The organism is Candidatus Laterigemmans baculatus (assembly GCF_010367455.1).
Classification (GTDB): domain Bacteria; phylum Planctomycetota; class Planctomycetia; order Pirellulales; family Pirellulaceae; genus Laterigemmans; species Laterigemmans baculatus.
Genome location: NZ_WRPR01000016.1, coordinates 1 through 57671, shown reverse-complemented (window position 1 = coordinate 57671; position 57671 = coordinate 1). Strand labels below are relative to the sequence as shown.

Sequence of the window (57671 nt, the reverse complement as noted above, 5' to 3'; positions counted from 1 at the left end):
GATTACACAGTCCGCCAGATCGTGCAATGTCTGGCGAGCGAGGGTTGAGCCAGAGCGCACCTCGGCGACTCGCGGCGGATAGAGCGGTCCGCTAACAGTGCGTGGATTCGTCGATTCGACGAAAGACAAAAAAATGAGCGTCAAAGAACAGTTGCAGGTACAGTCCGCACAGCAACCACAGTTTGACGCTTTTCGGACCGACCGCTCGAGACGCCACGAGCGCAAACCCGGCCTCCCGGGCAAACTCCTGCAGCCGCGATGATTTGCGCCGAGGATAAAGCACCACGATCGATCCGCCCGGCCGCAAGTGGTCGCGGCCCTCGGTGAACAACCGGTTCAGTAGCGTGACGGATGTCGCCCACTGCTTGTCAGCACCCCGCATCGGAATCTCGACAAACGGCGGGTTTGCACAGATGACGTCAAACCGTTCTTCGGTGGCGGCGAACATGTCGCTCTGCTGCACTTGAACGTTCGCTAGACCGAGACGCTCGCAATTCGCCGCGGTCGCCGCAACCGCTTCGGGTCCGATATCGAGTGCCACCACGCGGGCTGCTCGTTCGGCAACGAACGCCGACACCACTCCACTGCCGGAACCCAAGTCACACACCGTATCCCCGGATTGCACGAAATCCCGATAGTGGTGCTCGTTCTCAAGGGGCTTGTACACCGCAGGCGGAATATGCAACGTCTTTCCGTCGAGCGTCAGCGTCGGCATCAGCCACGTCAGCAGGCGAGCATAGGGATAGTATGCGGTGAAAAATGCCTGCAGCAACGCTCGTTTCAGCCTCGCGGCCACCGGCGAGGACTCGATGCAATTGCTGGGTGAGGTCGCCGTGCGCAGCGAACCTCGGATTGTGGTCGACATCGGGCTAACGAATCGTAAGAACCGATCCGCCTATCGGTGGAGGAAGCGAGTTTACTACGACGAGTACCAACCCAACCTCGGCTCCATGCGGCCGAATACTTTGCTCTGGTTTGTCAACAATAGCGGCGGTCGGGGCAGGCGGTTTGGCTTTTCCGACTATGTCACTTGAAGGGCCCCCAACCCTAACTTTATGCAGAGCGGCGGTGGCTTTCGACGAGTCCTGGATCACCTCCTCGCCCTGCCTCGAGATCGTCTTGATCTGTTTCACGCGAAAGTCGAGCTGGTTCAGGAGACGGAAAGCCTGCAGGACTCCCTCTCTCGCATTTTTTCACAGGCAGAGCCCGAGCCGCATCAGCAACGGCCCGTCCCCAAGAGTTGACACCGCCGGCAACTGCAGTCGTCACATTCGAATCGAGCGGCAGTGCGAAAACGAACCTAACTCGCGAAGAGCGGCCCAAATCGCCCGGTTCGACGCGGACTACCACCACTCCGCCAGCGCATTGGCTCGCCGATTGCCTTGGATCTGGCCAGCTGGCATGTTCGCTGCATCCACGGACCGCAGAAACACCACTTTCGAAGTGACCTAAGACACGAGACGGAAATGTTGCGTAAGAAGATTGTTGCGAATCGCATCATCACCACGGTCAACGACCACCGACGCCTGAAATCGCTGCTCAGCGATGGATTCACTCGCGCGCTCGCAGACAAACCCTACCTTAACGACTTGCGGGACGAACTCGAGAACGCGGAGATCGTCACCCCCGGCGACCTTCCGCCAGACGTGGTGACGATGAAATCGGTGGTTCGCATAAGGGAAGTCGGCAGCGATGAGATCGAGACCTACCAGCTGGTCTACCCGGAGGAGGCGGACGTGGCTGGCGGTAAACTTTCAATTCTAGCGCCGATCGGTGCAGCGATTCTCGGGTATCGCGCGGGCGACATTGTCGAGGTCCGGGTTCCTCGCGGCGCCACAAGAATCATGATCATCGAAATCGACTCACAGCCCGACCGGTCGGCTGCGGTCGCTTGACCGATCCCGTTGCACCTGCCTCACGCACGAAAGTCAGCAGCATCCAGGCCATGCCGTCCCAGCAGCTTGTGCATTCCCTGACGGGACAGACCGGCCTGGCGTGCAGCTTTCGAAATATTGCCGCCGTGCTTCTCGAGCAGAGCCGTCAGGTAGCTGCGATCGGCGTTGTCGAGTGCTTCTTCTCGAGAAATTTCCGTGAGGCCGGAGTTGGTTTGCCGCCGGCTCTCCTTCGCATCGCGGACCTGCTTCGGCAGGTCCGCCAGTTGGACCGTCTCCGATTGGGCCCAAGCGACAGCACGTTCAATAACGTTACGAAGCTCGCGAATGTTGCCCGGCCACTCGTATCGCCGAAAGCACTCGATGACTTCCTCGGAAAATTCGACGATTCGCCGGTCGGCTGGGTGCAACTTCTCCAGGAAATATTTGGCGAGCAGAACGACATCCTCGCCACGATCTCGCAGAGGCGGCAACTCGATATGAATCACCCCAAGTCGGTAGAATAGGTCACGCCGGAAGCGACCGGCGTCAACCTCTGCTTGAAGATCGCGGTTGGTGGCGCAAATAAACCGGGTATCGACCTTGATGGGTTTGCTTTCGCCGACGGGTGTAAAGGTCTGCTCTTGGATCGCGCGCAGCAATTTTGCCTGCGAAACCGCGGGAAGTTCGCCGATTTCGTCAAAAAATGCGGTTCCCTCGTCGCAATGACGCAGCAGTCCCTTCTGATCTTTGACGGCACCAGTGAAGGAACCCTTCGCGTGCCCAAACACCACCGACTCGAACAGCGCCTCTGGAATCGCAGTGCAATCGATGACCTGAAATGGTTTACCTCGCCTATTGCTGTGGTCGTGAATCGCTCCAGCGATCACTTCCTTGCCTGTACCACTCTCGCCCGTGATCAGCACGTTCGCGTTGCTCATCGCGACGCGATCGAGAATGCCTAGCAACTCCAACATCGGCGGACTCTCGCCGACAATCTGCGGATACCTCGAACGCGGATTACTCACCACTGAGTCTGCGTCGAGCGTTTCCCGAGACGGAGGCGGTTGCCGGAGTGCTCGCGCAACAGCCGCTAACAACTCCTCGACCTTGACCGGCTTCAACAGGTAATCCGCGATGCCTAGCCGCACGCTTTCGACGGCCGAAGGGATCGACGGAACACCGGTAATCACGATCATGGGAATGTGCCCATACCTGACTCGCCCCTCCCTCAAGAGCTCCAGCTTTAGGTTGCCGGGCATGTTCAAATCGGAAAGGATGAGGTCGAATGATTGCTCTCTAAGCTGGTCGATTGCATCGTTGGCGTCCTCGACGCAGACGCATCGGTAGCCTTCCTCGCGAAGCAGATCGGCAGTGGTATCGCGATAGAGTGGCTCGTCATCGGCGATCAAAATACAAGGTGGCTGTACATTCATAACTGAGCATTCAAAACTTCTTAGGTTCCTTGCATGTCGGGTGTCACGTCTCTAGGAGGACTTAGCGATCGAGGCAGGCGAACAACGAACACCGTTCCCGTTCCGGTCTCGGTGGCTATCTCGATCGTCCCCTCCATCGCTTCGACTAAACCGCGAGTGACCGATAACCCCAGCCCCATCCCCTGACCCACCTTTGCGGTTTTAGTACTGAAAAATGGATCGAACACCTTCGCCATGAATTCCGGGGGAATCCCGTGCCCCTGGTCGGCAACTTGGATCTCCAGCCGATCGAGCTCCGTCGCGGCAGAAACGCTGACTTCATGACCGGCCTCCGAGGCCTGGATCGCGTTGTGAATGAGGTTCAGCATTACCTGTTTCAGCTCCTCTTCCCGAAGGTGAACCTCATCCGCGGCCAAATCGCCTCCTGGCACCATCGAACCGTACTCGGTGCGAACATCGACCTTCCACTTCCGCGACATGGGACGCGTCAGCACGCGGATCTCCTCGATGCACCGACGAATCGAAAAGGTTGTCGATCGTTGCTGGCTCGGCCGGTACAGTTGATACATCTGATGCGTGATGCCGGAGATCCGCTCGATCTCGCTGTCGATCAGATCGAGCTTGTCGTAATGCTTTACGCTCGGTGGCAGGTGACGCTTTAGCAACGCAAATGCATTTCGTATACCAGCCAAGGGATTGTTGATCTCATGCGCTACCCCGGCAGCGAGCTCGCCGAGTGCGGCCAACTTCTCCATCTTCAGCCGATGTTTTTCGAGCTCAGCCACCCGTGCGGTTCGCTCCTGAACCAACTGCTCGAGATGTTTATTGTGCAGCCGCAACTGCTCCCGCATGTCACGTTTTTCGGTGACGTCCCGAACGCTCGTTCGGAAGCCGAGCGATCGATCCTCGGAGCCTCGCATCGACTGCCCGGAGATTGCCGCCCAACGCCGAGTGCCGTCCCGATGGAGCACCCGGAACTCGACGTTGTTCTCAACGCGGCCGCCTTGTGCCTCGTGAAGGTACCCGGCGATGCGTCTGCGGTCCTCCTCTGCGACTAGCTGGAGTGGATAGTCTTCCATTGCCAAACACTCGCTCGGCGTCCGGCCAGTAAACCGCTCCACCGCGGGATTGACCCACAGCACCTGACCCTCATCCGACATCCAGCTTTCCCAGTCGACAGTACTCTCCGCAATCGCGCGAAAATACTCAGCTGCGATCGGATCTCCCCGCCGTGGCAACGGAGTCGGCTCTGGTGGTGTCGGCGTCTTCATCGCTTGGTCATACCGTGAAAAAAGCCTCGCGTACTAAGACGCATTTTAATGCGAGCCCCACCCGCGTCGCAAAAGCAGCGGGGTTTGGTCGACGGCGGGCCGACCGCGATCGTGACTCGGGCCTCGAATCCCCTTGTGCTCCCCCGCCCTTCCACAACGGCTGACGTCAGCGCGGGTTGACGCTTTATCCCCGAGTTGACACTCGACGACGGCTTCGGAAGCGAACCATGCTGCACGATTCTGTGCAATTCCTTATGGATCAGGGAACGACCGGGCTCGGCTGAGCGCCCGGCACCTTCGTTGCTTTAGCTCTACAGCGGATACTACGGGAGTGTTCCTCGCTTTTTCCCGCCATCGAGGATAGATCCATGTCGATTCGCAGCACCAGCCACCACCTTGAGGACTGTCGCGTTCCAGAAGGACGGAGGACGGCCCATGCATTCAGCCTCCGCGAGATCTTACTTGGCCAACTCGTGTTGATCCTGATCGCTATCGTGGCGATTCTGTTACGTTCGCAGGCGTGAGGTACTGTTTTCACCGTTCCCCTCTGCCCATCCCCCATCCACCTCCTCGAGTAGTCCCAACGCTGAACACTGCCGGTCGCAGTCTGCCGGCTGCTTATCTCTCGCCAAGCACTATGCTATAACCTGGGTTCGGCCATGATTCCGAGAGCCGCTACCTGAAACGTTGAATGCATGGTGCCAGCAAAAACGACGCATCCATCACGGCCGGCGAATGGTTTGCTGTTCATCGGTATTCTTCTTATTGCCGTCAACCTTCGTCCGGCGCTGGCCAGCGTCGGTCCGCTGGTCGATGAAATCCGGCAGTCGACAGGCCTTTCAAATTCTCACCTCGGTCTGCTAACCACACTCCCGTTGCTAGCGTTCGGAGTCGTGTCGACTCTGACTCCCTTGTTCACACGCCGCTTCGGAATCGGCGGCACGCTGCTCGGTGCGATGGCCTTGCTGGCGATCGGGGCTGCGACGCGTGCGGTCGGGTGGATCGCCGCCCTCTACGCGGGCACGCTCCTGATAGGCATTGCGATTGCGTTTGGAAACGTCTTGCTGCCCAGCATCGCCAAACGCAGCTTTGCATCTCGAGCAGGCTTCATTACCAGCTGCTACTCAAGCGCCATGGGATTGGGTGCATCGCTTGCGGCTGGCGTCAGCGTTCCATTGGCCAGAGATTTTGGTTTGGGCTGGCAAGGTGCATTGGGTATCTGGTCGCTGCCGGCCATCTTCGCCGCCCTAGTCTGGTGGCCCCAAGTGAATCGGCTCAGGCGATTTGAGCACAAACGGAGTTTTTCCGAGGCGATAAAGCATCTCGGGACTTCAAAGCTCGCCTGGAGTGTGGCTCTGTTTATGGGCCTTCAGTCATTCACGTTCTACGTTGTTTTGGCATGGCTGCCGGCGGTGTTAATCGACCGAGGCTACGACGCGGCTTACTCGGGATGGATGCTGTCCTTGTCACAGGCGACCGGCATTTTGGGATCTCTGAGCGTCCCCGTGCTTGCCGGAAACAGGCCAGATCAACGCGGCATCGTTCTCTGCTTGGCTACCTGCGAGGCGATCGGGCTCGTCGGATTGATGTTTCCAGCCTTGGGTCTTACTGAGCTGTGGGTTTCGGTAGTCGGTTTCGTGCTGGGCGGATCCTTTGGATTGGCGTTGCTGTTCATCGTCCTCCGGTCGCATGCGGCCGAGACTGCCACGGAGCTCTCCGGCATGGCCCAATCGATCGGCTACTCCGTTGCCGCGACCGGTCCCGTCGTGTTTGGCGGCTTGTTCGATTCGACGGGGAGCTGGACCTACTCGCTGCTCCTACTCTTGCTCATTGCGGTTCTGAAATACGCGATGGGCTGGAAGGCCGGAAGGCCAGGAACGGTCGACAGTGGCGACCATTAGCGTCACGCCCCTTCGCCCCAGCGACTCACGGCAACGCGGGGCCCTCTGAACTCCGACGCGGCAGAGGCTGCGATTCTCGCCTCCAGTTCTGCTGGCGAACTGCGTGGTCACTCGTGGTGCGGCACATTAGACTGGGGGTCCCCGGTTCCTCCGGACGCCGGGGGTGGTCCCTCTCCTCGCTGACGCTCCACTTGCGGTTTGGAATGAACGAATGATGCGACGCCACCTGCCGAGCCCTCGGCAAGCCATCGCCCATCGATCACGCCGACACCGCCGAATTGGAGCGTTCGAACGTCTCGAGAAGCGAATGCTGCTGGCGGCCGAGATCGAGCCAAACTATTCCCCGGAGATGGGTACGGCCTTCAGCTCGCTCGATGACACGTTGACCGGCAGCATCCGCGACCTGCACGACGTGGATCACTTTCGGGTCGAGCTGAGCTCCGGCGACACCCTGACGCTGGCCTATGCGGCGAGCGGAATTCCTGGATCGCCCGGTTTCCGGCCGACGATCGAGATCCTCGGTGAAGATGGTGGCGTCAGGGGTCGGTCGCTCTCCGGAGCTAGCTTTTCCTTCACCGCGACGGCTTCAGGAAATTACTTCCTGCGGCTGACGGCTGACAGTCCTTTTGGGACTGTCACGGGTGCTTACGAGATTGCGACCAGCATTGTCCCCTTCGAGGGCGTTTCCGAGTCGGAAAGCAACGACACGCCAGCGACAGCCAATCCGTTGCCCGGCGAGACCCAAATTCGCGGTTTGATCGCGGGCACGGACGACGTCGATTACTACTCGTTCGACGCTTCCGCCGGCCAAGCCGTCGCTGTCAACTTTGCCGAACAACCCAGTGCCAGTCCATCGGTGACCCTGGAAACGCCCGACGGCCAAATTATCGAAGTAGGGATCGAGGGACTTGGACTGACCGCAGAAATTGCTCAGTCCGGAACCTATGTGCTCGGGATCCACAGCAACGGCGGCGCGTTCAGCGGCGCTTATGTGGGCCAGTTGCTGATAGCCAGCGAGCCGGTGCTGGATGCGGAAACCGGTGACAGCTTCGATGCGGCTACGCTGATGAGCCTCGGTCCCCACGTCGTGCCCAGCGCGTACCTTACGCCTGATGACGGATCGGCCACCCATGGGTTAACCGGGTCCTATTTCAACAGCAATCTCCGCGGCTCGACCAGCACCGATTGGCGCGTGAGCGAGGTTGTTGCCGGCACGCGAGTGGACGCAAAGGTGCACTTCCCACAAGACGGTTGGGGTAACCGCGAATCGCTTCAGTTGAGCGGTGGCAGCGACCAGAATTGGAATTCGTTCTCCGTCCAGTGGGACGGCTTCATCCACATCGTCGAAGCAGGCACGCAGCTCTACACGGCCAGCGACGACGGTAGCCGAATGTGGATCGACATCGATGGCGATGGCAGTTTTAATTCCAGCGGTGAAGAATTCATCAATAATCACTGGGGCACCAGCGGTGCCACACGGTTAAGCGAATCCTCAGAGCCGCTTGCGGTGGGCACCTATCGCATCCGCATTCAGTACGAAGAGGGTGGCGGCGGAAACAACGCCTACCTGCTGTGGAGTGATTCAGTTCACTCGGCCGGCACGGTGGCGTGCGGGCGTCACCAAGACGGCGTGGGAGTTCTTTCCAGCCTAACTGACGTGGATGTGTACGCAGTCGACCTGTCCGCCACCGGCTTTTACAGCTTCACACTCAAGTCTCCCGCAGGCGATCTAGCGGCACAAAACCGCATCGTCACCCTTTACAACCAGCATGGTCAACCGCTCGAGTATTCCACGGTGGGCCGCATCGCAACGGCTCGCTACCACTACCGACCAGAAACCACAGGCCGCTACTACGTCACGGTGCAGGCCACGGCTGAGGAGGGGCTTGGCGCCTACAACCTGGTCGCACAAACCCTTCGCGAGTTTCCAACCTACCGCGATATTCCGCTGTTCTATCAGGACTACAGCGGATATAGCAAACCAGAGCAGGTGGATGCGTTCCTAGCTTTTTTCGAATCGCAATTTGATATCTATCAAATCGATCTAACGCAAATGGATCCTGGGCCCGCCGAGCATGTCGCCTGGGAGTTTACGACCAGCGACGATGGATGCTACGGTCGCAGTAGCGGTGGATTCGGTAACCGCCAGCCGAGCGGCAGCGGCACGGGAACGTGCGGAGCCGATTGGCAGCAGTTGTCCGACCTGTGGCTCGGTCTGCCCTACGTGATGGGCGGATATGGCGTCGGCTTGGCCTCGACCCGCTACCCTCTGGCGGTGACCAGTTCCGGCGGCCACGATCACTACTTCCCGGTCGGCAGTTACAACCGGATTTCCCGCGACCCGAGGATCTCCCTGCCCAAGCTGCAGAACGAACGGAACTATTTAGATTGGGTTCTGCAAGCCGGGCGATTCACGCTGGAGGACGAATCGAATGACGAATTCGAGTCGGCCCAGCGATTAATGCCATACATCCAGGAGATGATGGCCGACGCCGATCCCCGAAACGACCAAGCCGTCGTCGTGGGTGCGGTGTCGAGTCCCACCGACCTGGATCTCTACAAAATCACTGCCGCAGCGGGTGAGTCATACGCTTTCGACATCGAGGCGGCCGAGTTCCAGTTTCCGCTAGATTCGACGCTCGAATTGCTCGACAGCAGCGGAGCCGTGATCGCCTCCAGCCAGAATGCCCTAGACCGCGACACGGGAATCGCTTCGGTCGATCCCTACCTGGTGCATACATTCGGCCACTCAGGCGACTACTTCGTGCGCGTGCGCAGCGAACTCGGCACCGCCGGCAACTATCGACTGAAAGTGACTCCCGAGCGAGCTTTCGATGACGCGGGGCCGAAAATCATTGCCTCTTGGCCCGATGGCGGTGCGACCATCGACGGCACGAGGCAGCTGGTCTTCTGGGTCAATGATCAGATCGATCCTTCCACACTGACGGAAGACAATCTAATCGTTGCCGGGGACGCCACCGGCATCCAGCCGGGAACAGCCGTTTACGATCCGCTCACCTCCACGATCACTTGGAAGGCGGACACCACGCTGGTCCCGGATCGCTATACCGTCACCTTGAAGAGTGGCGGTGAAGGAGTCACTGATCTCCAGGGGAATTGGCTCGACGGCGAGACTCAAGGCGTTCTGACCTGGCCTCAAGTTTCCGGAGACGATGTTGCAGGGGGTGATTTCACGACTCAATTCCTCGTCGCGACGCAAGACGACGCTCCAGCCGTCGTGACCCAAGCCGCCCACCACCGGCACCCACACGACCGCGACCTGTTTGAAATTCATTTTGATGACGAGCTGGACGTGTTAGAGGTCTATGCCACGGAATTCACCCTCCGAGGGGCTGGCGGTGATGATCTCTTCGACACCGCGGACGATACCTTCGCCCCGGTCGATGTGGTCTACGATCGCATTGGAAGCACGTCGGATCCACTCCTCCGCGTTTACTCACGAGGTGTGCTGGAGCCGGACCAGTATCGCCTCGAAGCGGATTTGCTCGATGCTGCGGGTCATTCGCTGACGCTTGAGGAGACCTTCAACGTGGGCGTTGCTGTGCCCGCGTCGGCGCTGTTCGGACAAGTGGAAAAAGTGCGGCAAGGCTTAATTGGCACCTACTTTGATGAAAGCCTCCGAGGTGTCGAGACGCAGGAGGATTGGCGATACACGCAGACGGCCGCGGGGGCTCGCGTCGACCCAATCCTGAGTTTCGTCGATTCCGACTTCGGTGATCGCAGTAGGGTTGGAATCACGGGCGGGACCGAGAGCGATTGGGATAATTTCTCCGTGCAGTGGGATGGTGCCATCGAGATCCCCGCCGGCGGAGCGAGACTCTTCACCCGCAGCGATGACAGCAGCCGGTTGTGGATCGACATCAATGGCGATGGGGAATTCGACGCTTCCGGTCCTGAACTGGTAAGCAACCACTGGGGGTCACCACAGGCGGCGCGAACGGGCCCCGCGTCTGTACGGCTCGACCAAGGCACCTACCGCATTCGAGTTCAGTATGAAGAAGGCGATTCGGCCAACGAGTTTCAGTTGCTGTGGGACTCGAACCATGCGATGTCGACACGGGATGCGCTCTCGGCAAATCTTCAGATCGTAGATCTTAACATCCAGCCAAACACGGCTCTCACCACGGCTCCTGAATCGATCGCGGTAACCTTTAGCGAGTCGCTGGCCACCAACAGCCTGACGCCGGAATCTTTCCGCGTCCGCTATTCGCCGGATGCCGATTTCTTCGATGGGAACGATTCGTATCTGAGTGAGGCAGACGGTACGATTGCCTGGGACCCGTTGCGGAAAATCGCGACGTTTGAGCCGGCGACTGAATTCGTGAACGGTCATTATCTGATTGAGTTGGACGGCAGTCCCGGAGGCATTACCTCACGCCACGGCCGGTTGCTCGACGGCGAGTACCGGGACACGCACATCGCCGGTTACGCCTCGCCTCACGGCTGGGAATTTTCACCGTCGGGCGATGGGTTGCCCGGCGGCGATTACCGGGCGGCGTTCGTGGTATTCGCACCCGAGCTGGTCGTCGATAGCGTCGAAGAAGGAGAGCGGCTGGCGGTTTCGCTCGAGCCCAAACAGGAGCCGCCAGAACCGCTGGTCTTCAGCTTGGAGCAGGCTCCGGAGGGAAGCAGCATCGATCCAGTGACTGGCCAGTTCGTTTGGACTCCAAGCGAGGCCCAGGGTCCGGGGCAATTCGAGTTGACGGTGCTTGCGACGACGCGGGACTCTCAGCAACCGTTTGCAACAATCATCCTGCAGATCGATGTGCTCGACGCAGCCCCTTGGCAGTACCACCCAGACCCCAACGACGTGAACGCCGACGGCACCGTCAGTCCACTCGATGCCTTGGTGGTGATCAACCACTTGAACCGGTTCGGCGCGGGTTCGCTGGCGCCAGCTCCGCCCCAGGATGCGCCGCCACGTTATATCGACGTTGACGGCAACGGATCGGTGACGCCGCTCGATGCCCTGCGAGTGATCAATCGCCTTAACCGCATCCGGCCTTCCGGCGAGGCTTCCGAAGCGGACGGATCATCGTCGCCGGGGTCTGAACTCTTCGCCCTCGCCGCGGGAGACTCCACCCAACTACCCAGCATCGCCCGGTCGGATGCGGCGGAGCCATCCGAAGATATGGACCGCGGGGCTTTTTCGATCGCGCACGGGACTACCAATACGCCATCGGTCGCAGGTGCTCACGCCCTTACAACTGCACCTTTACCCTCCTCGCCTCACCGCTCGAGCCACCAAGAGCCCCCGGCCGCTGCCGTTGACGCACTCCTCTCGAGCCACCTGGAACTGGAGTGGGATCTCTCGGCAACGCTCGCTGACTTCACGAACATTCACCGATAGGAAGAAACCGTATCTTTCGCAGTTGCTCAGCTTGAGCAGGACACGCTCCAAGCGGGTCTACCCCAGCAGCTCAGAGATGGGTCGCCCTCGATCAAGCACGGCGAGTGGACGCCCCGAATGGTCGACGAACGATGCGGCCTGGGCGTCAATTCCCAGGTGATGGTAGATGGTGGCAGCCACATCCTGAGGATCCACCGGGCGCTCCACCACCTCTTCGCCGCGGCGACTGGAGCGACCAATCGTCTGACCCATTCTCAAACCACCACCGCCGAAGAGGACGCTAAACGTATTGCCCCAGTGGTCACGTCCCGCATTGGCATTCATCCGAGGAGTGCGCCCAAACTCGCCCATCGCAACGATCAGCGTCTGGTCGTACAGCCCTCGGTCGATCAGATCTTCAACGAGGGCCGCGATCGCCCGGTCTAGTGGTGGAATCAAGAGCCTCGCACCTTCCTCCGTTTTATATTGTCCCGGTGAGCCGTGATGGTCCCACGGCACACAATTGACGGTGACGAACGAGACCCCATGTTCGACCAGCCGTCGCGCGACTAAAGCGCTTTGGCCAAAGGTGTGCCGCCCGTACCGATCACGCAATGCTTCTGTTTCGCGCGACACGTCAAACGCGTCACGAGCACGGTTGCTGGTCAGCAAATCGACAGCGGTTTGCTGATGCTCGTCAATGTCCCTCATCTGTCGATCAGCAGATGCACGAAACGTATCAAGCGACTGCATCAAGCTGCGCCGGTCCGAGAGCCTCTGCAAGCTCAATCCTTTCCCCAACGTCAGATCCCTGACTGAGAACTTGGCGTCACTGGGATCCGAATTCACCACAAATGGATTCCAACCACCACCCAAGTAGGCAGCGTAATGGAACAAGTTGTCGGTGCCACCGCGCAAATGCGGCACCGCGGCATAGGGTGGCATCCCCGCTTCGTTCGCGCCACGCAGCCGCGCCACCACCGAACCCATCGCCGGCCGACGTTGCTGACGGTTATCCGGCGAGTTGAAGGCAGGACCCTCGAAGCCGGTCAACATCCAGTGGTTGCCTTTCGTGTGGTCGCCCGAACCGTGGTTGACCGTTCGCACCACTGCCAAGTGATGAGCCAGACGTGCCTGCTCCGGCATCAGTTCGCCGAACTGGATCCCTGGCACGCTGGTTTCGATCGCTCCGAACGGTCCGCGATATTCCGCCGGAGCGAGCGGCTTGGGGTCCCAAGTTTCCATGTGCCCGGGGCCACCGCTGAGCCAAAACAGAATCACGCTCCGGCCGGCAGCGGACGAGCGAACCGCTCCTTCGGCTTTCAGTTTGAAGAAATCGCTCAGCGTGATCCCACCTACGCCCAATGCGCCAGCCTGCAGAAAACTTCGCCGCGAAGCCATGCGAATATTGCTGCCCATTGATTCGACTCTCACTCGGCTTTGAGAATGCACTCGCCCGACCCTGCGACGGACCGACCCGCTCACCGACTCGTCCGGCAACCCGCTAATCTCAAAATTAGCGAACCCCGATCGAAGCGCATTTTCACCGGGAGCAAGCCGAGGGTCAATCAAATCCCGTAGTGCGGCAGGATTTTGCGGACCGTCGCACCGACAGGCAGCGGCATTGCAACGAACGGCTGCTAGCGAGATTGGGCGATCCGAGGAGCGATGCTTACCCGCGCTTCCGTGGCTTCAGTTTGGTATTGATGCCGCAGCGGAAGCCACAACGGAACCGAGCGTGAAAAGAACCTGCACGACGCTCAGTAACGTCCCACCTACGAAAAGGAACCATCGCACCCATTTCTGTTCATACCCAAGCCAACGGACATACGTCTCAGATATGGGCCCAGTGAAGTAACAGATGTTCGCGACAATCCCGACTTCGGCGATGTCAACGATGCCGCGAAGTGTGAGAAGGTAGGATCCATTGTGGATAGCACCAGGAATCGCGAGAAGCATCGCAAATCCGCCAAGGATCAAGACATAGTAGACGCGTAAGTGTTCCCAATCCCTAAAGACTCGCTTCGCCAGTACGATGACTGACGGTTCCGTGTTCGTGGGCGAACAGTCGTTCACGACAGACGCTTCGGCAGTATGCGACATGCAGGGTTCTTCCGTGATGCGTGATTAATCGCCCGATTCAAGGAATAGCGGACGGCCCGGCGGGATTGGTGTGTGACAGGCTATTTCCGCCGATTGGTGAGGACGCGTTGGCAACAATTTTTGCCGGCCAGCAAGGGCAGGTCAACCGATGGGGGGATCCTAGGGAGTCACCACCGGCGGGATCGTTTGCCAGCCGAACGCGGGACTCACGCTGGTGAGCATCGTTCGAGTGGCGTGGTCGAACACGCGAGCCTCGATGATCTCGACTCGGTCGGTTCCCGGCTCAAGCTCAAACTGGTAAACGTCCAGCCACGGACCGCTGGCGGCGATCACACCAGAATGCGGAAAGGGTCCGGATCGGGCCAGTCCCGGTCCAGCTCTAAGTTCGATGTTTCCATCCCGCCGGTTGCGAGCGATCGAGCGGATGCGGATTTGATTCGGCCCGACAGGTGCGGTGAGAGCTCGCGTACCAGGTGCCTTTTCGTAAGCCGGAATCTGGTGCGTTTCCGGCACGTCATAATACGCATTCCAGATTCCCAGCAGCACAGCGCAGCAAGCGGTTATCGCGAGCACAAAGCGGACGCTAAACCGTCGCCACCGGCCGGCACGCCGTCGGTTCTCTTCCGCACGAGACATTCGATTCGCTTTCAAATCGACGGAATATTCCCACGTCAATTACGACACCCGACTTCCCATTCAAAAATAAGCGGCTTGCACAAATGACACGGTGCTGAAGGCTCGCCCGATCGAACGGGCGCAGCGCGATGGGATCTCTGCCGTGATCGAACGCTCCCCCACCGCTGGGGAGAAAAAAAATTTTCTTCGGGTGTGTGACCAAACGTGTCAGGAGCGGAGTGCATCTTGTCGGCCCGACCGACTACTTCACGCACTCAAGCTCAGGAGCCCCCCGATGTCCGCAACGAATCTCGCTTTGCCAATCGAATTCGATCCAGAGTGCCTCCCGATCGAGAAGCTGCCTGGACTACTGCTCGACACCACGATGAATCGGATTCAACTGGAGGCGGAGATACTGGCAGATGAGTCGCTGCGGCAGGCACTCCGGGAGCACGACCTGCTGGTCGTTGAGGGATTCGCCGTTCCCTTCGAGCTTCACCTCGGAGACAGCTACGTCACCGGGATCATCGACGACATGACGACGATCAGGGGGAGATATCGGTCAGCCCCGGCAGAGCCGTTCGTCATGCCGAGAATCATCGGCGTCCTGTACGACCCGGACGACGACACGGCGTGGTACCAGTCGTCACCCCAAGAGTTTCTGCCGTCCCACCCCGGGATCCGAACATCGAACGTCGGCGGCTGGCCATCTTTTGACCTATCGAGAAACAACATTGGGCGCAGTTTTGCCCCAGATCTGACGCTCCGAGACCTGGAACGGCGAAGGTAGTGCTGGACCGCAAAGAGTCAATTCCTGACGGCGAAATCGTAGTGGTGTAAAGCGCGCTGCCAAGGCTGCAAAAATTCACCAGCCGGAAGTGGCCTCAGACTTTCATAACCTGTGGATCAGGATCTAAGACGCATTCTAACTGCGTTGTTCGGCCAATCGCGTACCGGCTACGCGTCGGACAAGGGCGAAGGCGTCTTGACTTCAATGGGGACGCCATTTTTGTACCCAAGCGGAGTAATGAACGGCTCGTTACGGATGAGACTAGTGTAGGAACCGTATCCGTCCGACTTGAGTATAACCTCCGCAAACCATGTTTTATGGTCAGTCGCGTCGGTCCATGCAAATTCCACCTTGTACGAATCTGCAGCTGAAGAGTACCGGACGTCTCTCACGGAGACGTTGATCACTCCCATTGTGTCCCTGTTCGAGTCGACGACAGTTGAAAGGCGGTCGTGAAACTGCGTGGCGACCTCCCGTTCGGATAGCGGCCGCTGTGCATTCACGTCGCGTTTGAGGTCGGCAAACTCAGCTCTCAGATATGCAATCTTTCGGTGATTGGCAAAGTTCGCCACTAGGAGAGCGACAAGCACAGCTCCAAGCAACAAATGTTTTAGCGAGAATCGCGGCCAGCGAGGAACTCTGCTGATCTGATGAGTGGGTCGGCTTGTCACCAAAAAATCTCGCGTGCCACTGGAGAACGTATCTGCTCGAAGTGCCAAACTTCTTTACCACCGGCCATACCGGCAAGAACGGTGCGGACGGAACTTTTCCCACCGGATTGTGAGACCGCGGCGGCGCATTCTCGCCAGCCACCGGGGGCGCGTCAACCAAACGGAGACAAGGCCGCTTTGTCGCACGACCTCGGACAACTCGGTGAAAGCGCGAGCGCTCCCGGCATTGCGAACAACGGACCGAGTGCGGAGCCGCCAGCGACGGCGTCTCACAGCGTGCGGGGAGGGCGGCCAGCAATGGCTGCCCTCAATCGAACGATGCGAGCGACTTTGACATCGTGACTTCGTGCAAGCACTCGAATTGACCACTCTCGCACCAGTCAGCCACCCTCTCGCCCATGACCTCAAACCCCATTCGCTCAAACACAGGCACGTTTCCAGTCTCTCGAATGGTGGCGAGTTCCATTGCGGGGGCGGCAAAATGTGCTGCAATCCAGTCGACGAGCGCACGCCCGATCCCCTGACGCTGGAAGCTCGGGTGAACGGCAAATCCAATCAAGTTCAAATTGTGCCGGCCTTGATCCACTTCGACGGTGGCAACGACCCGCCCAGCGACTTCTGCGACCACTCGCATCGCCGAAGGCAGTTGCTCTTGTCGCTGGACAGCCTCGCGGGTCGGCACATAAACCGTCCGCAGCGGCGAAAAAGCCGCATCAAGTACGTAAGCGACTTGTGCTGAGTCCGAATTGTCGGCTCGGCGGATCTCGAAAGTTCGCATTCTTATTCCGTGCACCAATCCGCATCCGTGCTATCCGCGGTCCCTTTCCGTCCGCGAACCCATTCGACTGATTCGTGTCATTCGTGTCATTCGTGGTTGTTTCATCAGTACATCGGTGATCGCATTTCGCTCAGAGCGGGGCACGGAGGCGGGTGCTATTTGCGGGCGAGCGCTCCAAGGATTAGCTCAATCGGAAGACCGATTCCTTCGTGGATCGTGACCAGATACAGCTTCCGTTGGTCCAGCTGCCAGAGTGTGTAGCGGATGATGCCGCCATGCGGGATCTCTCGATGCGATTCGCCGGTGCTCACGGGAGGACCATACACATCGTTCAAACAGTGCTCAATTGAGGTATGAGCCTCATCCGCTTCCGCGTAACTTCGTTTGACGAATTCCTCGTCATGCGCGTCGCTCTCGGTGCTAAATTCCCAGGACTGCACGCATTCGCAAGCTCCGGTGCGGTTTGCCAATAGTTGTTTCGATAATGGCACGCCAAATCGGCCTACCCTTGTGGATTCTCGCCGATGTTTCTTGAGCGTCCGGTCACGAGACTCTGCCGAGACAATGTCGTCGTGGTGGACAAGACGGCAACTGCGAAGATCGACCTTTTCGGATCCGACCCTGCCGATCAGATCTTCTCGAAGTTCTCCGAACCGCCGGCCGGTGACTTCGAAGAACTTCCTAAATCGTGGCAGAGACTCACGCTTCACCGGATTCCAGATGAACAGAAAGTAACTGCGGCCGCTGGGTGCATCGGCGCGCCATGCCATGACCAGCGGCCGAAAGATCTCGGGCGCGCGGCGCCAATTGCTGTAGGCCGCAGCGACGTCCTCAGCCGTATTGTCCCCGGGCAGCGCTTCGACGATCAGGCACGTGTTCGAAGCGGCGGCGGACTTCTTTGACGCGGACCGTTTCCCAGCGGGCCCGGGCGGCGGGGGCGCCCGCAACTGCTCGATGATCCACTGATAGGGATCAGTCGGGGACGGCGTTGTGCCTGGCTGCTGGGACATACATGACCGGAGAAAAGGGACCTCGAGATAAGCCGACAGACTCGCGTCTTACTCCCCCCGTCGACACAAGCGCGGTTACGATCAGGACGGCCATGTCGTAATGCTCCCATCGTACCGCTTTCCAGGGAGGGTGGACGGAATAATTGATGGGGGAGCGCTACAGTGGTACGCTAGACTTCAACTGAAACTCACGGACGCGCTCAATTGTTGCTCGAGGTCAGCCATGTCTCGTTGGTACGTGCGGGTGCTGTTCGGTGGATTTGTAGCGTCCTGTGCCGGTTCGCTTCACACCGCCGTAGGACAGGAAACGGCGGCCGACCGGGCTGACGCGACCTTTTTCGAAACTCGCATTCGTCCGGTGCTGGCCGAAGCGTGCGTTCAGTGCCACGGCCCCGATGTCGCCAGCGGCGAATTGCGGCTCGATTCGCGGGAAGCGTTGCTCCAAGGGGGCGAGCATGGCCCGGCGGTTGTCCCGGGCGACCCGGAGCGAAGCTTGCTGATCCTTGCGCTAAAGCATGATGACGACCAGCCGGTTCAGATGCCGCCGGAAGAGCCGCTCTCAGACGGGGCCATTGCCGATCTGACCGCCTGGATCGCCGCTGGGGCGAAGTGGCCCAAGACGGTGGCGGTCGGCCCAGATTCTCCGACTACCCACTGGGCGTTTCAACCGCTGGCGGATGTTCCCCTGCCAGAGGATCCGACCGGCTGGGGAGAGGATCCGATCGATCGCTTCGTCTCTGCCGCGCGTCATCCGCAAGGCCTGCGGCCCAACGGGCCCGCCGACAAACATGTGCTGCTGCGGCGGGCTTACTACGACTTGATCGGGCTGCCGCCGACCGCGGAACAAGTTGAAGCCTTCGTCGCGGACGATCGACCCGAGGCGTTTGCCGCGGTGATCGACGAGTTGCTCGCTTCGCCGAGGTACGGCGAGCGGTGGGGACGCTACTGGCTGGACCTGGTCCGATATGCGGACACGGCCGGCGACAACTCCGATTATCCGATCCCGCAGGCATATCTCTATCGCGATTACGTGGTGGACGCTTTTAACGCCGACGTTCCCTACGACCGTTTCCTGCACGAGCAGTTGGCCGGGGATCTGCTGGCCCGCGAAGCGCCGCGGGAAGAGTATGAGCGACTGGTCATCGCCACCGGCTTTATCGCACAGGCCAAGCGGATGGGGACGCGTGAGTTGGAAGACATGCACATCGTGATCGAAGACACGCTGGCGACCGTCGGGCCCGCACTCCTAGGGTTGTCGCTCCGCTGTGCACGCTGTCACGATCATAAATTCGAGCCCCTGTCGCAGCACGACTATTACGCCTTGTATGGCATCTTTGCCAGCACACAGTATCCGTTCCCGGGGGCCGAAGAAGTCCGCAAGCAGACGCACTTCGCACCGCTCATACCTGCCGACGAGTTGCGTCAGCGAGAGGAGGCTGACTCCGCGGAAACCATCCCCACGGCGTACGCCGTTTCGGAATCCGAACCGCTCGATGCAAAGATTCAAAAAGCGGGCAACCCAAGCGACTTGGGCGAAGCGGTCCCGCGCGGCGTGCCGCGCGTCTTGGACCCCGAAGGCCTGTCGATTGCTGAAGGGTCGAGCGGCCGGCTCGAATTGGCTCGATGGCTCACCACCAAAGCCGACTTCCTCACCGCACGCGTGATGGCCAACCGCCTCTGGCAATTTCACTTCGGCAAGCCGCTCGTGGCCACTCCCTCCGATTTCGGATATCGCGGCACGCCTCCGACCCATCCGCAATTGCTCGACTGGTTAGCCAACGAATTCATTGCGTCGGGATGGTCGATGAAGGAGATGCATCGCAAGATCATGCTCTCGAAAACCTATCAGATGTCCACCGAGCACGATGCCGCCAGCGACGAGCAGGACACGGGCAACAGGTGGTATTGGCGGTTCGAGCGTCGCCGGCTCGACGCCGAGGCGTTCCGCGACACGCTTCTGACGCTCGGCGGCACGCTGGATCTGGCACGCCCCGGTCCGCACCCTTTTCCGGAGCCTTCCAAGTGGAAGTTCACGGCTCACCATCAATTCAATCCGGGCAGCTATCCTTCGAACCATCGCAGCGTCTATCTGATGGTTCAGCGGCTGCATGCACATCCTTTTTTGTCCCTGTTCAACGGCGCTGATCCCAGTCTCTCCACGGCGATCCGCGACAATTCAGCTTTGCCGCAGCAGGGGTTATTTCTGTTCAACAATGAGCTGGTCCACGAGCAGGCGGCGGGTTTTGCGCAGCGGTTGATCGCTACCGAGCCTCAGGGAACTTCGCGGCTGCAGCATGCTTACCTCAGCCTCTATGCCCGGCCCCCTTCGGCCAGCGAGCAATCGCAAGCCGCGGAATTTCTAGAGCGGTATGAAGAAGTGTTGGCAGCGGAGGGAATCGCCGCTGAGGCTCGCGAGTTCGAGGCCTGGTCGGCACTGGTGCGAACGCTGTTGGCGTCGAATGAGTTGATGTACGTTGACTGAATACAAAGACGAATTGGTTTGTCATGGCACAGAAACATCGACTTGACCGCCGCGCGTTTTTGTCAAGCGCCGCCGCACTGGGCACCGCCGGAGAGTTGGCCCTGCATCGCCAGCTGACACTGGCGGCGGAACTGGGGGGCGGTCATCCGCTGGCGCCAAAACCAGGGCATTTTCCGGCCAGAGCGAAGCACCTCATCTTTTTCTTTTTCACCGGCGGGCTGTCGCACGTCGACACGTTCGATCACAAGCCGCAGTTGAACCAAGACCACGGCAAGACGATCGGCAATAATCAACGGCCGCTCAAGGGCACGGATTGGAAGTTCCAGCCTTACGGCGATTGCGGCAAGATGGTTTCCGAACTGTTTCCGCACGTCGGCTCAGTCGTCGATGATATCTGTTTCCTGCACACGGTGCGGGGAGACTCGGGGGGCCACTCCGCGGCGACGCTGGGCATGCTCACCGGTTCGATCACGTTCCCCATGCCAAGCATCGGCGCCTGGATCAGTTATGGACTGGGGACCCGAAACACCAGTCTCCCGCCCTATGTCGTACTGGCGGCCAAGGAACCATACAACGCTTATCTGGCATGGGATTCCGGCTTCCTGCCCGGCTGCCACAAAGGGACGCGGTTTATTCCCGGGCCCGATTCACTTCCCGATCTGACCAGCGCCATTCCTTCGGTTCGCCGGCAGGATCTGGAACGCATGATGTTGAGTGACTTGAATCAGGCTCACCTGGAGCGGCATGCAGATGCGCCCGAATTGCAGTCTCGCATCACTAGCCTGCAAACCGCGAGGGGACTGATGCAGCAAGCCCCCGAAGCGCTCGATATCTCACGCGAGCCGCAGCATGTGCTAGATCTGTACGGCCCGGAGGCAGGCGACCCAGCCTCGTTCGCCGCGCAGTGCCTGATCGCCAGACGACTGGTGGAACGCGGCGTCCGTGTGGTGCAGCTGTTCGATGTCGGCTCGAACACCAATTGGGACAATCACCGCGACATGAAGCTGCATGAGAATCTGAGCCGAAACGTCGATCAGCCGATCGCCGCGTTGATCACCGACCTCAAGCGTCGCGGCTTGCTGGAAGAGACGCTGCTAGTGGGTTGTTCGGAGTTTGGCCGCACGCCCTGGGAAGACCTCACTCCTCAAGGCCGTGGGCATTACAATCGCAATTTCACCTGTTTTCTGGCGGGCGGAGGGGTGAAGGGAGGCTACAGCCACGGCGTTTCGGACGAGTATGGCGCGACGGCCGTGGAAAACCCGGTGCACGTGCACGACCTGCACGCCACGATCCTGCACCTGATGGGGCTCGACCACGAGCGGCTGACCTATCGCTACTCGGGTCGAGACTTCCGCCTCACCGACGTCCACGGCAACGTCGTGACCGATGTGATCGCCTAATGCTCCGGCTCTCCCCGTAAAGAACCCTCTTCGGAAAAGGTTTCTGTTTTCAAATTCCGTAACTGCTGCATTTGCAGCCACTTAGCGATTCCGAATCCCTTTCGATCTTTCAGCCGAAGAACGCTCTTACGTAATTTTCTAGCCAGAGGTGGGGGCGGAGTAGAGAGCGCTTTGAGAATGCGACTGACAGCCTGGTTAACACAAGTCTGTTAACCCCGCTGTCACTTGAGTTAACCCCGCTGTCACCCCAGCGATGTACAGGGCGACTCTCGCCATTCTTGGGGGATCGCGAGGCGCTGTGACGGTGCCATTCCGCCGCCATCCACCAGCCCCAGCGGATCACGCTGAACAATCAGGAGCGCCGACGGCTGATCCGCCACGGCAAGAAGCTCGGACCGGGCATCAAGGACCTAATCTCGATCGTCAGCTATTCGACGTTCCGCCGGTAGGTGCGGAGCATCGAAGAGACCCCGGAGAAGCGGCCGAAGTCGAAGACGGGCAATAAGCCCGGGCGCCCACAAATCGACGAGAGCCTGAGCGAGACGATCATCCGCATCCGGAAAGAGACCGGCTGGGGCTACACGAAGATCATTCAGGCGATGCTGCGGCTTGGCCACACGGTGTCCCGCCAGACCGTCAAGAACGTGCTCGTGGAAGCGGGGCTCGGGCCGCAGCCGCAGGACCACCCGGATACCTGCTCCGATTTTCTGAAACGCGACGCTGACACCCTGTGGCAATGCGACTTCGCCTGCAAACGAAAGTGGACGCTCACAGGCATGGTCGACCTGTATTTCCTCGTCTTTATCCACGTGGGGACGAGGCGAATCTGGGTCTCGCCCTGCACGGCAAATCCGAACGCCGACTGGACGACGCAGCAAGCCTGCAATTTCCAAATGCGTCTGCAGGAGGAAATCCTGCCCCGCGAGATCGTGCAGCGAGACCAGGACACGAAGTACGGAGCCCCGTTCGACGAGGTCTTCCGGTCCACCGGCTGCAAGATCAAGAAGACGTGCCCGCGGTCACCGAACCTGCAGGCATTCGTCGAGCGGGTGATCCAGACGTTGAAACACGAGGTCCTGAACGCGTTCTGCGTAATCAGCGAGCGGCACCTGGACCACATCCTTCATGTCGCGCAGGACTGGTACAATCACCGCCGTGGCCACACCGAACGGGACCATTTGCCGCCAGTGCGGGATGGTGGAGAGCCGCCTGCGGTCGACTTGGCGAAGCACCGGCTCGAGTGCTACAGCGAACTGGGCGGCCACCTGAAGTCTTACCGGCGGGCGGCATAGCCCCCCACACCAACGTAGGTGTGGCGACATGACCTTCGCGTTCCTGGGGCGAGACACTCTCCGCATCTGGACTGGCTTCTGTTCTTCGCCGACTTGCGGATGCACGCTACAATGGACGCGTTAGCCTGGCTTCCTGGAGAACGGAAATGAATGTGACGGTGGACGCCCCCCTGGAATGGGTTGAAAGCATCACGATGCTACGCCTGCCGGAACATGCTGACAAACGCCTTCAGGAGTTGATGGACCGAAACAACGAAGGTCAGCTGAGCGATCAGGAACGGGCCGACCTGGCGGCGCTCGCGGAACTTAGCGAGCAGCTTTCGCTCGTGCGGGCCGAGGCACTTCACCTGCTGCGGCGCAAACCGTAGGATCCCGTTCATTGCCGCCTAATCGTCAGCTAGAGGTCGCTGCTCGAGCCGGCAACCGGTGCGAGTATTGCCAAATGCACCAGTCGCTGCAGGGAGCCACGTTCCACGTCGAGCACGTCGTGCCTCGTTGCGCCGGCGGATCGAGTGAATTCGACAATCTCGCCTGGGCGTGCCCGAGCTGCAATCTTCACAAAGCCGATCGCATGAAGGTCGACTCGCCGGGCAGCTCTGAATCCATTCCTCTATTCAATCCGCGCACAGATTGCTGGTCTGACCACTTTGTCTGGGACGACTATTCGCTGATTGGGAAGACGAAGATCGGCCGGGCAACGATCCTCGCGCTAGCCCTGAATCACGAGCGGCGATTGCGGATACGGCAGGCAGAGCAGCTATTTGGCATGTTTCCGCCAGACGTTTGAAATGCGGACCATGAGTGCGCAGTTCTTCTGCGAAGTCGACGCTGGTGTCGATGCCGATGGCCATCAAGAAATTCGTGCGGAAGGGCAGAGCGGAAAACCGAGCAGATACGACTAGCAGCGATTGTCGCCACCTCCCCGTCCGCTCGCTAGGCGTCTCCCAGCCGCCGCATCCAGCCCCGCCAATGAACCTCGTGCTGCAGCCGTGTCATCTTCTGCTTCTGATCCTCGCCGGCTGGATGAACCGTGACCAACAAGAGGCAATTGATTACCTTCTCACGGAGATTGCCATCCTGAAGGAGCATTGCGGCAAGAATCGAATCCTACTGACCGATGACCAGCGGCGGCGATTGACGGTCAAAGGCAAAGTGCTCGGCCGCAAACGAATGCAGGAAGTCACCGCGCTGTTCACGCCGGACACGATTCTCCGCTGGCACCGCCAGTTGGTGGCGAAGAAGTGGGACTACTCCGACCGGCAGGAGAAGCGGCAGGGCCGACCGCGCGTTCGCCAAGCGATCGTCGATCTTGTGGTGAAATTCGCCAAGGAGAACCCGTCGTGGGGTTGCGATCGCATCCAGGGTGCACTGGCGAACGTTGGCTATGAGATCAGCGACACGACGGTTGAAAACATCCTCAAAGGCCAAGGCATCGAGCCGGCCCCGAAACGCAAGCGGACCGGCTCTTGGGAGACGTTTTTGAAGGCTCACTGGGACGTGCTGGCGTCGGTCGATTTCACCACGGTGGAAGTCTGGACCAAGTCGGGGCCGACGACCTTCTATCTACTCTTCTTTATGGAGCTGAAGACCCGCCGCGTCCACTTCGCCGGCTGCACGCCGAATCCGACTGAAGAATGGATGCAGCAGACAGCACGCGAGCTGACCAACTTCGAGGACGGATTCTTGAGCGGCAAGCGGTACCTGATCATGGACCGCGACCCGAAGTTTACCGGAGCGTTTCGAACCCTCTTGCGTGGCGAGGGCATCAAGTCCCTTCGCCTGCCGTCACGCAGCCCGAACCTGAACGCCCACATTGAAAGGTTTTTCGGCTCGCTCAAGCCGGAGTGCCTCGACCGGCTCATCCTCTTCGGCGAAGGGTCGCTCCGCAATGCGGTTCGCGAGTATCTGGTGCATTACCACACGGAGCGCAACCACCAGGGTCTCGACAACCGGCTGATCATCCCTTTCGAACGACCACTAGATCCGGAAGCTCCGATAGAGACCACCGAGCGCCTCGGCGGACTGCTCCGGTCGTACCGCCGAGCTGCGTGAGCTCAGACCGGCGGAGCTTCGTCCTCCGCGGATCATCAACGCATCTACCAACTTGTCAAAGAACTGTGGTCGTTCACTGCTGCGCCGCACAGGCGCACTCCGGCGGAATCGACCGCCACTTGGGCGTCAGCCGTCTCAATCTCGGCCGAAAATCGGCTGGTGTCTGAACTTCGCACCCATCGATTCCGCTGCTCAAACGCTCGGCTGAGTTTTTTGACAGGAAGGGTGCGTGCTCTGCAGCAACATCAGCTAGACCGCAAGGCGACTCACTGTGACCAGACAAAGGGGCCACGGCAGGGGCGGCAGGCCGATTTCTCTGATTTAGCCGATGGGTGCTCCACTGACGGACGCGGGTAACACTACAAGTAAACGCCGACGATGAGAGATCCGGCCGATGTAACCGCGTGTGCCTTTGCCTCCACGCTCGGCTTTCGGTCGAGAATCGGCGCGAACCACGAGGCGACGTCACGCTTCAGGTAGCCCAGTTGGTTCCGCGATAGATCGTACACCGCGACTGCGTTGGGATCGGCTGGATTGCTTGGCTCACGATGCAGCATGACCTCGTCACCGATATTCAGCCGTGCAATTAAAGCACTTCGATTCCCGACGAAGTCACCGACCACTCGGAACGTATATTTTGGGTCGGCACCGGAGTGCTGAATGCGACTGCCTGAGACGCCCGACACTGCAACGAGTTCAGCGTTGACAACCTCAGGGATGAAGCTGGACGTCGCCGCATGGCCGAGCACTGGCTGGCCGCTACATGCATGTTCGGCAACCAGGGCAAACTGCTCCTGCATCTCGGACATCGGGTTCATTTCCAAAAAGACACTGCGACCAGACGAGCGATTAAAGAGGACCCCGTCCGCGTAGCGGGTGACCTTCTGGACAGAGCTCAGTGTGAATTTCTTCGACTGTAGATCTCCGACCATGGAAAGCTGCTTTGTGGTCAGGTAGCCGACACCACTGCCAATTTCCTTCAGGTAGGAATCGCCGCCGAGCGGAATCCCGGCCGGACGCTTTAAGGACACGATCTCGTGCCACTGGACCGGGACATGAAAGAGCAGCTGTTCGTTTGAGCCTAACTTGAATGGCACAGAGCTCGCGGTGTCGGGCTGGTGATTACCGGAGTCCAGTTCGTAGGCGAGGCGGCAAAGTAGAATCCTGCGCTGATCGCGTTCCGAAAACTTCAGATCCACCCCTAGTGAGATGGCGAGCTGAGAGAGCTGTTCCTCCTCACGCGGGTCGAGAATGCCGTCATCGATAGCTTCCTCGAATACCTCCCTGACGAGTCCCTCACACTCACTCGAAATTGTCGCCTGCACCTCGTCTGCTGGAATGCCGGCCTTCAGGGCGAATTGCTCAACCGCTGCACGGTGGCCCGATGAGAGACTGCCGGTCTCAATTGCTGAGCGAATACCTCGTTTCAGCTTTGCACGATTTTGGAGCTCGGCTCTACGCCTCCGCTCTTCGGCCTTTTGCCGCCTTGTGTGCTCTGCCGCTCTCTGAGCGATCCGTTCCCGGACCAGAGAGAGCTTTACGCGTCCGAGCTCGACCCACGTGTCCTTCGTCAGCTCTGGGCTCATCACCTCGGTAGAGCCGTCGATTTGCTCGGCGTCGATGAGCTCAAGCAGTTGAGTGTCTGGAATAGGGCCAACCTCTTCACGCCCCCGAAGCAACCGCAATCTACGGTAGTACCACGTGGTCGTGAGTTGATCGTCGACCACCCGGTCGTGGTTGTTCACGAGCACGATCGGCTGGGCACAACTCGGGCACTTCCCCGAACGGCCGCGTTGCTCCTGCCGATAGCGAACCGGTTTCTCGCAAAAAGAACAGACAAAGACTTCAACTTCTGACATCGGTGAAGGGATCTCTCGAACAGTCTGTGCGTTCATTCCCGGCCAAATTTTAACATCAACTTCTCGGCTTCCAGAACGTGGGCGGCCTCAATCTGGTCCTGGTCTCCCAAATCCGCGATCGTCCGTGAGACTCGAGCCAATCTGTCAGCTGTGCGTGTCGTTACCGATGATTGATCGACGATCCGCTTGTACTCATCGAATGCCGAGGCGGTGAATTGGCAGTAGTCGGCAACGGTGCCCCCGGGAATCGCGGCGTTGCAACTAATCGAGGTTCCCGCGAACCGCTGGACCTGCTTGTCTCGAGCTCTCTGCACCGCGGCTCTCAAGCGATTGGACTCCCCGTCCTTTGTCGGAGCAAATCTCTCATCAGTCGTAAGTGGTCGCATACCGACCTGGAGATCGATTCGGTCGAGTAGAGGACCGCTGATCTTTTGCTGGTACTTTTCCACCTCGCGAACCTGACACGTACAGCGATCCGTCCCCGCATAACCACATGGGCACGGATTCATCGCGGCAACTAATGTAAATCTAGAGGGGAATTCGAGGCTTGCTTCCACTCGGGTGATCTGAATGCGTCCGGACTCGAGCGGCTGCCGCAGCGCCTCGAGCGTTCGGCGCGAGAACTCGGGCAGTTCGTCAAGAAACAACACGCCGTGGTGCGCGAGCGTGATCTCGCCTGGCCGGGGCGTCCCACTGCCTCCCCCAACGAGCGCAGGCATTGAAACGCTGTGATGCACGGTCCGGATCGGCCGCCTCGTGACGGCCTTCCCGTCGTCTCCCAATTGGCCGACTGCGGAGTAGATCCGCGTCAGCTCGACCATTTCCGATTCTTGCAGACGAGGGAGAATGCCCGGGATTGCAGATGCAAGCAGCGATTTCCCTTCCCCAGGCGGGCCAACGAGCAGCAGATTATGACCTCCGGCAGCCGCAATTACTGCTGCGCGCTTCGCTTCCTGCTGACCTCGGATTTTCCCGAAATCCACTGCCTTTTCGAGCACCGGCTGAAAGCGAATCGGCTCGCGCAGCGCGTTTCGGAGCCGCGACTTGCTTCGAAAGAAGTCGAGTACTTCCTCCAAAGTAGCTGCTGGATAAACGCCGCAGCCTTCGTGACCCGGCTTCGCCAGAATTAGAGCGCATTCCTTCTCGTTGCCCGCAGGCACAATCAGAGACTGTCCCGGCTTGGCATTGAAAGCGAGAGACAGCGCACCAGGGATCCGCCTTAGTTCTCCGTGGATTCCGATCTCACCGAACAGAATGAACTTGTCTTCCTTATCCTCCGGCAGGTCAGGAAGCAGCCCGGCCACCTGCAGCATCAGCACAGCAAGCGGCAAATCGAGCCATGAACCATCCTTTTCCAGTGACGCGGGGGCTAAGTTTATCAGGATCTCGACTGGCGAATGCGGGATGCCCAACTTGCTGAACGCGCCGCTGATCCGCGTGACGGCTTCTCGAACAGGCCCTCGTGGCATGCCCGTGACCTGGGCGCATTGAGCGACAGGACGCGGATGGTCCAGCACCTGAGTTGCCCGCCCCTGAAGCTCGATCTTGTGACCATCGATCCCGAAGAGAATGCCGCCGTGCAGCGTATGGTCGCGACGAAGCAAGTGATCATGAAAGCTGAATCTACCCAACGCATTCCTCCCGACCCGGCTACTGCTTGTGGGGAGAACTATACCCTACAGATGGATGCGGAGGAACTCAGGCGCAGCGGCAGCCTCGGCAGCACCTGTGAGTCTCGAGTTTCGACAACGGTCGCATCTGGGGTGCGAACCCAAGCGGGTTGTTAACTTGTGGCGGGCGTCAAAGAGAGAGCCGCGAGAGTTCGGGGCGAGTTTTGGCCCGGGAAGCGGTTTTGGGGACCGCCGCGAGGGCAGGCGAGAGCGCTCTCGGTTTCGGCCGACGCGTGCAAAGCGGCCAAAACACTGGGGAAAACACGAAAAAAGCCGAGGGCTTTTGCTCTCGGCTTTCTGTGTTAACTGGTGGGTCGGTGGGATTCCGACGATTGAAAAAGCTCCCCCGGCAGGACTCGAACCTGCGACAGGGCGGTTAACAGCCGCCTGCTCTACCAACTGAGCTACAGGGGATTGTGGAGCTTTCAGACAAGGGTACCACACTTTATCGGTGGTTGCCGCCCTGAGGTCCTGTGAAAATTACTCGATGCGGCCCTCGCGCTCAATGGGGGTTTCGGGGCTTGGCGGGCGGTTTTTCGGCTGACCGCGATGGCTCGGGGCGCGGGGCGGAGAAAGCTGTCGCCTGGGGCTTGCCGTTAAACGATTCAGGGGCTCGGGGGGCGGCGTTTGATCATCGTGACTCGGTTGCCGGGGGGGTGGTAGGTGACTTCGCTCATCAGCTCGTGGATCAGCATCACGCCGCGGCCTCCGGGGACTTCGAGACGGTCTTCGGCGCGGGGATCGGGGAGCGAATCGGGATCGAAGCCCGGGCCCATGTCGGCGATTTCGATCCGCACTTCGTCGGCCGTGCACGACAATCGCACCTGGACCGTCTTGTCGGCGGCGAATTCGTTGCCGTGGCGGATCGCGTTGACGATCGCTTCCTCGTAGGCGAGCTGGACGTGGAACAACTCGGCTGCCGGCCACGCGTACTCCTGCATGGCTGCGAGCAGTCCGCTGACGAGCTCGCTGCCGATCGCCGTCTCGCTCGGTATCGTTCGCTCAAGCGTCCAGCCGCCGGAGTCGTGCTCGGCCATTCGATCCAGACCTTTTCGACTTCAAAACATTGCCAGTCCGGCCGATTCGCTGCTGGCGATTTCGAACATCCGATCGAGCCGCGTGATCGCAAAGACTTCGCGGATCTGCGGGTGCAAGTTGCAGATCCGCACCGTGCCCCCGGCCCGTTTGACGCGGGTGTGGAGGGTGATCAGCTTGTTCAGCGCGGCGCTGGAGAGGAACTCGACTCCCTCGAAGTTCAGCAACAAGCGTTTCCGCTGCTGGATGTCGACCAACGACAACAACTCGGCTCCGAGCTGCTCGATCTCCGAAGCGTCGATGATCTTGCGGTCGACGAAGCGGACGACGCTGATATCTTCCTTATCGACGACCACCAAACGCTCGAAACCGGCCATGCATCACTCCGGGTAAAAACTCTCGACAGTCGAAACGGGCGGGACGGATCGCGGCAGTGCGATTCGCTCAAACCGCCTGCATCACCGCGCCCGTCCGGGGAGCCACCTCGGCGTGGCGTGGCCTAAAACTACTGCCTGCCGATGCGGCTGACAACTTGGGGGCCCGGTTTCCGGTTTCCTGACTCGAACGGAAGCAACGTGCGCACCCGGCCGGGGAAACAACCACGAATAACACGAACAACACGAATGGTGGCCACGGAAGGACACGAAAAAGCACGGAAAGAGGAGGGACGGCGGAGAGCACGGAGGCCGGTTTCCGGTGGCAGGTGGCAGGTGGCAGGGACGCTGGTTACTTGGCCGCTCGCTGAGCGTGGTCGAGGATCAGGAAGTTTTCGTCCATGAACTCGGTCAGCTCGCCCCCGACTTTCCAGCGGATGTCGTAGGGGTCTTCCTGAATCGAGCGGCAGATCCGCTCGAGCGTTTGGTTTTCCAGCAGCCGATAGGAGGCCTGGTCGTCGTCGGCGATGAAGGTCCACCGCCGCCCGATCTCGCGAAACGTTCCCACCAGCCCGGCGACGCGAGTCCCTTCCCGCGACAGCTCACCTCCCTTGGCAACGCTTCGCAGCGGGCTCGAACCATGGAGGGGATTCGAAGCAGCCGGGGAATCCGCAGCACTCGGTTCAGGCCATTCAACTCCGTAGCACTCGGGTCCCAAGCCGTTTGGGGCGCCAACGGTGAGAGCCAAAGCGAAAAACACCAACAGGACCCAGCGGGCTGAAGCGGTGAACTGCATCGGCCGCGGGGCCCAGAGGATCATCAGCGGTAGCAAGATCATCGATGTCATCCGAAGCGAATATGGAGTCGATGCGGGACCCGCGCGTGCGGGCCGCATCTGCTGCCAATCCTTCGGCGATCTTCTCCGCTCCCATCCCGGGAGGCGGAAGGTGGTCGTGCGTGTCGTGCTGTGCGGTGTGCGTTGTGTGGTGTGCGTTGTGTGGTGTGCGTTGTGTGGTGTGCGTTGTGCGAGGGCGCGTTAGCCCCACAGTTAACCGGACGCTAGCGCGTGGCGGCTGATGAATCGACCGGGCTGACGACCGGTTGATCCGAGCGAGGGGCGGGCGACGGGTTCGCGTCAGCCTCCGTTGCGGGGGATCGCGACCGCGTGTAGCGAGATCACCGTGCCGCTGGCGATCAGAGCCAAGCCCAGCCAGCGAGGTGGGGCGAAGCGTTTGGTGGGATTCGGGTGATACTGCAGCATCATCGTCGACATCATGTCGTTGCTCGCGACCGGCGTGCTCCGGGTGACCCGCGCCAACGCTCGCGTGGCCGGTTCGTTGAGCACGAACGATTCCACCATCCGGAACTGGATCCCCAACAGGATCAACAGGACTCCGAGCAGGAAATAGTGATTGCGCGTCATCTTCATCGCTACCGCCCGCAATTGCACCAGTGAAAGGAACGCGGCGAGTCTCCCAACTCTTCCAACAGTGTTGTGCATCGGCAGCTCGAGCCACAGCGAAAGAGCGGCTCGGCGAAATGTCCGGTCGCAATCGACGAAACGGTTTTGCCGGGAGCCGGGAGAATCACGGATGACGCGGATGACGCGAATGGTGGCCACGGAGGGACACGGAAAAGCACGGAAAGGGGAAGGACCGCGGATCGTGCGGAAAGGAAGAGGGACCGCGGATAGCACGGAGAACGCGGATGAGAGAGGGCGGGAGGAATGGTGCTGGGAAATTGGAATCGGATGGATGGTTGGCATAGAGGGCATGGAGGTGCCTTGGAGGACTCGGCGGTGCGCTCGATTCGAGCACGAGCACGATAAGAATCTGAAATCTGAGATCTCAGATTCCAGATCCCCTGAAACCTGAAACCTGAAACCTGAAACCCGAAGCCTGAAGCCTGAAGCCTGAGATTTCAGATCCCCTGAAACTGGAAACCGCTACCTTCTTCGGCGTTTGAGGCGGTGGTGTTTTTCGGGTTTGGTCAGGTGCCCCCAGCGGAGCGCCTCGTCCTGCTCGTACTGCTTGCCGAGCTGCAGGGCGGTCAGTGCCTTGCAGAGCTCGTAGCCGAGATAGAACGCATGGCTCGGGTCGACCGTGGCTCCTTGGGGCGTGGCGAGCAGTTGGTCGAAGAGCCGAAACGGGTCGCGGTCGCTGAGATGCAGATTCGCCGAGACCAAATGCAGCGAGGCGTCCTGGGCATAGAGCCGAAAGTTGTTGTCTCGGACCGCCTCGGCCAACCGCTCAAACGTTTCCGGCGGATGCGGCCTGAGCTGCGGATCGCGGAGGATGACTAGAGAATCGTCGACGCGTTTGGGAGGCACGCGATGGGCGACCGCGTAATGAACCAGCCGCCGCGCAAGGTCGCACTCGCGAACCGAGCTCCGCGCCCAGTTGATGACTTGCGTCGTCAGCACGCTGCCAATCCGCAGCTCTTCGCAGACCCCAAGCAGCATGACGTTGACGCCGGCCGAGTCGACGTCGGTCAGTTCGGTCAGATTGCCGATCCCCATCATCATCGCGTGATTCGGGTAGAGGCGGCGGACGGTGTGGTAGCGAACGAGGCTCTCGGCAAAGCCCATCCCGATCGGCTCGAGGATCGGATCGATCCGCAGTGGCACGCGCGCCGCATCGAGGATGGCGAGGGTCGCTTCGAGCGACCCGAGATCGGTCGGCGTGTCGGGAATCGCCACCACTTCGGCGCCCCAGTCGGCTGCGGCGTGAGCGTTCTGGCTGTTCACCGACAGCACTAGCGAAGCACCGCTGCGACAGGCCTCCGCGACCTCGACCGGGTCAAACGAATCGATCGACACTGCATGCCCTTCGCCCACGAGTGCGGCAACGGCTTCACCGACTCGCGACCAGCGAACTCCCGGATCACAGCCGACATCGATTCGATCGGCTCCAGCGGCGCGGAGCGAGGCGGCTTCGGCGAGCAGCTGCGGCGTGGTGTACCGCGGGGCGTGATTGATTTCGGCGATGATTTCAATGTCGAACTTCGAGAGGTCGCGTGGGGAACTTTTTTTCGCGCCGAGAAATTCCGGGAGCTCGCGCAAATCGCGCGGTCCGACGCGGACGCGGGCCTTTGTCACACGCTCGATTTCGCTCGTGTCGTCGCCGATGTAGCCGGGCAAAATCACCTCGGTCGTCGCCGCCGGGATGTCGATGTGGCGGAGCAGCCAACGAGGCGTGATCAAGGCGGCGACGGTGATCGGCATGACGCCGATCGTGTAATCGAAACCCAGCGTTTTTGAGGCTTCTTCGACCGTCGCGCGGAGCGCGTACTCGGCGAGCCGGCCGGTGACAAAATGCAGCTGGGGGCGCTCCGAATCACGCGCTTGCATGAACGACTCCGCAGGCTCAAAGGCCAGCTTCAAGGGACGAACGAATTGGCTTCGTTGTAGTGCATCGGTGCGTCCGCTTTGCAGGCCCGCAGCGAGCAAACCGCGTCGCGGAAGCGCGAATTGTAGCGCGTCGCACTTGACCGAATCGCTACGCAGAATAAAACAGGCACAGCGAGAGACTCGCGATGAAAACGGAGCGTGACGGATACGCTTCGCATCAGTCGTGGCCGGGGTCTCTCGTTTTTTATTGCGCGAGAGGCGTGGATGCGGATTCTGTGGGAAGACTCTTCGGCACTCGTCGTCTGCAAACCGGCGGGTCTCTTGACGCAGGGCGCCGCGGGCATCGAGACGCTCGAAACGAAGCTGCGGGCGTTTCTGAAGGAGCGCGACAGCCACCCGGGTGAACCGTACATCGGGCTTCCGCACCGCATCGATCGGCCGGTCAGCGGCGCGGTGCTGGTCGCCCGCAACATCCGAGCGACGCGGCGGTTCGGCGGCCAGTTTCAGTCGCGGAAAATCGGCAAGTCCTACCTCGCGTTGGTCGCTGGCGAAGTCGCGTTTGACGAGGGCGAGTGGGTCGATTACCTCCGCAAAATTCCCGATCGGCCCGTCGCCGAAATCGTCCCCGCAGAACACCCCGAAGCACGCCGCGCCGTGCTCCGTTATCGCGTGCTCGAGAGGCGGCGAAGCCTCCGCAGCAATGCGCCGGGAGAAGGTTCGTTGGAGGATGGTCCGGTGAGCCTGTTGTCGATCGAGCTGGAGACGGGGCGGATGCATCAGATCCGGCTGCAGTGCAGCAGTCGCGGGTATCCGATTCTCGGCGACGCGACGTATGGTTCGTCGCTGCCGTTTGGTCCCGAAGTCGAGGATCCACGGCAGCGGGCGATCGCGCTGCACGCCCGCGAGATCCGTTTTCGCCACCCCAAGAGCGGGGTGGAAGTGCGGGTGGTGGCGCCGCTCGGTGACGCTTGGCGGGGGCTGACGGAGCTGGAGTGATGGGCGAATTGGGCGGGGAAAACGCAGTCGCCTGCGGCTTGCCGTTAAACGAGCCGGGGCGGCGACGGTTGGAGGGTAGAGATGTGTTAGCATCTGCGACGAGTTTGGATGACCCTCCCCCGGCCTGAGAGCCGGAGCCTCCCGCAAGCGGGCGGGTGATGTGACTTCAGAAGGTGGCAACGTGATACGCGTCGGTGCGGTTTCTTATCTCAACACGCGACCGCTCGTCTGCGGATTGCAGGACCGGCTACGGGATGAGCTGCCGGGTGGAGGCGAGCTGTTGTTCGACTTGCCGAGCCGGTTGGCCGACCGGTTGGCGGCGAGCGAGCTGGACGTGGCGCTGATCCCCTCGATCGAATACTTTCGGGGGCGCGACTACCGGGTCGTTTCGGACGTGGCGATTGCCTGCCGTGGCCCGGTGTGGAGCGTGCGATTGTTGAGCCGGGTGCCCGTCGCCGAGATCCGCACGTTGGCGATGGACGAAGGCAGTCGCACGAGCCAGGCGTTGGCTCGAGTCCTGCTCTGGGAACAGTTTCGGCTGCGGCCCGAGACGCGTCCGTTTCCGATCACCGCGGCGGCCGAAGAAGTCGACGCCGATGCGCTGCTGATGATCGGCGACCGAGCGATGCATCCGACGACCGGAGTCTATCGCGAGATCTGGGATCTGGGTGACCGCTGGTGCCGCTGGAGCGAATTGCCGTTCGTGTTTGCGGTCTGGGTGGCCCGTGCTGGCGTGGACGTCGAACCGCTGACGCCGATCCTGGAGGGGGCGCGAGACGAGGGTTTGCAGAAGTTCGAACAGATTGCCGAAGCGGAAGCGGGTCCGCTCGGATTGACCACGTCCGATTGCGTCGCCTACTTTGCTCGGAACCTGCACTTTCATTTGGGACCGGCCGAACGCCGCGGTCTAGAGCTGTTTCGCGAGAGGGCCGCGGCGCTGGATTTGGCACCGGTGGCACCGGTGGAAGGCGGTTAGGCGGTGGAGTTGGATCGTTTCATCAGCCGCCGGGCGGTAGGCCCCGGTTTTCCCATACGCCGCGAGAACCGGACGCTAGCGCGTGGCGGCTGATTGTTCGACACCCGAAGAATCAAGGTATCGGGACGGGCGAGTGGGCCGAGCGGAAACTGTTACGACGGGCATTGGGAGAAAGGCAACAGCGATGGCGATCAAGGCGATTTTAGAGAAAGCAGTCGCGGGCCAGCGGATCAGCGCGGAGGAGGGACTGCAGCTGCTCGAGAGCCACGATCTGGCAGCGATCGGAGCGGCTGCCGACGCCGTTTCGCGGCGGCTGCATCCGGAGCCCTACCGGACGTACAACGTCGACCGGAACATCAACTACACGAACGTTTGCACGGCCGTTTGCGACTTCTGTGCGTTCTATCGCGGCCCCAAGAGCGACGAGGGCTACGTCCTGCCGCGCGAGGTGCTGCTCGAGAAAATTCGGGAAACAGCCGCGCTCGGCGGCAACCAGATTCTCCTGCAGGGGGGCCTGCACCCGGCCTACAAGCTCGACTGGTACGAGCAGATGCTCAGCGACATCAAGGGCGAGTTCCCCGAGATCAATGTCCACGGCTTCAGTCCGCCGGAGCTGTATCACTTCACCAAAGTCAACAAGCTGCCGCTCCGCACGGTGCTCGAACGGCTCAAGGCAGCCGGGCTGGGGAGCATCCCGGGCGGCGGAGCGGAGATCCTGGTCGATCGCGTGCGGAGCGAGATCACGCGCGGCAAGGTGATGACCGACGACTGGCTCGAGGTGATGCGGGTCTGGCACGAGTTGGGAGGGATCAGCACCGCGACGATGATGTTCGGCCACGTCGAGACATTGGCCGAGCGGATCGAGCATCTGGAGCGGCTGCGACAGTTGCAGGACGAGACGGGAGGCTTTACGGCCTTCATCTGCTGGACGTTTCAGCCCGAACACACCGAGATGGCGGACGTCCCGGCAGCCGGTTCGTTCGAGTATCTGAAGACTCAAGCGGTCTCGCGGCTGTACCTCGACAACTTTCCCAACATCCAATCGAGCTGGGTCACGCAGGGCTTGAAAATTGGCCAGTTGGCGATGCTGTTCGGCGCCAACGACATGGGGAGCTTGATGATCGAAGAGAACGTGGTCGCCGAGGCGGGGACGGTCCACTTCCTCACGCTGCGGCAGATTCGCGAGGCGATCGAGGAGCTCGGATTCCAGCCGCGGCAACGCGACGTCCACTACCGGTTGGTCGACGACCAGCTCGAACAGCGGGCGATCGCGGCGAATCTGGCGAGGGAGCAGGGTCAGGGTGAACGGCTGGTGGAGATCTCGGTGGGGTAAGTGGTTTGAATCAGCCGCCACGCGCTAGCGTCCGGCTGTTACCGCGTTTCCGGGAACCGGGGGCTAGCGCCCGGCGGCTGATGCATAAGGGGTCAGGCTGCAGAGGCTGACGTACGGGAAGGTCTGAGGTCTGGGAGGTGAAGTATGGCGAATCGGGATGAGCGAGTATCTTCGGTGGACTTGGCGGTCCAGCTCGTACTCTTTCTGTTAGCCTGCGGATGCTCATCGATCGACGACGTCTTACGTTCCTCGCTGCCGGCCCGATCTTCGGCGGACTTGTTTGGTGGCTCTGCGCCTCCGCCGGCTTGGCATCGCCGGCGTGCTGGTGCGCCTTCACGGCGAGCGTGTGCGCGGTCTGGTGGGTTGTCGAAGCGCTGCCGCTTCCGGCGACCGCCCTGCTCCCGTTCGTCGTCTTCCCACTGACCGGCGTTCTCGATCATCGCGCGGTGGCGAGCAACTACGGGCACACCGCGATTCTGCTGATGATGGGGGGTTTTTTCTTATCCGCCGCGATGGAGCGGAGCGGCGTGCACCGGCGGATCGCGATGGTGCTGGTCTCGGCGATCGGAGGCGGGAGCGCCGGCCGGTTGGTGCTCGGCTTCATGCTGGCCACGGCGCTGCTGAGCATGTGGATCAGCAACACGGCGACGGCGTTGATGATGCTGCCGATCGCGCTGGCCGTGCTGCAGCAGGCGCAGTCGCCGGGGCTGCGGACCGCGCTGCTGCTGGGGATTGCCTATGCGGCCAGCATCGGCGGCATGGGGACGCCGATCGGAACTCCGCCGAACGTGCTGTTCATCGCCAACTACGCTGAGCAAACCGGAGAGACGATCGGGTTTGTGGAGTGGGCCCGAATCGCGCTGCCGATCGTCCTGCTGATCTTTCCGGCCGCTTGGTTCGTGATCACCCGCGGAGTCCGCTTGCAACGCCCGGTCGTGATGCCGCCGGTCGGCCGATGGCGGCCGAGCGAGCGGCGCGTGCTGGCGGTGTTCTTCCTCACCGCCGCGGCGTGGGTGTTTCGCGAGTGGCCCGATGGCGGCTGGGCCGGCTTGGTGGGAGCGGTCGATTCGAGCGGCAACACGATGGTGGGCGACGCCACGGTTGCGCTCGCTGGAGCCCTGTTGTTGTTCCTGGTCCCCTCGGGCGAACGGCCTGAAGTAGAGCCCACCGCAGGGGAGCAAGCGGGAGAGGAACGTGAGGCACGAAAGACCGGGGAGCTCGGCAGCGAAGCGCTTTTGGACTGGGAGACGGCGACTCGGGTCCCGTGGGGGGTTCTGGTGCTGTTCGGCGGTGGTTTGGCGATCGCCGCCGGGTTTCAGGAGACGGGGCTCAGCGAGCAGATCGGCGCGTCGCTGGTGGTCCTGCAGACGCTCCCTCCGCTGCTGATCATCGGCGGCGTCTGCGTGCTGGTGAACCTGCTGACCGAGCTGACCAGCAGCACGGCGACGACCGCGCTGTTGCTGCCGATTCTGGCCGAGACCGCCCGCGCCGCGGGGCTGCCGCTGGAAGTGGTGATGATTCCGGGGACGATTTCGGCCAGCTGCGCGTTCATGCTGCCGGTGGCGACGCCTCCGAACACGATCGTGTTCGCCGCCGGCGGTTTGACGGCCACGGAGATGGCGCGGCGGGGAGCGGCGCTGAACCTGTACGCCGCGGTGGTGATCACGCTGGTCGGGTACTGGTTGCTGGGGTGAGGCGGGAGACCGGAGGCCGGAGTGCAGAAGACTCAGTACTGGGAACTGAGGACTCCGTGGTGGCCGGTTGCGGGATTCTTGGCTCGGTGGGAAACTTTGCCGCTTTCGATTTTTGAGCACCGGCGAGTGAGGGGGAGAGCAGGCGATGAAATACGCGATCATCATTCCGGATGGATGTGCCGACGAGCCGATCGAAGCGCTCGGCGGCCGGACTCCGCTGGAGGCCGCGCGGACTCCCCACATGGATCGGATCGCGGCGGAAGGGATCGTGGGGCTGAGCAACAACACTCCGTCCCACCTTCCGGCCGGTTCAGAGGTCGCTAACCTGTGCTTGCTCGGCTACGACCCGGACCGCTACTTCACCGGTCGGGCACCGCTGGAAGCTGCGGCCCAGGGGATCGAGCTCGGGCCGCATGACTGGGCGATTCGCTGCAATCTGGTGACGATCCGCGATCAAACGATGGTCGACTTCACCGCCGACCACATCAGCACCGAAGAGGCGACCGAGCTGCTCGCGTCGCTGCAAAAGATGGTCGACGAGGAGATGTTCGCGGAGCAGAACGGGCAGCTGCAGTTCGTCCCTGGAGTGAGCTATCGGAATCTGCTCCTCTATCGCGGCAGCAGCGAGCAGCCAGCTCCGTTTTCTAAGGAAACGCGGACGCACGCTCCGCATGACTGGACCGATCTGTCGGTGCTCGACGCGTTCCCCCGCGGTCCGGGCAGCGGGCTGCTGACCGAATTGATGACTCGCAGCGTCGAAGTTTTTGAAGACCATCCGGTGAACCGGCGGCGGATTGCGGCGGGCAAGCGGCCTGCCACGAACGTCTGGCTGTGGGGGCTCGGCGGCGCTCCCGCGCTGCCCTCGTTCGCCGAGCGATATGGGCCCCGCGGCGTGATGATCACGGCGGTCGATTTGCTCCGCGGGATCGCCGCGCTGGTCGGTTGGCCGCGGATCGAAGTCGAAGGGGCGACCGGCTACCTCGACACCGACTACGCCGCCAAAGCCCGGGCGGCAATTGCAGCGCTCGACGAGTATGATCTTGTCTGCGTGCACATCGAAGCGCCCGACGAGGCGTCGCACGAAGGGCGGCACGAGGCGAAGATCGAAGCGCTCGAGCAGATCGACGAGAAGATTGTCGGGCCGCTGCTCGAGCGATTGCAGGCGGCGGGCGACTACCGCGTGCTCGTGACGCCCGACCATCCCACTTTCTGTTCCACCAAGAAGCACACGCACGGGATGGTCCCGCTGGCGATCAGCGGCAGCGGCGTTACAGCGGATTCGGCAACGGGGTACTCCGAGCGTGAAGCAGCGGCATCAGGCCTGCGGCTCGAGCATGGCTGGGACCTGATGGATCGGTTCATTAAAGGTTGAGTTTGAATGTCCTTGATAGTCCAGAAATTTGGCGGTACCAGCGTCGCGGATGCGGAGAAGATTCGGGCCGCCGCGCGGAAAGCCATCCGGGCCCAGCAACAGGGTCACGGAGTTGTCGTCGTCGTCAGCGCGATGGGCAAGAACACCGATCGGCTGCTCGAGCTCGCTCGCGACGTGAATGAAAAACCGCCTGCCCGCGAGCTCGATATGCTGGTCTCCACCGGCGAGCAGGTCAGCGTGGCGCTGGTGGCGATGGCGATCGATGCCCTCGGCAGCAAAGCGGTCAGCTTGACGGGCGGCCAGATGGGCATCCGCACCGACAGCACCTACACCAAAGCTCGCATCCAGTCGATCAACACCGAGCGGATCGAGCGTTGGCTCAACGAAGGCTACATCGTCATCGCCGCTGGGTTTCAGGGGATCGACGAGGATCTGAACATCACGACGCTCGGCCGCGGCGGCAGCGATACAACCGCCGTGGCGCTGGCCGCGGTGCTCGGGGCGAGCGCCTGTGAGATCTACACCGATGTCGATGGCGTGTATACGACCGACCCGCGGGCCTTGCCCGAAGCCCGACGGGTGGAAGTGATCAGCTACGACGAGATGCTCGAGCTGGCGAGCCTCGGAGCGGGCGTGATGCACAGCCGCTCGATCGAGTTCGCCAAAAAGTTTGGCGTCCCCATCCATGTCCGCAGCAGCTTTTCCGACATCGAGGGGACGATGATCGTCGCTGAGCCGGAGAGCGAAACGTCCCCGGTTTCCGGTGCGACGCTGACCCGCGATGAAGCCCGCGTGACGGTCCACGGCGTACCCGACGTTCCGGGAACGAGTCTGGAAATTTTCTCGGGGATCGCCGCCCGCAAAATCTCGATCGACATGATCGTGCAGAACGTGGGGCGACATGGGCGAGCCGATATCTCGTTCAGCGTCCCGACGTCGGAGCTTTCGGCCACGCTCGAAGCGGTTCGCGAAGCCGCCGAACGGATCGGCGCCGAACGCGTCACCTACGATCAAGACGTCGCCAAAGTCTCGGTCGTCGGACTTGGGATGGCAAAGCAGACGGGCGTCGCCCATCAAATGTTCCGCGCCTTGGCCGACGCCGACGTGAACATCCAGATGATCACGACCAGCGAGATCAAAATCTCCGCCCTGGTCGCTCGCGACGCAGCTCAGACGGCGCTGCGAACCGTCCACCGGGTGTTCAATCTCGAGAGCACTCCGAGCGACGCCAAATCGTGGGAGCAGATCCGCGCCGAGCGGAGCGAGCGCGCCGATGTCGAGACGCTCGTCACTCGGCTCCGCGAAGACGCCCTCGAAGAGTTGACCCTGACCGGCATCGCCATGGTCGACCATCAAGCGCTCCTGACGCTCCGCGGCGTCCCCGACCAACCGGGAATCGCTGCCGATATCTTTGACGCGATCGGCAACGCGGGGATCTTCGTCGACATGATCGTCCAAGGGATCGACGCCGAGAACGGACGGACCAGCATCAGTCTGACCTTCCCGCAGGACGAGCTGCCGAGGTGCTTGGAAGTCGCCGCCCAACTCAAACAACAATATGGGCTGGAGGATTTCCACGGCACCGAAGAGATCGCCAAACTGACGGTCAGCGGGATTGGTCTGCGAAGTCACACCAGCGTCGGAACTGGCATGTTCCGCGCCCTTGCCGAGGCGGGGATCAACGTCCAGATGATCAACACCAGCGAACTGCAGGTGAACGCGGTGGTCGATGGGAAACAGGCCCAAAAAGGCTTGGTCGCTCTCGAAGCGGCTTTTGCCGAAGCGCTGCGGTGACGCCGGATCGCGGATCGGAGACAGCCGCCGAACGTCCTATTCGGCGGCTGCTGGTTCGCTACGGCCGCTCGGGCAGCGTCGCCTGGTTCGGCACAGTCCATGACCTGCAGGTCGCCCGGGGCGCGGAGGTCGTCGTCCTGACCGCCCTCGGCGAATGGCCGGGCATCGTGCTACGCTCCGATTCTCCAGCCGCTGCGTCGAGCCATGGGCCGTCGCTGTCGGGCGAATTGCTGCGGCGGCTGAATGACTCCGACCTTGGGCGGAGCGAAGAGGCGAGCCGTCGCTCGCTGGAGCTGGCCGAGCGGGCGCGGCGGGAAGCGAGCGAGCTGACCGTCGTCGACGCCGAAGTTTCGCTCTGCGGCCGCTACGGCGTCGTCTGGTTCGCCGGTCGCGGCGGTCCGGCACTCGGTCCCGCCGCCGTGCGTTTAGCCGACGCGTTGGGACTCGAACGCGTGCAGTGGCTCACGCTCGAATCTCCCACTCTCCCTGGCGACGTCGCGGGCCCCGCCGATCCGATCGCGGCCGCAGAACCGAAAAAAGAACCAGCGCCAGAACCGGGGCCAGCACCAGAACCGGGGCCAGCCCAACTGGCGCTGGCGGCGCTGCGGGCGAGGGAACCGGCGGAGCTTGGCCGGGCGGCTCGCCGAGCCCGCGAACCGCTGGGGATGCTGGGGGCGTACGTGCAAAAGCTTCGGGGCCGGTCGGGCGCAGAGACAACGCCCACCGCGGCCTCGAGCGAGCGCCGCTGGATGATTCGGATGCGGGCGACCGCCGGCGGAGTGACCTTCGGCCAACTCGCTCAACTGGCGCAGTTGGCCCAGCGGTTCGGCGACGGCTCGCTCCGGTTGACGATGCGTCAGGGGCTGCAGATGCATGGCGTTGTGCCGGGGAACGCGGACGCGCTGCTCCGAGCGATCGAAGCGCTTGCAATGACGACGCGTGGTAGCTGCGGCAACGCGTTTCGAAACGTCACCTGCTGCCCGCATCCTCCGCAATCCCCAGCGGCCGTCGCCGCCCGGCAATTGGCCACGACCATCACTCAGCAGTGGCTACCCCGGGCCGAGTGGCTCAGCTGGACCCTCGACGCGGACGATGCTGCGGCGGGGGACCCCACGGCTGAGGAGTTGCCGGCGGAGGAGTGGCGGCGGCTCGAGCTCGATACGGCCTATCCCGCGGGCTACTTGCCACACAAGTGGAAAGTGGGCGTGGCGACCGCCGAGGACAACTGCATTGACGTGCTGAGCAACGACGTGGGTCTGATCGTGCACCGCGCCAGCCCAGGGCAGGTACCGTTGGTCGACTGCTATGTCGGCGGCTCGCTCGCCTATCGGCCCGCCGAAACGGGTTCGATGGCCATGCTGGCTGAACCGCTCGGGCGCGTCGCGCTAACGGATGTCGGGGCCGTGCTTCGAGGCCTAACGCAGGTCCACCGGCAGGCTTCCACCGCGGGCTCCCGACACTGGCGACGACTCAAATACCTGGTCCGCCGGATGGGGACGCGGGAGCTGGCCGAGCGAATCGAGCAAACAATCGCTCGCCCCAGACTTCTCACCCCTATCCCCGACGAGCAACAGACTGGCGAAGCGCGGGGCAGTGGCGAAGCGCGGGGCAGTGGCCGAGAGCGAGGGGACCGTGAGGTGGCGTCGATTCGCAACTGGCCGGCTCATCCGCCGTGGACGCGGGGGCTCGACGGCGAGTGGACGCGAACGGTCGGAGTGGTCGGCGGGCGGATCCGGTTGGGCGGAAACGAGGCGGGCGAAGCATGGCTGCGGCTATGCCAGTTCGGTCGCGCGGTCAGGATCGGTCCCCGCCACACGCTGGTTATCGAAGGGATTCGCTCGGATCAGAGGGACGCGGTGGACGCGTTGATCGCCGGCCCGCTGGCCGAAGCGGCGGAGCAAGAATCGTGGGGCGACGAGTCAGGGGGCGGCGAGTCAGGGGGCGGCGAGTCAGGGAGCGGCGAGTCAGGGGGCGGCGAGTCAGGGGAGCGGGCCGGTTCCGCAAGCGAGAAAGTGGAAACCGCCCCTCGGATGCTGGCCTGCGTCGCGCTGCCCACCTGCCCGCTCGCGGTGGCCGAGGCGGAGCGGACGCTGGGGGAGTGGCGGCGAGGGCTCGAGCCGGTGGTCGAGGAGGCGGCGCTGTTCGCCTCGCGGAGCCGCCGCCAGCGGCCGACTGCGGCGGTCAGCGGTTGCAGCAACGGATGTTCGCACCCGCTGACCTCGACCGTGGGAATTATTGCGGAGGGACCGCGGCAGTTTCGCGTCTTCGCCGGAGGCAACGGGCGCAGCTTGGGGGTCAGCTTGGGGACGGTGAGCGGCCCAGAGGAGTTGGCTGAGCGGGTGCGAATCGCAGCCGACGCGTTTCTTCGGGAGAGTCGCGAAAATGAGGAATTTATCGATTGGTGGAACCGCTGCCGGAATCAAGAGAGATAGCACGAAATTTGCTTTGCCAGGCCACCTGCGTCAACTATTCTGAATAGCGTTCGCGCCGGGGGAATCCGCTGCGTGGCGGATGGTCCGCTCCGCAACCGGAAATGGATCGAGGCGCTCGAGGAAATTCACGAGATGAAGATTGCCATGACTTTTCGCACCTCCCTCACGTTTGCCGCGGCTCTAGCGGCTGTCGCCTTCACCCTCCCGGCTCAGGGTGCCGAACCCGCTGCGGCTCCGCTTGAGGCTCCGGCAGTGGTCGAATGGTTCGACGCGATGGACCAGGGCAAGGTCGACGTCAAGTTCATCCCCAAAGACGCCACCGAAGCGAACATCATCGTCAAGAATTTGACCGATGAGGAACTCGTGCTCCGCTTGCCCGAGGCTTTCGCCGCCGTGAACGTTCAGCCCCAGATGGGCATGGGCGGCATGGGGATGGGTGGAATGGGCGGCGGGATGGGCATGGGCGGCATGGGAGGCGGCATGGGCATGGGCGGCGGTCAAGGGATGGGCGGTGGTATGGGAGGCATGGGCGGAATGGGAGGCATGGGCGGCATGGGTGGCGGAATGGGCATGGGCGGCATGGGTGGCATGATGCGTGTCGCTCCTGAAAAAGCCCAGAAGCTCCGAGTTACCACTGTGTGCCTCGAGCATGACAAGCCGGAACCGCAGCCCCGGATGACCTACAAGATGGTCCCGCTCGAATCGTTCACCAGCGACGCCCGCGTCGCGGAAGTCTGCAAAATGCTCGGCCACAACCGAGTCACACAGAACACTGCTCAGGCGGCCGCATGGTTCTTCACGGACCAGATGGACTGGCAGGCGCTAGCGATGAAGAACCGGGTCGAAAGCCGCTATACCGGCAACGTTCCGTTCTTCACCCCGGTCGAGCTTCGCCAAGCGATGGCAGTGGCCGGCGAAGCGATTCGGCTCACCAACGAAGCGGACGAAGATCGTTACGCCGAGTATTCTGAGTACTGATTACGGGGTACTGAGTACTGGGTACTGAGTCATCAGCCGCCTGTGGATCGATCCCCCGGTCCGCAGGCGGTTTTTGTTTTTCAGGACGCTCAGCGGGCTTGCTGGCTGAGCTCAGCGATTGCCAACCTCCGAGCCGCTTCGCGGAGTTCTCCGGCTCGCTCGTCCGCCGCCCGAATACTCGCTTCGAGGTCGGCCCGCCGCGACTGAGCCCAGAGCCGGAATTGCCGCTCGCGATGGTCCTGCAGCGCGAGCCGTGCGTTGAGCTGCGATTCCCGCGCATCGAGATCCGAAGACCAGAGCTGCAGCCGTTCGATTAAGTCGGCCGCCTGCAAGTGGAGCAACGATTCCCGCGTCGCCATCTCCGCTTCACGCGTTTCGTCGACCACCGCCGTCGGCAACGCGGCAAGGGCTGGCGGAGGACCGGCCGCCTGTTGAGGGAGGAACGCTGGAGCATCCAGGTGGGGATGCGGCGGATCGAATCGCGTCCCGCCCTCGCCTCCCGCGGCGCGCTCCGGCTGCGGACGTAATTCGCTCTGCGGATCCGGAGGAGCTCGATGGGTGACAGCGGAGAAGGGCTCGCTCCGGTTCATGGCGGATCCGCTGCCGTCGGGTGGAAATTCTTGGGGGGGTACAGCCTCGCCATTGCTCTTCGACCGGGGGGCAGGGGCGGCTTCAACCGCGGCTGACGGAATCGGCTTGCACGGATTTTGCGATTTGTGGTGGTCCGCCGTGAGGCTTTGGGAATGCGCACGTCGGGCGGGCTGTTAAAATGGGAACCGCTGGTCCGCAGGTCTACTGTTCGATGACTCTCAACCCAGGATTATGCTGATGCACTGCTCCACCTCCCACGCGTTTTTCGGCAGACGGTTTCTGACGCCCGCTCTCGGTTCCTTGTTGGTGACCGTGGCGTTGCTGAGCGGCGTGGCGGCGGCCGATGAGGGGGCCAAGGCCGACGAAGCGGCAAAGACGGAAGCAGCCGCTGAGCCAGAGGAAGCAGCCAAGCCTGCTGAGGAAGCCAAGCCTGCTGAAGAAGCCAAGCCTGCGGAAGAAGCAAAGCCTGCGGAGGAAGCCAAGCCTGCTGAGGAAGCCAAGCCGGCTGAGGCTGCGAAGGCCGAGGAAGCAGCGATGACTGGCTGGCCTTCGCGGTGGGCGACGGCGGTTGCCGTGCAATCGGCCGACGAGCTGGTGGTCGCCACGGCCGACGGGCTGTTGCTTCGCGAGTCGAGCGTGTCGGCGACGAGTGTGTCCGACCCGTCGCAGGTGCGCGAGTTGTATCGGCACCCGGTCAGCGTCTGGGCGGTGGCTCTCGGAGAGGGGCTGGTTGCCAGCAGCGATTACCGCGGGAACTTGGCGGTGATGAAACGCGATTCGGGCGAAATGACCTTGCACGAAGGAGTCTTCGAGCGGTGGACGCGGGCTCTGGCTTTCGCTCCCGACGGCAAGCACCTCGTCGCGGGCAACGAAGCGGGTAAAGTCTTCGCGTGGTCGGTCGAAACAGGTCAAGTCGCGAAGTCGGCCGAGCTGGATGCGGTCCAGATTTACGGGCTCAGCTTCTCTCCCGACGGCAAGACGATCGCGGTCAACGACGGAGCGGGGCACATCCACTTGCTCTCTTGGCCCGAGCTGACCGCTGGACGGGAAATCGCTCTCGGCGAACAACCGCTGTGGGCCGCTGCTTTCGCGGCCGACGGGCAATCGCTGATCGCTGGCGGCAACGAGCGGAAGCTGTGGCGCGTCGGTTTGGCGGAGGGGGCGGAGCCTGAAATCCTCGCCGAGACCTCGGACTGGATCACGGGGATCACCGTCAACCGGGAGAGCGGTGTCGTCGCCGCCTGTACCCTCGACGGAGGCGTGTGGACGATGAGCAGCGCGGCGGCGAAAGCGGCTGAGAAGGCGGCGCAGCTCCCGAGCAGCGGTTGGGGGATTGCGATGCCCGCGCCCGAACGGATCGTCGCCGCCACCCGCAAACACGCGGTGGCCACGCTGAGCCGAGCCTGGACGATCGACTTCGCCGAGGAACCGGCGGAAGCGGCGAGCGATGCACCTGCTGGCGAAGGATCGGAGTGAGCGGATGACCGCGGGCGAAGAAGGAGATTCGAAGGGAGAGGGCGGGCGGTACGTCGTCCGCTGCGGGGCGATGCGATTGCTCTGCGTGCTCGATGCCGCGGAGCCTTACCGCTATGGTGCGCGGGTGATCTGCCGGACCCCGCGGGGGCTGGAGGTCGGCGAAGTGCTGTGCGAGGCCACCGAGGCGACGCTCGCGCACCTGCACGATCCCCAGCTTGGGGCGATCCTGCGAACGATGACCGATCAGGACGAGAACGAGCTGGCCCATCTGGATCAGAAGACGGCCGCGGAGTTCGAGGTCTGCCAGCGGCACATCGACGGGCTGAACCTGCAGATGCAGTTGGTCGACGTCGAGCATCTGTTCGGCGGCGAGCGGATCGTGATCTATTACTTGGCGGAGAAGCGGGTCGACTTCCGCCAGTTGGTCCGGCAGCTCGCCAGCCACTTTCAAACACGCGTCGAGATGCGGCAGATCGGCGTCCGCGACGAAGCCAAATTGCTAGCCGACTATGGCGACTGCGGCAAACCGGTCTGCTGCAACACGCATCTGACGCAGATGCCTCCGGTCTCGATGAAGATGGCCAAGCTGCAGAAAGCGACGCTCGATCCGGCGAAGATCTCGGGTCGCTGCGGAAGGCTCAAGTGCTGCCTTCGCTACGAGTACGATACGTACGAAGAACTGCGCCGCGAGCTGCCGCCGGCAGGCTCGCATGTGGTTACCGAGAACGGCCGGGCGACGGTCCTGCATCAAGAGATCTTGTCCCAACAGCTCCTGGTGCAAACGGAAGACAACCGCCGTATCCTGATCTCCGCGGCCGACGTGCTCAGCGTGACACGACGCGGCGGTGGCAAGCGAAGCGGGGGGCCGTCCGCTCCCAAAACTAACCCGACCGAGAATGGATGATGAATGCAGCGCAACGAGCGATGGAACGGCTGCTCCGGCGTGATACCCGATACAAACTGGAAGCGTACGTGTTCGTCCGAGACGCACTGGCGTACGCCCATCGCACGATGGCGGTCGACCCCTCGGCTGGACCAGAAGAGGAGGACGCGCGGCACCTCTCGGGTCAGCAACTGTGCGAAGCGTGCCGGCTGTATGCGCTCGACCAATTCGGCTATCTCGCCCGCATCGTGCTGGCCAGTTGGGGATTGAAGTCGACCAGCGATTTCGGAGAAGTCGTCTACAACTTGATCGAGATCAAGCACATGCGGAAAAGCGACACCGATCGCCGCGAAGACTTTGACAACGTCTACGCTTTCGAGGAAGCGTTCGAACCGAAGTTCGAGCTGCTTTCGCCCGAAGAGGCCTGATCCCCGAACCCGGACCTGAAGCCATGACTCGACCCTTCTCGCTGCGGGCTGCCGCTCTCCTGTTGGTCGCCTGCAGCGCGACGCGCTGGCTCGCTGCGGCACCTCCCGCCGCTGCCGAAGCGCCCGCCGCTGCCGAAGCGCCCGCCGCTGCCGAAGCGCCCGCCGCTGCCGAAGCGTCCGCCGCTGCCGAAGCGTCCGCCGCTGCCGACGCCCCTGCGGTGGCTGCGGAAGAAGCCCGACCTGTCGAGGAAGCCCCCCGACCGGTCGAAGAAGCCCGGCGAACTTACCTGGGGCGGGTCGTCGCTGCTCCGATGTCCTACCACGGTGCCGCTTGGCTGATCCGCGACGAGCGGAACCGCGAGGAGGCGACCGACCGAGTGCTCGAAGCGCTGGCGCTCCGCGAGGGGATGGTTGTCTGCGACATGGGCTGCGGCAACGGCTACTATTCGCTGCCGATGGCCCGCCGCGTGGCTCCCACCGGTCGCGTCTTGGCCGTCGATATTCAGCCGCAGATGTTGCGGATGCTTCAGGCTCGCGCCGAGCGTGCCGGGCTGGAGGTCACCGAACCGATCCTGGGCGAGATCGACGACCCGAAGCTGCCGGTCGGTGAACTCGATCTCGTGCTCATGGTCGACGTCTACCACGAGTTCTCGCACCCCGAATCGATGCTGTGGTCGGTCCGCCGCTCGCTCAAGCCCACCGGAGTCGTGGCCTTGCTCGAGTACCGCGAGGAGGACCCGAATGTCCCGATCAAGCCGCTGCACAAGATGAGCAAGTCGCAGATCATGAAAGAGTACGAAGCCAACGGCTTCAAACTGGTCCGCGAGTCGAACGAACTCCCCTGGCAGCACCTGATGTACTTCGCCCGCGACGACAGCCCGCTCAAGGCCATCGAGCCAAGCGTCTGGAGGCCGTAGGGGAGGGGCAGCATCGATCAAATCAGCCGCCACGCGCTAGCGTCCGGTTTCCACGGGAGTTTCGGGAACCGGGGGCTAGCGCCCGGCGGCTGATGAGGATCCCGTTTGCCGCGATCATCCGCTGCGCAAGCGAACGGTAATCCGCAGCCTATTTACCCTCCCCGCTCGTTCCTCGCGACCCTCCCGGAGGGAGGGTGATGGGTTGGCCTCAGGCGGTGACGGCGGTGCCGCGTTGGGTGGAGACGAGGTTGCGGTAGCGACGGATCAGCCGCGAGATCGCGATCCCCATGTAGATGTTGCCGATGATCGATAGCAGCAACATGAACATGAACAGCGGCTGAGTTTTGACGGTCGCGTCGCGGCTTTTGCTCGACCTGCTGCGTTCCTCCAGATCGCGATCCGCATCAAAGTCGCTGGGGCTTTCGCTCCGCGTCGATCGGGGTTCCGGAGCCGCTGGCGTGGGCCCCGCGGTCGACGGAGTCGGCGTTGCCGCGGGAGGATTCTGTGCGACCCGTGGATCGGGTTGCCAGCTTCCCGCCGGGGGCTGATTCACCGGCATCTGCGGATTTGCAGGGGACTGCGGATTTGCGGCGGGGGGCCCGTACGGCGAATAGTTAGGACTGTAGTTCGGGGCCGAGGTGTAGCCGCCGGTGTAGGGACTTGCCCCGCTCCGTGGATCGTAGTTCGGGTCGTAGCCCCAACCGCTCCGAGCGTCGCCGCTGGCCGGTGGAGTCGTCCGCGACGCCGGCGGGTAGCGGTCGGCCAACGAGTCTTCGTAGAGCGGGCGTCCGGGCCGTGGAGCCGTCGGCTGAGCCTCCCGGGCCTGCTGGACTTCGCGGGCCTGCTGGGCCTCCCGGGCCTGCTGGGCTTCGTGGGCTTTCTCCGCCTGTTCCATGCGCCGGACGTAGTCGACGATCAAAGGGTACCGTTCGTCGTTTTCGTACAACGGCTGATTGGTGCGTTTGTCGTAGGCGTGGCCGCTGGCGTTGATCCCGACTTCTTCGAGCAACCGGCGGTCGGCTTCACGCTGCCGCTCTTCGGCTGTCATGAACTCGCTCCCTGCCGAAGACGAATTGCCGTTGCCGGAAAGCGACGGCGGGTTACTGGGTGAGCTCCGATCATCGCGGGGGAGCGACCAGGGGCTGGACGCGGAGCTGGGAGCGGAAGCCGCATCATCCTGACGCCCCGCGGGCGGAGTTGTCGTCGAGGCGTGTGAAGCGGGGGGATACGCGGTCGAAGAACTCGCCGCGGAAGGATCGTTGGCCATCGAACCGGTCCCCGCGGACCCTGTCGCCGGAGAGGTGTTTGCCGGAGAGCCGCCTGCTGGAGAGCCCGTCGGCGGGGAGCCTGCCGCGGAAGGGGTCGACGACGCGCTGCCGCTATCGGTCGAGGAGCGGTCGCTGGCGGTGGGGCTTTGCGGACCGGAGAACCAGCGATTGTCGCGGGTTCCGTCGGCGGCGGCGAACCCGGTGGCGGGAGGATTCGAGGCGGTGGAGCCAGGGGCGGATGGCGTGGAAGTTGACCGTGAGGTCGAAGGAGCGCCGCTCGCGTTACTGGGGCTGCTGGCCGAGGTCGACGGGGCAGCGGAAGAACCGCGGCTCTGCGTCTCAAACCCAAACCCGTTGAACTGGCTCGTCCCGTAGCTGTTCGCCGCGGCTCCGCGAGGCGGCGTCTCGACTCGACTGCCGCGATCGGGAGCAGACGAGCTGCCCATATTGGGAACGCCGAACCCGTTGGCGTCTCCCTGAGCCCGCACCGTTTCATCGGGGCTCGGCAGATAGACCTGCGAGGCCTCATCGGCACTCGTCTCATCCGCTGGCGAATCGGCGGCTGAGGTCGCTCCGGCTTCAGAGGGCGATTCAGCGTCTGGGGGCGTGTCGACCAGCGGGGGCAGATCGGGTCGAGGCAGCGGATCGTCTCCGACCTTGACCACGACCGAGGTCACGCGTCCGCGGAGCGATTCCGGGAGTTGGCTGGTGATCTCGCCGGTCCGCTCGACTTCGTGGAGCTGCTCGGCGGGGACTTGAATGATGTAGCGATAGCCGTCGCGACCGTCGGACTCCCATCCGGCATCCACGGTAACGACAGCGATAGCCAGCAGCAGCGGAGCTCCGCCCATCGGATCCTTCCTGTCTGGTAGCGGTCCGTCGACGCTTCGAACGCGTGGGGGTCGATTTTTGGAGCGTCCGAACGCAACCCGCCTAAGTATACAAACTGCCCTATCCTAGCGGGCCGGACGAAGATTGGTAAAGAGCGGAACGCGGAGGCGAGCGACTTAGCCGATCTTGCCGAGCGCCTGCTCGAGGTCCGCCCGCAAGTCGTCGACGTCTTCGAGCCCGATCGAGAGCCGGATCAAGCCGTCGCTGATCCCGAACCGAGCGCGATCCGCGGCATCGTAGCTGGCGTGCGACATCGAGGCCGGTTGTTCGATCAGCGATTCGACCGCCCCGAGGCTGACGGCCAGTCCAAACAGCTCGGTTGCATTGCAGACTCGTTTGGTCTGTTCGAACGAGCCGTCGACTTCGAAGCAGAGCATCGCGCCGAAGAGTCCGCCGAACTGCCGAGCGGCCGTTTCATGCCCGGGGTGCTCCGGCAGGCCGGGGTAGAGCACGCGGCGGACTCGCGAATGCTGCTGGAGCCACACCGCCAGCTCCATCGCCGATCGCGATTGCTCGCGGACGCGGACGTCGAGCGTCTTGAGGCCGCGGCTGACCAGGAAACAGGTCATCGGATCGAGGACCGCTCCGGTCGCGTTCTGCACGTAGTACAAACGGTCGAGCAGTCCCTTGTCGTGCGTCGCCAGAGTGCCGCCGAGGCAGTCGCTGTGCCCGCCGAGGTACTTCGTCGCCGAGTGCATCACGATGTCGATGCCGAACTCGAGCGGCCGGACCAGCACGGGCGAACCGAACGTGTTGTCGACGCCGATCAACGCATCGCGGCGGTGGGCGATTTCAGCGATTTCGGTGAGGTCAGGGATCGTGAACAGCGGATTGCCGATCGTCTCGGCCCAGACCAGACGCGTTTCGGGCCGCATCGCCGCTTCGACCGCCTCCGCGTCGGTCATATCGACCAGGCTCACCGAGATCCCAGCCCGTGAGCAGATCTTGTGAAACAAGCGATAGGCACCGCCGTAGAGGTCGCAACCGGCGACGATGTGATCGCCCGATTCGAGCAGCATGGTCACGCAGTGGATCGCCGCCATTCCGCTGGAGAAGGCGAGTCCGCCACAGCCCCCTTCGAGCGAAGCGAGGCTCCGCTCGAGCGCCGCCCGGGTGGGATTGCCGCTTCGCGAGTAGTCGAATTCGCCCCACTCGCCGGCACCGGGCTGACGAAACGTCGAAGCGAAATGGACTGGCGGGATCACCGCCCCGCTGGCCGGATCAGGCTCGTTGCCGACGTGGATCGCCCGCGTGCGAAACTTCAGGTTTTCCGACTTCCTGTTGCCACTGTTCATGCTTCGAGCGCCGCCCCAAGATCCTCGATCAGATCCTCCGCGTTCTCGATCCCGCACGACATCCGGATCATGTTGTCGGGAATGCCAAAGCGGCAACGCTCCTCGGGCGTGCAGTTGTAGTAGCTCATGATCAAGGGCTGCTCGATCAGCGACTCCACGCCACCGAGGCTCGGAGCGATCCGCGCCAGCTTGACCGCGTCGACAACGCGGGCCGTCTCGCGCCAATCGGCGTCCTTGACCAGGAATGAAATCAGTCCGCCAAAGCCCTGCATCGTTCGGCACGCGACGTCGTGCGTCGGATGCGAGCTGAGCCCCGGGTAATAGACCCGCTCGACTCGCGGGTGCCCGGCCAGAAACTCGGCGATCCGTTGTCCATTCTCGTTATGCCGCTGCATCCGCAGCTCGAACGTTTTGAGCCCCCGCTGGAGCAGATACAGGTTGTGGGCCGAGTTGATCCCCCCCATGATCCCGCGAAGATTGCGGACCGGCTCGAGCTGTTCACGGCTGCCGCAGATCACTCCGGCGAGCAGATCGTTGTGGCCTCCGAGATATTTTGTCGCCGAGTGCAGGACGTAGTCGACGCCGAATCGCAGCGGCTGGACGTTGAAGGGAGTCGCCAAGGTCGCATCGATCAGCGTTTCGACTTCGTGCGATTTGCCGAGTGCCGCGAACTGTTCGAGATCGACGACCGTCAGGTGCGGATTGGTCGGCGACTCGCTGATCAACATCCGCGTTCGGTCGTTGATCGCCGCCTCCATTGCGGCAAAGTCGCCGGTGGGGACTTCGCGGGTCACGACGCCGAAGCGGCTGAGGTGTTTTGCGCAGAACTCGCGGCTGCGGCGATAGCACTGATCGAAGAACACGATCTCGTCGCCGCTGTTGAGCTTCGACATCAGCAGCCCGACGATCGCTCCCATACCGGTGCCAAAGACGACGGCGTCCTCGGCCGCGTCGAGCGCCGCCAGCTTCCGCTCGACCGCCCGTTCGTTGGGGTTGCCGTAGCGGCCGTACTCCTCGCGGTCGGCACGTCCCTCGACGTAATCGAGCAACTCGTCGGTCGAATCAAACGCGTAGGTCGAAGCGCAAAAGATCGGATCGGAGATCGAATCGCCCGGCTTGTGCTTCAGCTCGCCACCGTGGACAGCCAACGTCCCGGCGCCACGGTGCTCGGCAAGGGGCATTTGCGCACCAGGTGTCCTGCGGCCAGCGGGGGTGTGCGACGATGAGTTTTTCGAAGCAGACGTCTTACTCGGCACGGACTCGACAGACTTTGACGGCGTGGGGGGGACGGGTGTATCGATAGCCATTTTTCCCTGCAGGCGCATCAGGAACGGAGTGAGATCCGCGTGAAAACAGGCGGTTCAACAGAGATGCCGCGAACGAAATAAAGACCTCGCGGCTGCTCACTCTCAAAGCTGGCTCTTTAGCAGTTAAGGCTGCAAGCGGCCGCAAAACCCTGTAGGATTACTCTAACCGCGGGTCGCCTTCGGGGCAACTCGCTGCGGATCTGGGACGCTCGTTTCTCACCTCGGCTGCCGTCGAAGCGAACAAAACCGTCAAAGGGACCGGATGTCGAACAAACGGATGTTCCCTCGCATTCCCCGCACTCTTCCAGCTCCCCCGCTCCCTGCCAGCGCATTTTCTGCCAGCACACTTCCGTCCCACTCGCAAGCTCGGGTGAGCATGCTGCGGACGTTGCTGCCAAGTTTCTTCCTCGGCAGCTGTGTCTTCCTGAGCTGCGGCTTGATCGGCCCAGGGGCCAGTTCGCCAGCCTGGGGACAGGAACCGTCTCCAGCCTCCCCCCCTGCGGCCAGTGCAGACGCTGACAGTGAAGCGACCGCGAACGAAGATGCCGAAGCGGCTGCGGTGGCCTCGCGCGTCGATGCGCTGATCGCGGAACTCGGCTCCGGCTCCTTTCAAACTCGTGAAGCGGCCACGGCCGAATTGCTTGCGATCGGTGTTCCCGCCCTTGCGACGCTGAGCCAAGCGAGGAAGGAGGAGGATCCGGAGGTCCGGCAACGCATCAGCATGATCAGCCAGCGTCTGGCTCAGGATGATTTGGAGGCGCGGATCGAAGCGTTTCTGTCGGCGGCCCCCGGCGCCTCGCTCCCGGGCTGGGATTATGCCCGCAAGCAACTGGGCGATCGGCCAGTGCTCCGCGAATTGTTCGTCGAGATCACGCGGAAACACCCCAAGTTAGCCGCCTCGCTCGAAGGTTCGCCCCGGGACCGCACGATCGCGCTTCAGGAGGCGAGCACGCAGATCAACATGTCGATGATTGGGATCGCGTCGCTGCCGAATTTTTCCGACGCGATCGCCCTGTTGCTCGCCGCGGTGGCTCCCGACACCCCACCCACCGAAGCGGTCGATGCGACGATCCTGCGATTGTTCACCCGTCGCGAGTCGACCGTCGCGCTGCAGGATGCGGAAGTGTCGAATCCGCTGCGGCGGTTGCTCGGCCAGTGGATCCCGCAGGTCACCAAACCACGGCGGGCCGAAGCAATGTTCTTCTCCATGCAGTGGAACATCGATGAGGGATTGCTGCTGGCAACGCAAACCATTCGCGAGGCGGACGACATCGAAACGCTCGAGTTCGCTCTGCAGACGGTCGCTCGCTTCGGCAGCCCGTCGGACGCCCTGATGCTCAAACCACTGCTCGACGACGAGCGACCAGCGGGTTATGCGAGCCTCGACTTGAGCGGGCGTCCCCTCCGCACCCAGGTTGGCGACGTCGCGATGGCGGCGATCGGAGTCATCAACGGCAGGAAGCTCCGCGATCTCGGCTTCCCCATGGCGGAGACCCATCCGCAAGTCGGCTTCAACGTCGAGACGCTCGGCTTCCCGATCGGCGAAGCGGGCAACGAAGCCCGTGCCCGAGTCCGCGAGGAGATCGCCCCCCTGGTCCAAGCGGTCGAACGCAAAGAGGACATCGTGCCGCGAGCCGAGCGTGCGAAGTAAGTCGCGCGCTTTCGTGCGCCATCGTACTCGTACTCAGCGCAGCGGTACTCGTACTCGTACTCGAAAAGCTCGGAGACGTTGGTAGGCCCCACAAACGCACCTCTTCGTGATCGCCCGAGTACCGCTTCGCTGAGTACGAGTACCGCTTCGCTGAGTACGAGTACCGCTTCGCTGAGTACGAGTACCGCTTCGCTGAGTACGAGTACCGCTTCGCTGAGTACGAGTACGAGTACGAGTTTAGGAATACTTACTTCCGTCGCAGCACGAACAATGCGTCGGTCAGGTCGTCGTCGAGCTCTCGCGGCTGGTCGATGTCGTAGTCGAAGTCGAAAATTCCCGCGACTTCCAGCGTGGGCACGGCGGCGAACAGCTCGGCGACTTGGCTTGCCGTGTAAAGCCGCTGGGGGTATTCGGTGCGACAGCGAACGGTCTTGTCTCCGGAGCGAGCGAGCAGCGAGACGCGAATTTGTTCCTGGCGACGGCTGCGATCGAACTCGATCACCTTGAGCGTCACTGAAACGCTGGTTCCTCCGTGGGCTGCCCGCCAGCGTTCGGTGCACTCCTCGTCCGCGTCGAGCGGAATGATGTGGAAACCGAGGATGTACAGCCCGCCCGGCCGCAAACTGGCGGCGACCGACTCCAAATGCCGCTCGGCGTCCCCCGGAGCGGTCAGATGGCGAAAGCTGTTAAACGTGCAAAAGGCGGCGTCGAAGGGCTGGGGAGGCTGGAAATCGACCATATCCCCTTCGACCACTTCGGCCGCTAACTTCCGGCGTCGCAGTTTGCGGCGGAGGTAATCGAGCGAGGGTCGGTTGAGGTCGAGCCCCGTGACCTGGTAGCCTCGCGCGGCCATTCCCACCACCAACCGACCGCTCCCGCAGCCCGGTTCGTAGAGGGTTCGCACTGGGCCGTCGGCGAACCGCTCAAAAGCGGCTTCGAAGAAATCCAGTTCCGCTGGCGTTTCGTCGCGAAATACGAGATCGAAATACTGCGGGTAGTCGTACCAATTTTCCAGCTTCATGGTCTTCAAAGCGACTGAATCGAGGCTCTCACGTGTTCGGTTGGTTTCGCCGATCCCGGCGTCGAAAATTGATTGCCGAAAGGATGCCCCCGAATTGGTCGGCGATCCTCCGTCACAACGTCTGGCAGTACGAGCGGCTCGACCGCAAGCAGCGCGAGCGACTCGATGCCTGGGTTCGCGTGTTCCACGCCGAACGCAACTGGGAAGGCTGCGACGGGCTGGAGTTGACCGACGAAATCCGCGTGACGATTGCCGGGCAAGCGGGTCTGATCGTTCTCGGGCACGAGGACTGGTACTTCGACCGCACGCCGAGCATCCTCGTCTACCCCGACGACTACGTAGCTCGCGATGTGGCTCGACCGGCAGGCGGCGGATTGACGATTGTCGGCGACGAGTCGCGGCTCGGCGAAGCCTGGTACCGGGGACCGGTGATCCTTTCGTGGCCCGACGTGCTCGAAGGCGGGCAGAGTTCCAACGGTGGGCATAACTTAGTGATTCACGAATTCGCTCACCAGTTGGACATGATCGGGGATCCGGAAGCCGATGGCGAACCGCCGATGCCCGACGTCGAAACCGCCGAGTACTGGCGGGAGATCGTCCCCGAGGAATTCGAACGGCTCTGTCGCGCGTGCGGCAGCGGTCAACCGACGCTGCTCGACTGTTACGGCGCGAGCAGCCCGGCCGAGTTTTTTTCGGTGGCCAGTGAAGTCTTCTTCCAACGCCCCGCGGCGCTGCGCGTTCGGCACCCTCAGTTGTACGAAGCCTTCCGCCGTTTCTATCGCCTCGACCCCGAGCAGTGGTTGGGGGCATGACCTTCTATAAATCAGCCGCCCTTCACCGTTACCCTCCTCCCGGGAGGGTCGGGCTCTCAGGCCCGGGGAGGGAGAGCAATCCCCAACGCTTGCGCCGAAGGAGAAGTTCCGTCTACGGAAACCCTCCCCGCTCGTTCCTCGCGACCCTCCCGGGGAGGTCGTGCAGTTTTCCGGTCCCCTCTCCCCCGCGGCTTGGCTGCGAACGAAAGTTCCGCAGCCAAGCCGTGGGGGAGAGGGTTAGGGTGAG

Annotated in this window: 47 protein-coding genes and 1 tRNA gene (1 of these 48 running past the window's edge); 27 read left to right on the top strand and 21 right to left on the bottom strand. The window is 62.1% G+C overall.

Going from position 1 to position 57671, the window contains the following annotated elements:
- A protein-coding gene (locus GNK13_RS03295; RefSeq protein ID WP_164101013.1) for an aminotransferase class I/II-fold pyridoxal phosphate-dependent enzyme crosses the window boundary here: on the top strand, positions 1 to 48 show its end. The gene continues 1248 nt to the left of window position 1, outside the view; the window shows 48 of its 1296 coding nt (coding positions 1249-1296); the start codon falls outside the window, past its left edge; it ends in the stop codon at positions 46 to 48.
- Positions 49 to 91: 43 nt separating this feature from the next.
- Here the strand turns inward: GNK13_RS03295 and GNK13_RS03290 are convergent, their stop codons facing one another.
- Entirely contained in the window at positions 92 to 865 is a 774-nt protein-coding gene (locus tag GNK13_RS03290) for a methyltransferase (RefSeq protein WP_164101012.1), read from the bottom strand.
- A 601-nt stretch (positions 866 to 1466) separates the two neighbouring features.
- Here GNK13_RS03290 and GNK13_RS03285 point away from each other — a divergent pair.
- A complete protein-coding gene (locus GNK13_RS03285) occupies positions 1467 to 1895 on the top strand; it encodes a GreA/GreB family elongation factor (protein WP_164101011.1) in 429 nt (142 codons plus the stop codon).
- A 20-nt stretch (positions 1896 to 1915) separates the two neighbouring features.
- Here the strand turns inward: GNK13_RS03285 and GNK13_RS03280 are convergent, their stop codons facing one another.
- Positions 1916 to 3307, bottom strand: coding sequence for a sigma-54-dependent transcriptional regulator (locus GNK13_RS03280; RefSeq protein WP_164101010.1), 1392 nt, complete (start codon positions 3305 to 3307; stop codon positions 1916 to 1918).
- Between the two features lie 20 nt (positions 3308 to 3327).
- Positions 3328 to 4578, bottom strand: a complete 1251-nt coding sequence (locus GNK13_RS03275) for a two-component system sensor histidine kinase NtrB (protein WP_164101009.1) — start codon at positions 4576 to 4578, stop codon at positions 3328 to 3330.
- Between the two features lie 368 nt (positions 4579 to 4946).
- Here GNK13_RS03275 and GNK13_RS03270 point away from each other — a divergent pair, with 368 nt between their 5' ends.
- The 3 genes from GNK13_RS03270 (at position 4947) to GNK13_RS03260 (ending at position 11850) form a co-directional block, all read left to right on the top strand.
- Entirely contained in the window at positions 4947 to 5102 is a 156-nt protein-coding gene (locus GNK13_RS03270; RefSeq protein WP_164101008.1) for a hypothetical protein, read from the top strand.
- A gap of 174 nt (positions 5103 to 5276) precedes the next feature.
- Positions 5277 to 6479, top strand: coding sequence for a CynX/NimT family MFS transporter (locus GNK13_RS03265; protein ID WP_203328899.1), 1203 nt, complete (start codon positions 5277 to 5279; stop codon positions 6477 to 6479).
- 211 nt (positions 6480 to 6690) lie between these two features.
- Entirely contained in the window at positions 6691 to 11850 is a 5160-nt protein-coding gene (locus tag GNK13_RS03260; RefSeq protein ID WP_164101006.1) for a PA14 domain-containing protein, read from the top strand.
- Between the two features lie 57 nt (positions 11851 to 11907).
- Here GNK13_RS03260 and GNK13_RS03255 read toward each other — a convergent pair whose 3' ends face one another.
- Positions 11908 to 13248 carry a DUF1501 domain-containing protein gene (locus GNK13_RS03255; RefSeq protein ID WP_164101005.1) on the bottom strand — a complete coding sequence of 447 codons (1341 nt, stop codon included), beginning with the start codon at positions 13246 to 13248 and terminating at the stop codon, positions 11908 to 11910.
- Positions 13249 to 14091: 843 nt separating this feature from the next.
- Positions 14092 to 14568: a hypothetical protein gene (locus tag GNK13_RS03250; protein ID WP_164101004.1), complete on the bottom strand. Its 477-nt coding sequence runs from the start codon at positions 14566 to 14568 to the stop codon at positions 14092 to 14094.
- Between the two features lie 274 nt (positions 14569 to 14842).
- Here GNK13_RS03250 and GNK13_RS03245 point away from each other — a divergent pair, with 274 nt between their 5' ends.
- Positions 14843 to 15337, top strand: a complete 495-nt coding sequence (locus GNK13_RS03245; protein ID WP_164101003.1) for a hypothetical protein — start codon at positions 14843 to 14845, stop codon at positions 15335 to 15337.
- A 167-nt stretch (positions 15338 to 15504) separates the two neighbouring features.
- On the opposite strand, the gene GNK13_RS03240 is transcribed toward GNK13_RS03245, so the two are convergent.
- The 3 genes from GNK13_RS03240 to GNK13_RS03230 form a co-directional block, all read right to left on the bottom strand.
- Positions 15505 to 15927, bottom strand: coding sequence for a hypothetical protein (locus GNK13_RS03240; RefSeq protein ID WP_164101002.1), 423 nt, complete (start codon positions 15925 to 15927; stop codon positions 15505 to 15507).
- A 388-nt stretch (positions 15928 to 16315) separates the two neighbouring features.
- The gene (locus GNK13_RS03235) at positions 16316 to 16786 is read right to left on the bottom strand and encodes a GNAT family N-acetyltransferase (RefSeq protein ID WP_164101001.1); all 471 of its coding nucleotides are present in this window, start codon (positions 16784 to 16786) and stop codon (positions 16316 to 16318) included.
- Positions 16787 to 16941: 155 nt separating this feature from the next.
- Positions 16942 to 17226, bottom strand: a complete 285-nt coding sequence (locus tag GNK13_RS03230; RefSeq protein ID WP_164101000.1) for a hypothetical protein — start codon at positions 17224 to 17226, stop codon at positions 16942 to 16944.
- Between the two features lie 84 nt (positions 17227 to 17310).
- Here GNK13_RS03230 and GNK13_RS03225 point away from each other — a divergent pair, with 84 nt between their 5' ends.
- From GNK13_RS03225 to GNK13_RS03195, 7 genes are all read left to right on the top strand, one after another.
- Positions 17311 to 17688, top strand: coding sequence for a hypothetical protein (locus GNK13_RS03225; RefSeq protein ID WP_164100999.1), 378 nt, complete (start codon positions 17311 to 17313; stop codon positions 17686 to 17688).
- Positions 17689 to 18019: 331 nt separating this feature from the next.
- On the top strand, positions 18020 to 20278 hold the full coding sequence (locus GNK13_RS03220) for a PSD1 and planctomycete cytochrome C domain-containing protein (protein ID WP_164100998.1): 2259 nt from the start codon (positions 18020 to 18022) through the stop codon (positions 20276 to 20278).
- Positions 20279 to 20301: 23 nt separating this feature from the next.
- Positions 20302 to 21678: a DUF1501 domain-containing protein gene (locus GNK13_RS03215; RefSeq protein ID WP_164100997.1), complete on the top strand. Its 1377-nt coding sequence runs from the start codon at positions 20302 to 20304 to the stop codon at positions 21676 to 21678.
- 449 nt (positions 21679 to 22127) lie between these two features.
- Complete coding sequence (locus GNK13_RS03210; RefSeq protein ID WP_164100996.1) at positions 22128 to 22970, top strand: integrase core domain-containing protein; 843 nt, start codon at positions 22128 to 22130, stop codon at positions 22968 to 22970.
- A 146-nt stretch (positions 22971 to 23116) separates the two neighbouring features.
- Positions 23117 to 23338, top strand: coding sequence for a hypothetical protein (locus GNK13_RS03205; protein WP_164100995.1), 222 nt, complete (start codon positions 23117 to 23119; stop codon positions 23336 to 23338).
- 11 nt (positions 23339 to 23349) lie between these two features.
- Positions 23350 to 23757, top strand: a complete 408-nt coding sequence (locus tag GNK13_RS03200; protein ID WP_261345384.1) for an HNH endonuclease — start codon at positions 23350 to 23352, stop codon at positions 23755 to 23757.
- 50 nt (positions 23758 to 23807) lie between these two features.
- Positions 23808 to 25022: an integrase core domain-containing protein gene (locus tag GNK13_RS03195; protein WP_235934748.1), complete on the top strand. Its 1215-nt coding sequence runs from the start codon at positions 23808 to 23810 to the stop codon at positions 25020 to 25022.
- Positions 25023 to 25381: 359 nt separating this feature from the next.
- On the opposite strand, the gene GNK13_RS03190 is transcribed toward GNK13_RS03195, so the two are convergent.
- The 8 genes from GNK13_RS03190 to GNK13_RS03155 all read right to left on the bottom strand — a co-directional run bounded on the left by GNK13_RS03190 (position 25382) and on the right by GNK13_RS03155 (position 33309).
- Positions 25382 to 26881 carry an HIRAN domain-containing protein gene (locus GNK13_RS03190; RefSeq protein WP_164100992.1) on the bottom strand — a complete coding sequence of 500 codons (1500 nt, stop codon included), beginning with the start codon at positions 26879 to 26881 and terminating at the stop codon, positions 25382 to 25384.
- A gap of 32 nt (positions 26882 to 26913) precedes the next feature.
- On the bottom strand, positions 26914 to 28512 hold the full coding sequence (locus GNK13_RS03185) for a YifB family Mg chelatase-like AAA ATPase (protein ID WP_164100991.1): 1599 nt from the start codon (positions 28510 to 28512) through the stop codon (positions 26914 to 26916).
- A 380-nt stretch (positions 28513 to 28892) separates the two neighbouring features.
- Positions 28893 to 28965, bottom strand: a tRNA-Asn gene (locus GNK13_RS03180).
- 191 nt (positions 28966 to 29156) lie between these two features.
- Positions 29157 to 29588 (bottom strand): ATP-binding protein, encoded by a 432-nt coding sequence (locus tag GNK13_RS03175; protein ID WP_164100990.1) that lies wholly within the window; start codon positions 29586 to 29588, stop codon positions 29157 to 29159.
- Between the two features lie 21 nt (positions 29589 to 29609).
- Positions 29610 to 29963 (bottom strand): STAS domain-containing protein, encoded by a 354-nt coding sequence (locus GNK13_RS03170; RefSeq protein ID WP_164100989.1) that lies wholly within the window; start codon positions 29961 to 29963, stop codon positions 29610 to 29612.
- 349 nt (positions 29964 to 30312) lie between these two features.
- Positions 30313 to 30798 (bottom strand): hypothetical protein, encoded by a 486-nt coding sequence (locus GNK13_RS03165; protein WP_203545333.1) that lies wholly within the window; start codon positions 30796 to 30798, stop codon positions 30313 to 30315.
- A gap of 297 nt (positions 30799 to 31095) precedes the next feature.
- Positions 31096 to 31581, bottom strand: coding sequence for a hypothetical protein (locus tag GNK13_RS21615; RefSeq protein WP_235934743.1), 486 nt, complete (start codon positions 31579 to 31581; stop codon positions 31096 to 31098).
- Positions 31582 to 31905: 324 nt separating this feature from the next.
- Positions 31906 to 33309, bottom strand: coding sequence for a DUF6513 domain-containing protein (locus GNK13_RS03155; protein ID WP_164100987.1), 1404 nt, complete (start codon positions 33307 to 33309; stop codon positions 31906 to 31908).
- 264 nt (positions 33310 to 33573) lie between these two features.
- Here GNK13_RS03155 and GNK13_RS03150 point away from each other — a divergent pair, with 264 nt between their 5' ends.
- The 8 genes from GNK13_RS03150 to GNK13_RS21610 all read left to right on the top strand — a co-directional run bounded on the left by GNK13_RS03150 (position 33574) and on the right by GNK13_RS21610 (position 44884).
- On the top strand, positions 33574 to 34305 hold the full coding sequence (locus tag GNK13_RS03150) for an RluA family pseudouridine synthase (protein WP_164100986.1): 732 nt from the start codon (positions 33574 to 33576) through the stop codon (positions 34303 to 34305).
- 181 nt (positions 34306 to 34486) lie between these two features.
- A complete protein-coding gene (locus GNK13_RS03145; RefSeq protein WP_164100985.1) occupies positions 34487 to 35281 on the top strand; it encodes a menaquinone biosynthetic enzyme MqnA/MqnD family protein in 795 nt (264 codons plus the stop codon).
- A 184-nt stretch (positions 35282 to 35465) separates the two neighbouring features.
- Positions 35466 to 36614, top strand: coding sequence for a cyclic dehypoxanthinyl futalosine synthase (mqnC, locus tag GNK13_RS03140; protein WP_236010418.1), 1149 nt, complete (start codon positions 35466 to 35468; stop codon positions 36612 to 36614).
- A gap of 218 nt (positions 36615 to 36832) precedes the next feature.
- Positions 36833 to 38308: an SLC13 family permease gene (locus GNK13_RS03135; protein WP_164100984.1), complete on the top strand. Its 1476-nt coding sequence runs from the start codon at positions 36833 to 36835 to the stop codon at positions 38306 to 38308.
- A gap of 145 nt (positions 38309 to 38453) precedes the next feature.
- Entirely contained in the window at positions 38454 to 39680 is a 1227-nt protein-coding gene (locus GNK13_RS03130; RefSeq protein ID WP_164100983.1) for a cofactor-independent phosphoglycerate mutase, read from the top strand.
- Between the two features lie 6 nt (positions 39681 to 39686).
- Positions 39687 to 41474, top strand: a complete 1788-nt coding sequence (locus tag GNK13_RS03125) for an aspartate kinase (protein ID WP_164100982.1) — start codon at positions 39687 to 39689, stop codon at positions 41472 to 41474.
- A complete protein-coding gene (locus tag GNK13_RS03120; RefSeq protein WP_164100981.1) occupies positions 41471 to 43906 on the top strand; it encodes a hypothetical protein in 2436 nt (811 codons plus the stop codon). The genes GNK13_RS03125 and GNK13_RS03120 overlap by 4 nt, the downstream gene beginning before the upstream one ends.
- Before the next feature lie 132 nt (positions 43907 to 44038).
- Positions 44039 to 44884, top strand: a complete 846-nt coding sequence (locus tag GNK13_RS21610) for a hypothetical protein (RefSeq protein ID WP_235934742.1) — start codon at positions 44039 to 44041, stop codon at positions 44882 to 44884.
- Between the two features lie 89 nt (positions 44885 to 44973).
- On the opposite strand, the gene GNK13_RS03110 is transcribed toward GNK13_RS21610, so the two are convergent.
- Positions 44974 to 45474 (bottom strand): hypothetical protein, encoded by a 501-nt coding sequence (locus GNK13_RS03110; RefSeq protein WP_164100980.1) that lies wholly within the window; start codon positions 45472 to 45474, stop codon positions 44974 to 44976.
- 238 nt (positions 45475 to 45712) lie between these two features.
- Between GNK13_RS03110 and GNK13_RS21400 the strand changes: the two genes are divergently transcribed.
- Genes GNK13_RS21400 through GNK13_RS03090 form a run of 4 tightly spaced genes read left to right on the top strand, consistent with a single transcriptional unit; the run spans position 45713 to position 49179 of the window.
- The gene (locus GNK13_RS21400; RefSeq protein WP_203328897.1) at positions 45713 to 46951 is read left to right on the top strand and encodes a WD40 repeat domain-containing protein; all 1239 of its coding nucleotides are present in this window, start codon (positions 45713 to 45715) and stop codon (positions 46949 to 46951) included.
- Positions 46923 to 47855 (top strand): PSP1 domain-containing protein, encoded by a 933-nt coding sequence (locus GNK13_RS03100; RefSeq protein ID WP_315852964.1) that lies wholly within the window; start codon positions 46923 to 46925, stop codon positions 47853 to 47855. Before GNK13_RS21400 ends, GNK13_RS03100 begins: the two co-directional genes overlap by 29 nt.
- Positions 47855 to 48262 (top strand): Minf_1886 family protein, encoded by a 408-nt coding sequence (locus tag GNK13_RS03095; RefSeq protein ID WP_164100979.1) that lies wholly within the window; start codon positions 47855 to 47857, stop codon positions 48260 to 48262. Before GNK13_RS03100 ends, GNK13_RS03095 begins: the two co-directional genes overlap by 1 nt.
- 23 nt (positions 48263 to 48285) lie before the next feature.
- Positions 48286 to 49179, top strand: a complete 894-nt coding sequence (locus GNK13_RS03090) for a class I SAM-dependent methyltransferase (protein ID WP_164100978.1) — start codon at positions 48286 to 48288, stop codon at positions 49177 to 49179.
- 208 nt (positions 49180 to 49387) lie between these two features.
- Here the strand turns inward: GNK13_RS03090 and GNK13_RS03085 are convergent, their stop codons facing one another.
- From GNK13_RS03085 to GNK13_RS03075, 3 genes are all read right to left on the bottom strand, one after another.
- Entirely contained in the window at positions 49388 to 51298 is a 1911-nt protein-coding gene (locus GNK13_RS03085; RefSeq protein ID WP_164100977.1) for a hypothetical protein, read from the bottom strand.
- A 156-nt stretch (positions 51299 to 51454) separates the two neighbouring features.
- Complete coding sequence (locus tag GNK13_RS03080; protein WP_164100976.1) at positions 51455 to 52633, bottom strand: trans-sulfuration enzyme family protein; 1179 nt, start codon at positions 52631 to 52633, stop codon at positions 51455 to 51457.
- Positions 52630 to 53814 carry a trans-sulfuration enzyme family protein gene (locus GNK13_RS03075; protein WP_164100975.1) on the bottom strand — a complete coding sequence of 395 codons (1185 nt, stop codon included), beginning with the start codon at positions 53812 to 53814 and terminating at the stop codon, positions 52630 to 52632. The genes GNK13_RS03080 and GNK13_RS03075 overlap by 4 nt, the downstream gene beginning before the upstream one ends.
- Positions 53815 to 54316: 502 nt before the next feature.
- Here GNK13_RS03075 and GNK13_RS03070 point away from each other — a divergent pair.
- Positions 54317 to 55591 carry a hypothetical protein gene (locus GNK13_RS03070; protein WP_164100974.1) on the top strand — a complete coding sequence of 425 codons (1275 nt, stop codon included), beginning with the start codon at positions 54317 to 54319 and terminating at the stop codon, positions 55589 to 55591.
- 247 nt (positions 55592 to 55838) lie between these two features.
- Here GNK13_RS03070 and GNK13_RS03065 read toward each other — a convergent pair whose 3' ends face one another.
- Positions 55839 to 56612, bottom strand: coding sequence for a class I SAM-dependent methyltransferase (locus tag GNK13_RS03065; RefSeq protein ID WP_235934747.1), 774 nt, complete (start codon positions 56610 to 56612; stop codon positions 55839 to 55841).
- Positions 56613 to 56695: 83 nt separating this feature from the next.
- Here GNK13_RS03065 and GNK13_RS03060 point away from each other — a divergent pair, with 83 nt between their 5' ends.
- Entirely contained in the window at positions 56696 to 57424 is a 729-nt protein-coding gene (locus GNK13_RS03060) for a M90 family metallopeptidase (RefSeq protein WP_164100973.1), read from the top strand.
- Positions 57425 to 57671: the final 247 nt, after the last annotated feature.

What these genes read in the sequence shown, in the direction of transcription:
- GNK13_RS03290 (WP_164101012.1), bottom strand. Translation starts at nt 865, where the DNA reads ATGTCGACCACAATCCGAGGTTCGCTGCGCACGGCGACCTCACCCAGC.
- GNK13_RS03285 (WP_164101011.1), top strand. Translation starts at nt 1,467, where the DNA reads ATGTTGCGTAAGAAGATTGTTGCGAATCGCATCATCACCACGGTCAAC.
- GNK13_RS03280 (WP_164101010.1), bottom strand. Translation starts at nt 3,307, where the DNA reads ATGAATGTACAGCCACCTTGTATTTTGATCGCCGATGACGAGCCACTC.
- GNK13_RS03275 (WP_164101009.1), bottom strand. Translation starts at nt 4,578, where the DNA reads ATGAAGACGCCGACACCACCAGAGCCGACTCCGTTGCCACGGCGGGGA.
- GNK13_RS03270 (WP_164101008.1), top strand. Translation starts at nt 4,947, where the DNA reads ATGTCGATTCGCAGCACCAGCCACCACCTTGAGGACTGTCGCGTTCCA.
- GNK13_RS03260 (WP_164101006.1), top strand. Translation starts at nt 6,691, where the DNA reads ATGATGCGACGCCACCTGCCGAGCCCTCGGCAAGCCATCGCCCATCGA.
- GNK13_RS03255 (WP_164101005.1), bottom strand. Translation starts at nt 13,248, where the DNA reads ATGGGCAGCAATATTCGCATGGCTTCGCGGCGAAGTTTTCTGCAGGCT.
- GNK13_RS03250 (WP_164101004.1), bottom strand. Translation starts at nt 14,568, where the DNA reads ATGTCTCGTGCGGAAGAGAACCGACGGCGTGCCGGCCGGTGGCGACGG.
- GNK13_RS03245 (WP_164101003.1), top strand. Translation starts at nt 14,843, where the DNA reads ATGTCCGCAACGAATCTCGCTTTGCCAATCGAATTCGATCCAGAGTGC.
- GNK13_RS03235 (WP_164101001.1), bottom strand. Translation starts at nt 16,786, where the DNA reads ATGCGAACTTTCGAGATCCGCCGAGCCGACAATTCGGACTCAGCACAA.
- GNK13_RS03225 (WP_164100999.1), top strand. Translation starts at nt 17,311, where the DNA reads ATGTTTCTTGAGCGTCCGGTCACGAGACTCTGCCGAGACAATGTCGTC.
- GNK13_RS03220 (WP_164100998.1), top strand. Translation starts at nt 18,020, where the DNA reads ATGTCTCGTTGGTACGTGCGGGTGCTGTTCGGTGGATTTGTAGCGTCC.
- GNK13_RS03215 (WP_164100997.1), top strand. Translation starts at nt 20,302, where the DNA reads ATGGCACAGAAACATCGACTTGACCGCCGCGCGTTTTTGTCAAGCGCC.
- GNK13_RS03205 (WP_164100995.1), top strand. Translation starts at nt 23,117, where the DNA reads ATGAATGTGACGGTGGACGCCCCCCTGGAATGGGTTGAAAGCATCACG.
- GNK13_RS03195 (WP_235934748.1), top strand. Translation starts at nt 23,808, where the DNA reads ATGCCGATGGCCATCAAGAAATTCGTGCGGAAGGGCAGAGCGGAAAAC.
- GNK13_RS03190 (WP_164100992.1), bottom strand. Translation starts at nt 26,881, where the DNA reads ATGTCAGAAGTTGAAGTCTTTGTCTGTTCTTTTTGCGAGAAACCGGTT.
- GNK13_RS03175 (WP_164100990.1), bottom strand. Translation starts at nt 29,588, where the DNA reads ATGGCCGAGCACGACTCCGGCGGCTGGACGCTTGAGCGAACGATACCG.
- GNK13_RS03170 (WP_164100989.1), bottom strand. Translation starts at nt 29,963, where the DNA reads ATGGCCGGTTTCGAGCGTTTGGTGGTCGTCGATAAGGAAGATATCAGC.
- GNK13_RS03165 (WP_203545333.1), bottom strand. Translation starts at nt 30,798, where the DNA reads ATGATCTTGCTACCGCTGATGATCCTCTGGGCCCCGCGGCCGATGCAG.
- GNK13_RS03155 (WP_164100987.1), bottom strand. Translation starts at nt 33,309, where the DNA reads ATGCAAGCGCGTGATTCGGAGCGCCCCCAGCTGCATTTTGTCACCGGC.
- GNK13_RS03150 (WP_164100986.1), top strand. Translation starts at nt 33,574, where the DNA reads ATGCGGATTCTGTGGGAAGACTCTTCGGCACTCGTCGTCTGCAAACCG.
- mqnC (WP_236010418.1), top strand. Translation starts at nt 35,466, where the DNA reads ATGGCGATCAAGGCGATTTTAGAGAAAGCAGTCGCGGGCCAGCGGATC.
- GNK13_RS03135 (WP_164100984.1), top strand. Translation starts at nt 36,833, where the DNA reads ATGCTCATCGATCGACGACGTCTTACGTTCCTCGCTGCCGGCCCGATC.
- GNK13_RS03130 (WP_164100983.1), top strand. Translation starts at nt 38,454, where the DNA reads ATGAAATACGCGATCATCATTCCGGATGGATGTGCCGACGAGCCGATC.
- GNK13_RS03125 (WP_164100982.1), top strand. Translation starts at nt 39,687, where the DNA reads ATGTCCTTGATAGTCCAGAAATTTGGCGGTACCAGCGTCGCGGATGCG.
- GNK13_RS21610 (WP_235934742.1), top strand. Translation starts at nt 44,039, where the DNA reads ATGAAGATTGCCATGACTTTTCGCACCTCCCTCACGTTTGCCGCGGCT.
- GNK13_RS03110 (WP_164100980.1), bottom strand. Translation starts at nt 45,474, where the DNA reads ATGAACCGGAGCGAGCCCTTCTCCGCTGTCACCCATCGAGCTCCTCCG.
- GNK13_RS21400 (WP_203328897.1), top strand. Translation starts at nt 45,713, where the DNA reads ATGCACTGCTCCACCTCCCACGCGTTTTTCGGCAGACGGTTTCTGACG.
- GNK13_RS03100 (WP_315852964.1), top strand. Translation starts at nt 46,923, where the DNA reads ATGCACCTGCTGGCGAAGGATCGGAGTGAGCGGATGACCGCGGGCGAA.
- GNK13_RS03095 (WP_164100979.1), top strand. Translation starts at nt 47,855, where the DNA reads ATGAATGCAGCGCAACGAGCGATGGAACGGCTGCTCCGGCGTGATACC.
- GNK13_RS03090 (WP_164100978.1), top strand. Translation starts at nt 48,286, where the DNA reads ATGACTCGACCCTTCTCGCTGCGGGCTGCCGCTCTCCTGTTGGTCGCC.
- GNK13_RS03085 (WP_164100977.1), bottom strand. Translation starts at nt 51,298, where the DNA reads ATGGGCGGAGCTCCGCTGCTGCTGGCTATCGCTGTCGTTACCGTGGAT.
- GNK13_RS03080 (WP_164100976.1), bottom strand. Translation starts at nt 52,633, where the DNA reads ATGAACAGTGGCAACAGGAAGTCGGAAAACCTGAAGTTTCGCACGCGG.
- GNK13_RS03075 (WP_164100975.1), bottom strand. Translation starts at nt 53,814, where the DNA reads ATGCCCCTTGCCGAGCACCGTGGCGCCGGGACGTTGGCTGTCCACGGT.
- GNK13_RS03070 (WP_164100974.1), top strand. Translation starts at nt 54,317, where the DNA reads ATGCTGCGGACGTTGCTGCCAAGTTTCTTCCTCGGCAGCTGTGTCTTC.
- GNK13_RS03065 (WP_235934747.1), bottom strand. Translation starts at nt 56,612, where the DNA reads ATGAAGCTGGAAAATTGGTACGACTACCCGCAGTATTTCGATCTCGTA.
- GNK13_RS03060 (WP_164100973.1), top strand. Translation starts at nt 56,696, where the DNA reads ATGCCCCCGAATTGGTCGGCGATCCTCCGTCACAACGTCTGGCAGTAC.